General features: G+C 57.4%; 46 protein-coding genes and 1 riboswitch (2 of these 47 running past the window's edge). Of the genes, 15 read left to right on the top strand and 31 right to left on the bottom strand.

Annotated features, from left to right (window positions below):
- A protein-coding gene (gene uvrA / locus AFK63_RS00865; RefSeq protein ID WP_038867366.1) for an excinuclease ABC subunit UvrA crosses the window boundary here: on the top strand, positions 1–2,294 show its 3' portion. It extends 535 nt beyond the left edge of the window; only the last 2,294 of its 2,829 coding nucleotides appear in the window; the start codon falls outside the window, past its left edge; its stop codon occupies positions 2,292–2,294.
- A gap of 144 nt (positions 2,295–2,438) precedes the next feature.
- Here the strand turns inward: uvrA and AFK63_RS00860 are convergent, their stop codons facing one another.
- From AFK63_RS00860 to dnaB, 7 genes are all read right to left on the bottom strand, one after another.
- The gene (locus tag AFK63_RS00860; RefSeq protein WP_071603780.1) at positions 2,439–4,799 is read right to left on the bottom strand and encodes a filamentous hemagglutinin N-terminal domain-containing protein; all 2,361 of its coding nucleotides are present in this window, start codon (positions 4,797–4,799) and stop codon (positions 2,439–2,441) included.
- Positions 4,800–5,308: 509 nt separating this feature from the next.
- Positions 5,309–5,662, bottom strand: coding sequence for an MmcQ/YjbR family DNA-binding protein (locus AFK63_RS00855; protein WP_038867364.1), 354 nt, complete (start codon positions 5,660–5,662; stop codon positions 5,309–5,311).
- Positions 5,659–6,081: a secondary thiamine-phosphate synthase enzyme YjbQ gene (locus AFK63_RS00850; protein WP_038867361.1), complete on the bottom strand. Its 423-nt coding sequence runs from the start codon at positions 6,079–6,081 to the stop codon at positions 5,659–5,661. The genes AFK63_RS00855 and AFK63_RS00850 overlap by 4 nt, the downstream gene beginning before the upstream one ends.
- Before the next feature lie 127 nt (positions 6,082–6,208).
- Positions 6,209–7,891, bottom strand: coding sequence for a ShlB/FhaC/HecB family hemolysin secretion/activation protein (locus AFK63_RS00845; RefSeq protein WP_038867359.1), 1,683 nt, complete (start codon positions 7,889–7,891; stop codon positions 6,209–6,211).
- A gap of 432 nt (positions 7,892–8,323) precedes the next feature.
- Positions 8,324–9,517, bottom strand: coding sequence for an aromatic amino acid transaminase (gene tyrB / locus AFK63_RS00840; RefSeq protein WP_038867357.1), 1,194 nt, complete (start codon positions 9,515–9,517; stop codon positions 8,324–8,326).
- A gap of 259 nt (positions 9,518–9,776) precedes the next feature.
- On the bottom strand, positions 9,777–10,856 hold the full coding sequence (gene alr, locus AFK63_RS00835) for an alanine racemase (RefSeq protein ID WP_038867355.1): 1,080 nt from the start codon (positions 10,854–10,856) through the stop codon (positions 9,777–9,779).
- 173 nt (positions 10,857–11,029) lie between these two features.
- Positions 11,030–12,436, bottom strand: a complete 1,407-nt coding sequence (dnaB, locus tag AFK63_RS00830; protein ID WP_004388597.1) for a replicative DNA helicase — start codon at positions 12,434–12,436, stop codon at positions 11,030–11,032.
- Positions 12,437–12,556: 120 nt separating this feature from the next.
- Here dnaB and AFK63_RS00825 point away from each other — a divergent pair, with 120 nt between their 5' ends.
- Positions 12,557–13,540 carry a quinone oxidoreductase gene (locus tag AFK63_RS00825; protein ID WP_038867353.1) on the top strand — a complete coding sequence of 328 codons (984 nt, stop codon included), beginning with the start codon at positions 12,557–12,559 and terminating at the stop codon, positions 13,538–13,540.
- Positions 13,541–13,720: 180 nt separating this feature from the next.
- On the opposite strand, the gene pspG is transcribed toward AFK63_RS00825, so the two are convergent.
- The 4 genes from pspG to AFK63_RS00805 form a co-directional block, all read right to left on the bottom strand.
- Positions 13,721–13,981, bottom strand: coding sequence for an envelope stress response protein PspG (gene pspG, locus AFK63_RS00820; protein WP_007752812.1), 261 nt, complete (start codon positions 13,979–13,981; stop codon positions 13,721–13,723).
- Between the two features lie 131 nt (positions 13,982–14,112).
- On the bottom strand, positions 14,113–15,108 hold the full coding sequence (dusA, locus tag AFK63_RS00815; RefSeq protein ID WP_038867350.1) for a tRNA dihydrouridine(20/20a) synthase DusA: 996 nt from the start codon (positions 15,106–15,108) through the stop codon (positions 14,113–14,115).
- A gap of 90 nt (positions 15,109–15,198) precedes the next feature.
- Positions 15,199–16,479 carry a conjugal transfer protein TraF gene (locus AFK63_RS00810; protein WP_038867347.1) on the bottom strand — a complete coding sequence of 427 codons (1,281 nt, stop codon included), beginning with the start codon at positions 16,477–16,479 and terminating at the stop codon, positions 15,199–15,201.
- 146 nt (positions 16,480–16,625) lie between these two features.
- Positions 16,626–17,132, bottom strand: coding sequence for a cupin domain-containing protein (locus tag AFK63_RS00805; protein ID WP_038867345.1), 507 nt, complete (start codon positions 17,130–17,132; stop codon positions 16,626–16,628).
- 108 nt (positions 17,133–17,240) lie between these two features.
- On the opposite strand from AFK63_RS00805, the gene zur reads away from it, so the two are divergent.
- Entirely contained in the window at positions 17,241–17,756 is a 516-nt protein-coding gene (zur, locus tag AFK63_RS00800; protein ID WP_038867342.1) for a zinc uptake transcriptional repressor Zur, read from the top strand.
- An 80-nt stretch (positions 17,757–17,836) separates the two neighbouring features.
- On the opposite strand, the gene AFK63_RS00795 is transcribed toward zur, so the two are convergent.
- From AFK63_RS00795 to AFK63_RS00780, 4 genes are all read right to left on the bottom strand, one after another.
- Positions 17,837–18,046 carry a CsbD family protein gene (locus AFK63_RS00795; protein WP_004388591.1) on the bottom strand — a complete coding sequence of 70 codons (210 nt, stop codon included), beginning with the start codon at positions 18,044–18,046 and terminating at the stop codon, positions 17,837–17,839.
- 211 nt (positions 18,047–18,257) lie between these two features.
- Positions 18,258–19,565 carry an MATE family efflux transporter DinF gene (gene dinF / locus AFK63_RS00790; RefSeq protein ID WP_038867339.1) on the bottom strand — a complete coding sequence of 436 codons (1,308 nt, stop codon included), beginning with the start codon at positions 19,563–19,565 and terminating at the stop codon, positions 18,258–18,260.
- Positions 19,566–19,687: 122 nt separating this feature from the next.
- Entirely contained in the window at positions 19,688–20,296 is a 609-nt protein-coding gene (gene lexA / locus AFK63_RS00785) for a transcriptional repressor LexA (protein ID WP_038867337.1), read from the bottom strand.
- Positions 20,297–20,404: 108 nt separating this feature from the next.
- The gene (locus AFK63_RS00780) at positions 20,405–20,773 is read right to left on the bottom strand and encodes a diacylglycerol kinase (protein ID WP_038867334.1); all 369 of its coding nucleotides are present in this window, start codon (positions 20,771–20,773) and stop codon (positions 20,405–20,407) included.
- Positions 20,774–20,905: 132 nt separating this feature from the next.
- On the opposite strand from AFK63_RS00780, the gene plsB reads away from it, so the two are divergent.
- Positions 20,906–23,332 (top strand): glycerol-3-phosphate 1-O-acyltransferase PlsB, encoded by a 2,427-nt coding sequence (gene plsB / locus AFK63_RS00775; protein ID WP_038867332.1) that lies wholly within the window; start codon positions 20,906–20,908, stop codon positions 23,330–23,332.
- A 47-nt stretch (positions 23,333–23,379) separates the two neighbouring features.
- Here plsB and ubiA read toward each other — a convergent pair whose 3' ends face one another.
- The 5 genes from ubiA to malK form a co-directional block, all read right to left on the bottom strand.
- The gene (gene ubiA / locus AFK63_RS00770; protein WP_038867330.1) at positions 23,380–24,252 is read right to left on the bottom strand and encodes a 4-hydroxybenzoate octaprenyltransferase; all 873 of its coding nucleotides are present in this window, start codon (positions 24,250–24,252) and stop codon (positions 23,380–23,382) included.
- Complete coding sequence (gene ubiC, locus AFK63_RS00765; RefSeq protein WP_038867328.1) at positions 24,252–24,761, bottom strand: chorismate lyase; 510 nt, start codon at positions 24,759–24,761, stop codon at positions 24,252–24,254. Before ubiC ends, ubiA begins: the two co-directional genes overlap by 1 nt.
- Before the next feature lie 182 nt (positions 24,762–24,943).
- Positions 24,944–25,909, bottom strand: a complete 966-nt coding sequence (malM, locus tag AFK63_RS00760; protein ID WP_174514614.1) for a maltose operon protein MalM — start codon at positions 25,907–25,909, stop codon at positions 24,944–24,946.
- Positions 25,910–26,031: 122 nt separating this feature from the next.
- Positions 26,032–27,321, bottom strand: coding sequence for a maltoporin (locus AFK63_RS00755; protein ID WP_007752852.1), 1,290 nt, complete (start codon positions 27,319–27,321; stop codon positions 26,032–26,034).
- A gap of 44 nt (positions 27,322–27,365) precedes the next feature.
- Complete coding sequence (gene malK, locus AFK63_RS00750; protein ID WP_007667583.1) at positions 27,366–28,475, bottom strand: maltose/maltodextrin ABC transporter ATP-binding protein MalK; 1,110 nt, start codon at positions 28,473–28,475, stop codon at positions 27,366–27,368.
- 369 nt (positions 28,476–28,844) lie between these two features.
- On the opposite strand from malK, the gene malE reads away from it, so the two are divergent.
- From malE to AFK63_RS00725, 5 genes are all read left to right on the top strand, one after another.
- Complete coding sequence (gene malE / locus AFK63_RS00745) at positions 28,845–30,035, top strand: maltose/maltodextrin ABC transporter substrate-binding protein MalE (protein ID WP_038867325.1); 1,191 nt, start codon at positions 28,845–28,847, stop codon at positions 30,033–30,035.
- A gap of 162 nt (positions 30,036–30,197) precedes the next feature.
- A complete protein-coding gene (malF, locus tag AFK63_RS00740) occupies positions 30,198–31,739 on the top strand; it encodes a maltose ABC transporter permease MalF (protein ID WP_038867313.1) in 1,542 nt (513 codons plus the stop codon).
- Positions 31,740–31,750: 11 nt separating this feature from the next.
- A complete protein-coding gene (gene malG, locus AFK63_RS00735) occupies positions 31,751–32,641 on the top strand; it encodes a maltose ABC transporter permease MalG (protein WP_038867311.1) in 891 nt (296 codons plus the stop codon).
- A gap of 223 nt (positions 32,642–32,864) precedes the next feature.
- Entirely contained in the window at positions 32,865–33,506 is a 642-nt protein-coding gene (locus tag AFK63_RS00730; RefSeq protein ID WP_038867304.1) for a hypothetical protein, read from the top strand.
- 20 nt (positions 33,507–33,526) lie between these two features.
- Entirely contained in the window at positions 33,527–33,973 is a 447-nt protein-coding gene (locus tag AFK63_RS00725; protein ID WP_407638549.1) for an acyltransferase, read from the top strand.
- 235 nt (positions 33,974–34,208) lie between these two features.
- Here AFK63_RS00725 and AFK63_RS00720 read toward each other — a convergent pair whose 3' ends face one another.
- From AFK63_RS00720 to pgi, 5 genes are all read right to left on the bottom strand, one after another.
- Positions 34,209–36,305, bottom strand: a complete 2,097-nt coding sequence (locus AFK63_RS00720; RefSeq protein WP_038867300.1) for a YjbH domain-containing protein — start codon at positions 36,303–36,305, stop codon at positions 34,209–34,211.
- Positions 36,305–37,039: a capsule biosynthesis GfcC D2 domain-containing protein gene (locus AFK63_RS00715; RefSeq protein ID WP_038867298.1), complete on the bottom strand. Its 735-nt coding sequence runs from the start codon at positions 37,037–37,039 to the stop codon at positions 36,305–36,307. The genes AFK63_RS00720 and AFK63_RS00715 overlap by 1 nt, the downstream gene beginning before the upstream one ends.
- Complete coding sequence (locus tag AFK63_RS00710) at positions 37,039–37,674, bottom strand: YjbF family lipoprotein (RefSeq protein ID WP_038867295.1); 636 nt, start codon at positions 37,672–37,674, stop codon at positions 37,039–37,041. Before AFK63_RS00710 ends, AFK63_RS00715 begins: the two co-directional genes overlap by 1 nt.
- Before the next feature lie 68 nt (positions 37,675–37,742).
- On the bottom strand, positions 37,743–37,991 hold the full coding sequence (yjbE, locus tag AFK63_RS00705; protein WP_038867292.1) for an exopolysaccharide production protein YjbE: 249 nt from the start codon (positions 37,989–37,991) through the stop codon (positions 37,743–37,745).
- Between the two features lie 380 nt (positions 37,992–38,371).
- A complete protein-coding gene (pgi, locus tag AFK63_RS00700) occupies positions 38,372–40,021 on the bottom strand; it encodes a glucose-6-phosphate isomerase (protein WP_038867290.1) in 1,650 nt (549 codons plus the stop codon).
- Between the two features lie 158 nt (positions 40,022–40,179).
- Here pgi and AFK63_RS21375 point away from each other — a divergent pair, with 158 nt between their 5' ends.
- Together AFK63_RS21375 and lysC are read left to right on the top strand one after the other, a co-directional pair.
- A complete protein-coding gene (locus AFK63_RS21375) occupies positions 40,180–40,317 on the top strand; it encodes a hypothetical protein (RefSeq protein WP_155884342.1) in 138 nt (45 codons plus the stop codon).
- Between the two features lie 539 nt (positions 40,318–40,856).
- A riboswitch (Lysine riboswitch) is annotated at positions 40,857–41,050 on the top strand.
- A 109-nt stretch (positions 41,051–41,159) separates the two neighbouring features.
- Positions 41,160–42,512 carry a lysine-sensitive aspartokinase 3 gene (gene lysC, locus AFK63_RS00690; protein WP_038867289.1) on the top strand — a complete coding sequence of 451 codons (1,353 nt, stop codon included), beginning with the start codon at positions 41,160–41,162 and terminating at the stop codon, positions 42,510–42,512.
- A gap of 22 nt (positions 42,513–42,534) precedes the next feature.
- Here lysC and AFK63_RS00685 read toward each other — a convergent pair whose 3' ends face one another.
- Genes AFK63_RS00685 through AFK63_RS00675 form a run of 3 tightly spaced genes read right to left on the bottom strand, consistent with a single transcriptional unit; the run spans position 42,535 to position 45,696 of the window.
- Positions 42,535–43,320 carry a nucleotidyltransferase domain-containing protein gene (locus AFK63_RS00685; protein WP_038867286.1) on the bottom strand — a complete coding sequence of 262 codons (786 nt, stop codon included), beginning with the start codon at positions 43,318–43,320 and terminating at the stop codon, positions 42,535–42,537.
- Between the two features lie 16 nt (positions 43,321–43,336).
- Positions 43,337–44,560, bottom strand: a complete 1,224-nt coding sequence (locus tag AFK63_RS00680; protein ID WP_038867284.1) for an RtcB family protein — start codon at positions 44,558–44,560, stop codon at positions 43,337–43,339.
- 2 nt (positions 44,561–44,562) lie between these two features.
- Positions 44,563–45,696 carry a slipin family protein gene (locus tag AFK63_RS00675; protein ID WP_038867282.1) on the bottom strand — a complete coding sequence of 378 codons (1,134 nt, stop codon included), beginning with the start codon at positions 45,694–45,696 and terminating at the stop codon, positions 44,563–44,565.
- Positions 45,697–46,171: 475 nt separating this feature from the next.
- Here AFK63_RS00675 and rtcR point away from each other — a divergent pair, with 475 nt between their 5' ends.
- The 3 genes from rtcR (at position 46,172) to AFK63_RS00660 (ending at position 49,257) form a co-directional block, all read left to right on the top strand.
- On the top strand, positions 46,172–47,764 hold the full coding sequence (rtcR, locus tag AFK63_RS00670; RefSeq protein ID WP_038867280.1) for an RNA repair transcriptional activator RtcR: 1,593 nt from the start codon (positions 46,172–46,174) through the stop codon (positions 47,762–47,764).
- A 182-nt stretch (positions 47,765–47,946) separates the two neighbouring features.
- Positions 47,947–48,894: a ketopantoate/pantoate/pantothenate transporter PanS gene (gene panS, locus AFK63_RS00665; protein WP_038867277.1), complete on the top strand. Its 948-nt coding sequence runs from the start codon at positions 47,947–47,949 to the stop codon at positions 48,892–48,894.
- Between the two features lie 90 nt (positions 48,895–48,984).
- Positions 48,985–49,257 (top strand): DUF3811 domain-containing protein, encoded by a 273-nt coding sequence (locus AFK63_RS00660; protein ID WP_038867274.1) that lies wholly within the window; start codon positions 48,985–48,987, stop codon positions 49,255–49,257.
- 91 nt (positions 49,258–49,348) lie between these two features.
- On the opposite strand, the gene AFK63_RS00655 is transcribed toward AFK63_RS00660, so the two are convergent.
- Positions 49,349–50,980: a Na/Pi cotransporter family protein gene (locus AFK63_RS00655; protein WP_038867272.1), complete on the bottom strand. Its 1,632-nt coding sequence runs from the start codon at positions 50,978–50,980 to the stop codon at positions 49,349–49,351.
- A 533-nt stretch (positions 50,981–51,513) separates the two neighbouring features.
- Positions 51,514–55,197, bottom strand: coding sequence for a methionine synthase (metH, locus tag AFK63_RS00650; RefSeq protein WP_038867270.1), 3,684 nt, complete (start codon positions 55,195–55,197; stop codon positions 51,514–51,516).
- Positions 55,198–55,394: 197 nt separating this feature from the next.
- Here metH and iclR point away from each other — a divergent pair, with 197 nt between their 5' ends.
- Entirely contained in the window at positions 55,395–56,231 is an 837-nt protein-coding gene (iclR, locus tag AFK63_RS00645; RefSeq protein ID WP_038867268.1) for a glyoxylate bypass operon transcriptional repressor IclR, read from the top strand.
- A gap of 42 nt (positions 56,232–56,273) precedes the next feature.
- Here the strand turns inward: iclR and aceK are convergent, their stop codons facing one another.
- Positions 56,274–57,671, bottom strand: partial view of a bifunctional isocitrate dehydrogenase kinase/phosphatase gene (gene aceK / locus AFK63_RS00640; RefSeq protein WP_050568201.1) — the 3' portion only. 441 nt of this gene lie beyond the right edge of the window; the window shows 1,398 of its 1,839 coding nt (coding positions 442–1,839); the start codon falls outside the window, past its right edge — the gene reads right to left on this strand; its stop codon occupies positions 56,274–56,276.

Genomic DNA, 57,671 nt, shown 5'->3' with positions numbered 1-57,671 from the left:
TTGATGGCGAGGTGTGCGATCTTTCCGATCCGCCGAAGCTTGAATTGCAGAAAAAACACACCATCGAAGTGGTGGTGGACCGCTTTAAGGTGCGTGAGGATTTAGCCCAGCGCCTGGCGGAGTCATTTGAAACCGCGCTGGAGCTTTCCGGCGGCACGGCGGTCGTGGCGGATATGGACGATGAAAAAGCGGAAGAGCTGCTGTTCTCCGCCAACTTCGCCTGCCCGGTGTGCGGCTACAGCATGCGCGAGCTTGAGCCGCGCCTGTTCTCGTTTAACAACCCGGCTGGCGCGTGTCCGACCTGCGACGGGCTCGGCGTGCAGCAATATTTCGATCCGGATCGCGTGGTGCAGAACACCGAGCTGTCGCTTGCGGGCGGCGCTATCCGCGGCTGGGATCGCCGTAACTTCTACTATTTCCAGATGCTGCGCTCGCTCGCCGACCACTATAAATTCGACGTGGAAGCGCCGTGGAACACGCTCAGCGATAAAGTACAGAAAGCGGTGCTGTTCGGCTCCGGTAAAGAGACGATCGAATTTAAATATATGAACGATCGCGGCGATACGTCTGTGCGTCGTCATCCGTTCGAAGGCGTGCTGCATAATATGGAGCGCCGCTATAAAGAGACCGAATCCAACGCGGTGCGCGAAGAGCTGGCGAAATTTATCAGCAACCGTCCGTGCGCGACTTGTGAAGGTACGCGTCTGCGTCGCGAAGCGCGCCACGTATTTGTAGAAAATACCGCGCTGCCGACCATTTCCGACATGAGCATCGGTCATGCGATGGAGTTCTTCAACAACATGAAGCTCTCCGGCCAGCGCGCCAAAATCGCGGAAAAAGTGCTGAAAGAGATTGGCGATCGCCTGAAATTCCTGGTGAACGTCGGCCTGAACTATCTGACGCTTTCCCGCTCAGCGGAAACGCTCTCCGGCGGCGAAGCGCAGCGTATTCGTCTGGCAAGCCAGATTGGCGCCGGTCTGGTGGGCGTGATGTACGTGCTGGATGAGCCATCTATCGGCCTGCACCAGCGCGATAACGAACGTTTGCTCGGCACGCTTATCCATCTGCGTAACCTCGGCAATACCGTGATTGTGGTAGAGCACGATGAAGACGCCATTCGCGCCGCCGATCATGTGATAGACATCGGCCCTGGCGCTGGCGTACACGGCGGCCAGGTCGTGGCGGAAGGCCCGCTTGACGCGATCATGGCGGTGCCGGAATCACTGACCGGGCAATTCATGAGCGGTAAACGCAAAATTGAAGTGCCGAAAGAACGCGTGAAGGCGGACCCGGAAAAAGTGCTGAAACTCACCGGCGCGCGCGGCAACAACCTGAAAGACGTCACGCTGACGCTGCCGGTTGGTCTGTTTACCTGCGTAACCGGCGTTTCCGGTTCCGGCAAATCGACGCTGATTAACGATACGCTGTTCCCGATAGCCCAGCGCCAGCTCAACGGCGCGACTATCGCCGAGCCTGCGCCCTATCGCGACATTCAGGGGATGGAGCATTTCGATAAGGTCATTGATATTGACCAGAGCCCGATTGGCCGCACGCCGCGCTCGAACCCTGCAACGTATACGGGCGTCTTTACGCCGGTGCGCGAGCTGTTCGCTGGCGTACCGGAATCGCGCTCGCGTGGCTATACGCCGGGCCGCTTCAGCTTTAACGTCCGCGGCGGACGTTGCGAAGCATGTCAGGGCGACGGCGTTATCAAGGTGGAGATGCACTTCCTGCCGGATATCTACGTGCCGTGCGACCAGTGTAAAGGCAAGCGCTACAACCGCGAAACGCTGGAAATTAAGTACAAAGGTAAGACTATCCACGAAGTGCTGGACATGACTATCGAAGAGGCGCGTGAGTTCTTCGACGCGGTGCCGGCGCTGGCGCGTAAGCTGCAAACGCTAATGGATGTGGGCCTGACTTACATTCGTCTCGGCCAGTCTGCGACAACGCTCTCCGGCGGTGAAGCCCAGCGCGTGAAGCTCGCCCGCGAGCTCTCAAAACGCGGGACCGGCCAGACGCTTTACATTCTTGATGAGCCGACCACCGGTCTGCACTTCGCGGATATTCAGCAACTGCTGCAAGTGCTCCATCAGCTCAGGGATCAGGGCAACACGATCGTGGTGATTGAGCATAACCTGGATGTCATCAAAACGGCCGACTGGATTGTCGATCTTGGCCCGGAAGGCGGCAGCGGCGGCGGTGAGATCCTCGTCTCCGGCACGCCGGAAACCGTGGCGGAGTGCAAAGAGTCGCATACCGCACGCTTCCTTAAGCCCCTGTTAAATCAGTAAATTATAATCCGGGTCAGCAGGCCCGGATTTTTTTATTCTGAATTCCCCCTACCCTTATTCTCCGAAGCCGCGTTTAACCCGTCTTCTTGCCCTATAAAAAATGCCCCGCAAAGCAGGGCATTTAACTTCTCTTAAGGGAGAGGATTAACGGCGGTAGTAAGTAGCGCTACCACTACTATTATTGTTCGCCGGGTGGGCGATATCGCTCGGTACTGGCTGCACTTGCGGCTGTGGCTGTGGTTGCGGATTAACCGGGACATGATAATCATCAGGGCGCGGTTGAGGTTGAGGCTCAGGATGTGGCTGCGGCTCAGGACGCGGCTGCGGCTCAGGACGTGGCTGCGGCTCAGGACGCGGCTGCGGGCCTGGTTGCGGTTGCGGTTGCGGAACGTAATCAGGGGTAATGGTTCCCTGATTATCAACGATTGTATTGGCTGCGGTAATCACTTCTTCGCCGCTGATAGATGCACCTTTAGCATTCGTCAGCTTTTTAACGGAGAAATAGACGTCGCCATTGCTGGCGATAGTACCTTTGTTCGTTACCTTATCACCCGTCCAGCTAATGCCATTCGCGCCGTTAATTTCCCCCTGGTTCACGAAGTCATGCTGCTGGGTCTGAAACTGAACCTGGTTAGCCGCCACAATCTTACCGCTGTTGTAATTATCGGTAGATACCGGGCCGTGCCCACCACGCATATCCAGTTTAAAATTATTACCAGCCTGAATCAGGCCTTCGTTTGCAAAGCGGTTATAGACGCTAAAAGTAGCGTCGCGGCCCGCAGTAATAACGCTTGATGAATCTGAAACAAAATTATTGCCAGCAATGACGACATCTTTCTTGCCTTTGATAACGCCACTGCTGTTATCCACCGTCGTGCCATAAACAATATTCAGGGTATTTGCTGAGTTTATTTCGCCGTTTTTATTATCGAGCGCGCCATTCCCATTTAAATAAAGCTGCGTATTCTCGCCTGTAGAGAAAATACGGCCATTTTCATTGTTAATAGTACCATAAGCAATAGTAGAAGTCGGGCCGCCATAACGATTATGGGTGTCTCTGACATCCCCTTCACCAGAGTAGATCCCGCCGTCATTATGGTAATTACGGCTCCAGTCTTCCTTAGAAACGAAATCGCCGCTATTAGTATTAATCAGGGTAACACCACTTAACGCGAGAGTATTATGCGCCTCTATCAAACCTGCATTATTATTAAGCACTGTGGCAGCGATACTGAGGTTACCATCAGAAGCGATCACGCCCTGTTCATTATCAAGGCTGATGACTTCCGGTTCAAGCCGGTTGTGATAGTTATAGTTAAGCCAGGCATCATCGCCACTCTGAATCTGGCCACCTTTATTATTAAGCGTTGAACCGTTCATGGAGAGGGTGCCTTTTGACTCTACATGGCCGCTTTCGTTATCAAAATTAGCGCTGCGGATATTAACGCTACGACCTGTTATTTCGCCGCCACGGTTTTGAATTTCACCACCTTCATTGGTCTGAATATTCAAAACATCTTCAGAGCGAATCTCTGCGTTATTATTCACCAGGGATGCGGCGCTGATATTTCCTTGTTTACCCGCTGCGATCAGGCCGCCGTGATTGGTTAACTGCCCCTCAACATCAATGCTCAAATTGTCATCAGCAATGATATTGGCGTGATCAAGACGAACGCCAACGCCTTCTTCAGTACCGATCATTTTAATTTTGCCGGCATACATTGAACCCAGAGCAGAAACGTCCAGCGCCAGTTCCGGCTTATCGCCATCTGAATCCAGTTTCGTGACTTTACCCTTAGCATCAATGCTGTTGGTGCCGGTCACGATGGTGAGATTTTTAGCCTGCAATTCCCCGTTCAGTTTCACGGAGCGGGCCACGATATCGGTGTACGCCGGCTTGCCATCATTACCGACATCCATACCTGCGCCAGTAATAACGATTTCGCCTTTGTCCACTTTTACGCCGGTCAGTTTCCCATCGTCATCAAAAGTTGGCGTCCCTGTCGTCAGCGAGGCATGGTTAGTATTAATGAAACCGCAGCCGTCGCAGGTAATGCCTGACGGGTTAGCGATAATAACCTGAGCAGATTTGCCTGCCACTTCCACCATACCGTTCAACTGGCTTGGGTCGGACGAACGCACTTCGTTAAGGATAATCGTCGCGCTGTTACCGGCGAGATTGCTGTTAGCGTCGATGTTGCCAGCGAGCTGGGTAGAGGTGTTAGCCGTGCTGTTGTTCAGCACTACGCCATTTTTGTCTACATTAAATTCAGAGTAAATATTGTGCGAAACGCCCTGCTCGCTGGCTTTGTTGATATCGACAACCGTTGCGCCATTTGCGCCAGTATGAATGCCTGGCTGATTTGCCGCGCTGGTATCTGCGGTAATCGCCGCTTTCGCCGATTCAACCATCCCCAGTGCTAAAAGCGTCGCGAAGCAAACCGGGCCCATTTTCGCATAAAGCGTATGCTTAGCTACGCTTTTTACTTCTTTCCTGTTTTTCATTTCCTTTTCCTTTTTCTGTTCAATTCCAGGGCAATATGACGTACAAATTCATGCCATTTATTAATGCCGTACAATTCATAATAAAAACATGCGCGTCATAATTACCGCTTCAATTATATCTTTTAAATATGAAACCAAAAACAAGCCGCAATTATTCTCGCCGAGACAAATAACTCACATGAATACATAACCAACGAACAAAAAACCTCAGTTATTTTAATGACGCACTAAATGTTCAATATATTGCAAAACAATCAGAGAACAGGGGAAGGAAGTGTATTTAAGAACGCTTTTGATTTATTCACAATAAAAAAGGAACTGCCTGACATTGAGGGCCAGACGCATTCAGCAAAAGAGACATATCAACCCTGACGTTAATTTCAGCGCGGGTTTATATTCAGACAAAACATCATTTTTATCTGCTTCAGGCAGCATAACCGTCGCCGGTTTCTGCGGCTCAGAAACATACGCTCAAACCCAATGCGCGGGTCTGTGCCCGCGCAAATGCCTTATACCGAAAGCTGCTGTCGGGTTTGTTCAGGCAACAGCCCGAGCGCCTGCTGATACGACGCGTCGACCAGATAGTAGATCTGCGAATCCGGTAAGTTACCGTCAAGATAAACCGTGCTCCAGTGCGCTTTATTGAGCTGCGCGCTGGGAAAGACATCTTTATGCTCCTGGCGCAGCAGCTCCGCCAGCTCCGGGCTCGTTTTCAGCGACACGGCAGGACGCTGGTCAGCCTCATGCACCATCGCGAACATCACGTCGCCGACTTTTATTTGCGCCGCTTGCCAGTCGCGATGCTCGCTTTGCTCAGCGCCCGGTTTTTTCATGCAGTAATCCAGTAATTCAGAATGGGTCATAAGGATTCTCCTTGAAGCGTCGCGACTACCCTGCGCGAGCCGCCATGATTGCGATGTTCCCCAAGCCAGATCCCCTGCCAGGTGCCGAGTAGCAGGCGTCCCTGCTTTACCGGCAACAGTAAGGAAACCCCCAGGGTGGAGGATTTAATGTGCGCGGGCATATCGTCCGGCCCTTCGTCGTCATGTTCATAGGACGCGTTTTCAGGCGCGGCTTTAAGAAAATGGCGCTCCATATCCCGGCGTACCGAGGGATCGCAATTTTCGTTGAGCGTCAGAGAGGCTGAGGTGTGCTGAAGCAGCAGATGCAGCAACCCCGTCTGCACCTGCGCAAGCGCGGGAAGCTGGCTGACGATTTCATCAGTAATAAGGTGAAAACCCCGCGGTCTGGCTGTTAATGTCAGGGTTTGTTGAAACCACATACGCTGCTCCCTTAAAAATCGTTACCCTCTAAGTGTGCAGACTACGCGGCAAAAGGCAAAATTCCGCTGGCGTTATGCTGTCATTTTACACATCACTTTCGCAAGAAGCGTAAATCTGGCGCGGCGCTCAGTATTGCCACTGCATTGCAAAGCCTAGCGTGAACGGGCTGGTATGCATGTTGTCAGGTTTTAAGAGCGGCGCGCCAGCGAAAAGATCGTACCCGAATTTGCCTTTCACTCCCCGCACGCCGAGCACAGCGCCCGCGATGCGCTTTCCGCTCCAGTAGTCGTTTTTCGAGCCTTTAACTTCGCCATAATCCACGCCCATATAAGGCTGTACGCCCCACAGCGGCAGGTTGAGGTTGATATCGTTGCGCAAATACCAGCCTTTATCCGCATACAGTGTCGTCTCTCCGTCAAAGCCGCGTACCGTCCAGCGGTTGCCGATGGTAAATTTATCCGGCTGCGTCAGGCGATCCGGCGAAGTCTGCGACATAAAATGCGGCTCATAACTCATCGAGAGGTTACCTGCGCGGAACGGAAACGAGCCATCAACGCCCAGCGTGAGAATACGCGCCTGCGCATCGGCATTGCCCACTTCCTCTTCGGCATCCGCCTGTTCGTTAAACCAGTGCGCGGCCTTCTGGTAGCCGAGACGGGCTTTTATCTGGCCGAAAGAAAGATACGCCAGGTGCTCCAGCGACAGTTTCCAGTTGCTGGTTTTGCGCCGCTGCACCTCGATTTCCACATCGTTAAGCAGGTATGTGGAGTCCCGGCGAAAAGCCTTCAACGCCAGCGTGGTTTTCTGACTGTTGCTGCGATAAATCACGCGGCTTAACTGGGCGCTGCGATATTTTTCGATCCCGCTGTAGAGATAACTAAACGCGCCGTCATGGATAGTCTGGGTATAACGGTACTTGCTGCCATAAAGTTCAAGCAGCCAGTAGCCCCACGGAACGGAATAAAACGCCGAGACGTTATCGCTGCGGCGGCCATCCAGATTTTTTAGCCCTCCGCCATAGGCGGCGTAAAACATATCATTCAGTGAAGTCAGATTATCGAGGTAAAACGCCAGCCCGCTCTGGTAGCGTCCTGTATATTTGCTGCCGGCATCATCCGCCCACGCGCCGAGCCGCCAGTGTTTGGGCTGCGTACGCGTAACCTCTACCCGCGTCTCGCCAGGTTTCGTACCGGGAAGTAAATGAATACTGGCGTTCGAGCCTGGCGTGCGCTGTAAATTCTCAAGCCCCTGTTCAAGACCGCGTAAATCCAGCACATCGCCTTTTTTTTCCGGAAAATTATTGATGGCATGTATGTATTTACCGGAATCATCTTTGAAGACAATATCGCTAATCGTACCGGGAAGAATGTGAAAGGTTAGCGTGCCGCTTTTGAGATCCTGCGCGGGGATCAAGACCCGCGTTGTGATATAGCCATGTTCAATCAGGCGGTTTTGCACCGCGTTACGAAGGGCTTTCAGGCCATTAATACCGATGCATTTTCCCTTCACGCTCAGGACGATATCCCGAAAGGTCATCCAGTGCGCGACAGCATTTTTATTTTCAAACAAAATATTATTAATAGGGTAACAGGGATTTTCATCTGGCAGGTTCAGACCCGCTTTATGTTCATCCTTTGAGCCAGAAAGTAAGGATTTACTTTCAGTAGCAAGGCTGTCATGCCGGGCTTCATTCTGTTGTTGCTGGTTTAATGCCTGCTGGTTCGCCATGACTTCAGCATAAGCCGGGGAATGAACGCCAGCCAGTACTGAAATAATCGCGATACAGACGCTTGAACGACGAACACTCACATGAATTCCTTAACGATCCCTGTTCCCGGCTTCCGTTTATACGCGCGACGTAAACGGCTTCCCTGATCCTGTAATAAAAAATAGCCGGCAGATATATAGTGCCGCTTCCGGCATCGCAAAGAAAACCTGTAAGAAAGTGCGAATAAGTCTGCGGAGAAATGAAAAAGGGGAATAAGAGCCGCAAATAATTGAGGCGGCAATGCGTGATTAGCGCATCCATAAATAAACAGATGCGTAAAACAGACTCCACTAAAGCTCGCGAAAAGGGTGCGGGTGAGTTTTACGTTAATTTGAGAAAGTAACTTGAGGCTGACTTATTAAATTAATATATTTCATCCTGCTTACAAATTAACGGGTAATCATTAAGAATTGACGCAATCCCGGTGGCGTTAAAAGAGGAAAAAGCGCTGCGAAGCAGCGCTTTGAGAAAAGTTACATGACGGCGGCGAACGCCTGCGCAACCTGCTGCACGTTGCTGCGGTTAAGACCCGCCACGCACATACGACCGCTGCTGATGAGATAAACACCGAACTCGTCACGAAGACGGTCAACCTGCGCGGCGCTGAGGCCGGTATAGCTGAACATGCCGCGCTGCTTCAGCAGGTAATCGAAATTACGCCCCGGCACTTCGGTTTTCAGCACTTCCACCAGCGCCTGGCGCATCTCCAGAATGCGACAGCGCATCGCCTCAACTTCCGCGAGCCACTGCGCTTTCAGCGCGGCGTCGGTAAGCACGGTCGCGACCACCTGCGCGCCGAAATTCGGCGGGCTGGAGTAGTTGCGTCGCACGGTCGCTTTGAGCTGGCCAAGCACGCGCGCGGCGGTTTGCGCGTCGTCACAGACCACCGACAGCCCGCCCACGCGCTCGCCATACAGCGAAAAGATTTTCGAAAACGAATTGCTGACTAACGCGGGGAGACCGGCGCTGGCAATAGCGCGGATCGCGTACGCGTCTTCTTCCATCCCCGCGCCAAAGCCCTGATAGGCGATATCCAGGAATGGGATCAGTTCACGCGCTTTCAGCACCTCGACCACCGCATCCCACTGGGCGTTGGTAAGATCGGCGCCGGTCGGGTTATGGCAGCACGGATGCAGCAGCACGATGTCGCGCGCAGGCAGCGTGTTGAGCGTTGCCAGCAGCGCGTCGAAACGCACGCCGTTGGTTTCCTCATCAAACCAGGGGTAAGTGCTTACTTCAAAGCCAGCGCCGCTGAAAATCGCGACGTGGTTTTCCCAGGTGGGATCGCTCACCCAGACGCGGGAATGTGGGAAGTAACGCTTAAGGAAATCGGCGCCGATTTTCAGCGCGCCCGACCCGCCTACCGTCTGAATGCTGGCGATACGGCCCGCGGTCAGAGCCGGATGATCGGCGCCGAACAACAGCGGCGCGATGGCGCCGCGGTAGGCGTTAAGCCCTTCCATCGGGAGATAAAGCGAAGCGCCGTGCGGCTGCGCGTTAAGACGTGCCTCAGCCTGCGTTACGGCCTGTAGCTGCGGGATAATGCCCTGTTCGTTGTAATAGAGGCCGATACTCAGGTTCACTTTGTCGCCACGCGAGTCTTCTTTAAAGCGTTCCATGAGCGAAAGGATGGGGTCGCCGGCGTAGGCGTCAACATTCTGAAACACGCTTGGTTCTCCAGATTTACGGTGTGATGTTTGTCCACAATAAACCGGATAGCGCGGCAGATCGAGCGGGATATGGTTGATTCGCAGCGCAAAGATCAGGGGGCGGCAGAGAGCGGGTAAATGCAGACAGAGGATAAGCGAAGATGGCGGGGGCGCTGCGCTTACCCGCCCGATAATCCTCTATCACTCTATTAGCCAGATACGCGGGATAGTTAAGCGCAGCGCGCCTGCCGCCAGCCATTAACGCGCTGCGTGACGTTCAATCCTCGTAACGCATCGCAACCCGCGAAGTGAGCCGCGTGACAAGTTCGTAAGCGCTCACATCTGTTACTTTGGCGATGCGTTCGACCGGCAGGCCGTCGCCCCACAGGATGACGCTATCGCCCGCTTTTTCCTGCGCGCCTGGGCCTAAATCCACACAAATCATATCCATCGCCACGCGCCCAACGATCGGCACTTCGCGGCCATTAACCAGCACCGGCGTACCGGTGGGCGCGCAGCGCGGATAGCCATCGCCGTAGCCCATCGCCACTACGCCAAGCCGCGTATCGCGCTCGCTCACCCATGTGCCGCCATAACCTACCGGCTCGCCCGCTTTATGGTCGCGTACGGCGATCAGGCTTGAAATGAGTGACATCGCGGGCTGAAAGCCCAGCTCCGCGCCCCACGGATGCGTATCCAGCGGCGACACGCCATAAAGGATAATGCCGGGGCGCACCCAGTCGAAGTGCGACTGCGGCCAGAACAGAATGCCGCCGGACGCCGCAATAGAGCGCTTGCCGGGTTTGTCATGCGTAAAGCTGTTGAAAATATCCAGCTGACGCTCGGTGGCGCCGCATTCTGGCTCGTCGGCGCGGGCGAAATGACTTACTACATTCACCGGCTGACGCACGTTTTTACAGGCCGCGAGCCGGTCGTAAAATGCCTGCGCCGCCTCCGGACGCACGCCTAAGCGGTGCATGCCGGTATCGAGTTTCATCCAGACAGTCACCGGCTCCGACAGCGCCGCCTGCTCCAGCGCCGCCAGCTGTTCTTCGCTATGCACGGCGGTGTGCAGATGCTGCGCAGCGATAACCGGCAGATCGCTGGCGTTAAAAAAACCTTCCAGCAGGAGAACGGGTTGCGTAATACCGCCTTCACGCAGACGCAGCGCCTCTTCAAGGCGGGCTACGCCGAACGCGTCGGCATCAGGAAGAGTGCGGGCGGTCTCAAGGAGACCGTGTCCATAGGCGTTTGCCTTCACCACCGCAACCAGCTTACTGGCGGGCGCCAGTTCACGCAGGCGTTGCAGGTTGTGACGCAGAGCGCGGCGGTTTACTACCACAGTTGCCGCTTGCATTGACTTTCCTTGCAGTTGTTTTGGTGTTTTAACTTTTAAGCTACAGACAATTTGGCGTTATTGGCGCAGCGAGTTCGGGTGCGGCCAGCGCGCAGCCACCGGAGCGTACTGAAATACGTGAGGATGGCGAGCACTGCCCAAGCCCGCAATCGCAAGTAAAATAGCCAAATTAATCATTCGTCGTCGTACTGAGGGCCAGCGTAGTTATCAAACCGCGACCACTGCCCATTAAACGTCAGGCGCACCGTGCCGATAGGGCCGTTACGCTGCTTACCGATAATGATCTCCGCGATGCCTTTTAAATCGCTGTTCTCGTGATACACCTCATCACGGTAGATGAACATGATAAGGTCGGCGTCCTGCTCGATGGAGCCGGATTCACGCAAATCCGAGTTCACCGGGCGCTTGTCGGCGCGCTGTTCCAGCGAGCGGTTAAGCTGCGAGAGCGCCACCACCGGCACCTGAAGCTCCTTCGCCAGCGCTTTCAGCGAGCGCGAAATCTCGGCAATTTCCAGCGTTCGGTTATCAGAGAGCGACGGCACGCGCATCAGTTGCAGGTAGTCGATCATAATCAGGCTTAAGCCGCCGTGCTCACGGTAGATGCGGCGCGCGCGGGAGCGCACTTCTGTCGGGGTCAGGCCGGAGGAGTCGTCAATATACATATTGCGCTTCTCAAGCAGAATACCCATGGTACCGGAAATGCGCGCCCAGTCCTCATCGTCCAGCTGGCCGGTACGAATGCGCGTCTGATCGACGCGGGAGAGCGATGCCAGCATACGCATCATAATCTGCTCGCCGGGCATCTCAAGGGAGAAAATCAGCACCGGTTTATCCTGCAGCATCGCGGCGTTTTCGCACAGGTTCATGGCGAAGGTGGTTTTACCCATTGATGGGCGCGCCGCCACGATGATCAGATCCGAGCGCTGTAAGCCCGCGGTCTTTTTATTGAGATCCTGATAGCCGGTATCGACGCCCGTCACGCCGTCATGCGGCTGCTGGTAAAGCGTTTCGATGCGCGCGACGGTGGCTTCGAGGATCTGATCGATACTCTTCGGGCCTTCGTCTTTATTGGCGCGGTTTTCGGCTATCTGGAATACGCGCGATTCGGCGAGATCAAGCAGATCCTCACTGGTGCGGCCCTGCGGATCGTAGCCGGCGTCGGCAATCTCATTGGCGACCGAAATCATGTCGCGCACCACCGCGCGTTCTCGCACGATATCAGCATAGGCGCTGATATTCGCGGCACTGGGGGTGTTCTTGGAAAGCTCCGCGAGGTAGGCGAAGCCGCCGACGCTTTCCAGCTGCCCTTGTAGCTCCAGCGATTCCGACAGCGTGATCAGATCGATGGGTTTGCCCATCTCCTGCAGGCGATGCATTTCGGTGAAGATCATGCGGTGCTGGCGGGTGTAGAAATCCTCGGCCACGACGCGCTCGGCCACATCGTCCCAGCGCTCGTTATCCAGCATTAAACCGCCCAACACCGACTGTTCCGCCTCCATGGAATGCGGCGGCATTTTCAGCCCGGCGACCTGCGGGTCACGAGGTTCAGTAGGTTTGTTGAAGGGTTTATTTCCTGCCATAGTGAATGGAGTTACCAAAAATCATCATCAGAGAGAATGTGGAGTGTATCTGATCTGAGTCGTTTTGTACTCAGTTTGCACGCTCCCGCGTTCATGCCCGACACTTAACAAGGAGTTCCTATGGCGACGCGTATTGAGTTCAGCCAGCATGGCGGACCAGAAGTGTTAAAAGCGGTGACGTTCACCCCGGCCGACCCGGACGAGCTTGAAGTCCAGGTGGAAAACAAAGCCATCGGCATCAACTATATCGACACCTATATTCGCAGCGGACTTTACCCGCCGCCAGCGCTTCCGGCAGGGCTTGGCACTGAGGCCGCAGGCGTCGTCACCAAAGTCGGGAGCGGCGTGACGCACCTCAAACCTGGCGATCGCGTGGTTTACGCCCAGTCGGCGCTCGGCGCCTACAGTTCAGTGCACAATGTCCCGGCGGACAAAGCCGTCGTGCTGCCGGACGTTATCTCCTTTGAACAGGCGGCGGCCTGCTTTTTAAAAGGGCTGACCGTCTTTTATCTGCTGCGCAAAACCTATGAAATTAAACCCGACGAGATGTTTCTGTTTCATGCGGCCGCAGGCGGCGTCGGGCTTATCGCCTGTCAGTGGGCCAAAGCGCTTGGCGCGCGGCTTATCGGCACCGTCGGCTCGGCGGAAAAAGCCCAGCGTGCGAAACAGGCGGGCGCCTGGGAGCTGATTAACTATCGTGAAGAGAGCGTGCCCGAGCGAGTGCGTGAGTTGACCGGCGGGAAAAAGGTGCGCGTGGTGTATGACTCGGTCGGTAAAGAGACGTGGGAATCGTCGCTCGACTGCCTGCAGCGGCGTGGCCTGATGGTGAGCTTCGGCAACTCCTCCGGCCCGGTCACCGGCGTGAACCTGGGGATCCTCAACCAGAAAGGCTCGCTTTACGTAACGCGCCCGTCGCTTAACGGCTATTTAACGAATCGTGCCGAACTGGAAGAAGCCAGCAACGAGCTCTTTTCGCTGATCGCAAGCGGCGTGATTAAAGTGGATGTGGCCGACAGCCAGAAATTCGCGCTGGAAGAGGCTACGCGCGCGCATCAGACGCTGGAGAGCCGCAGTACACAAGGCTCCAGCTTATTGATTCCCTGAAAGAATTAGGGCTTCCCGCAGGAAGCCCTTTCTTTTTTATTGTCGCGCTGGTTGTAGGGTACAGCGCTGATGAATTCTGTCATACGGCGGACATATTGACAGATTGAATAAGCAAATAATATGGCTTTCGACTGAAAGCCCGCCGGAAAGTTGCAGGGTTGTGATCAACCCCGCAACTTATCAGTAACGCCAGCGGTTCGCCCGGCTATAGCGTGAGGTGCGGCGATAATCCGGCACTTTCGGGGCCTTCACGCTGCGGATCACCCAGACGACAGCGACTGCCAGCAACAGCCACGGCAGCACTTTAATCATCAGCGCGAATACGCCACCGAAAAACATTACCAGCGTCGCCACCATCAGCGCGGCGATGATGCCGAGCAGCGATACGCCCGTTGCCAGCAGCATCAGGAAAAAGGCCACCACAAACAGCAGTTCAAACATTCTCGTTCTCCTTTGAAACGTTATGCCCTGCTATTACAAGATTCGTGCCAGAATTAACCTGTTGAATTAAAAAGAAACGCCCCCGGTGGCAGCCGGAGGCGTTAGTGAAATTAACCATATTATGGCGAAGATCAGCGCTTGTCGGCCACCAGCTTCAGCGCCTGCTCCAGTACATTGATATCTGCGCCTGGCTTGTGGGCATTTTCGCTCAGGTAGCGTCGCCACTGGCGCGCGCCCGGGATCCCCTGGAACAGCCCGAGCATATGACGGGTGACGTGGCCTAAATAAGTGCCGTTCGCCAGTTCACGCTCGATGTACGGATACATCGCGCGCACCACCGCGACCGGGTCGGCGTCCGGCGTATCAAGCCCGAAAATGTCACGGTCGACCGATGCCAGCAGGCCAGGATTCTGGTAGGCCTCACGGCCCACCATTACGCCATCCATATGCGCCAGATGGGTTTTCACCTCGTCCAGCGTTTTGATGCCGCCGTTTATCGACATTGTAAGCTGCGGGAAATCGCGCTTGAGCTGATAAACGCGCGGGTAATCGAGCGGCGGGATCTCACGGTTTTCTTTTGGACTCAGGCCAGACAGCCACGCTTTACGCGCGTGGATTATAAAAGTGTCGCAGCCGCCCTGCTCCGCCACAGTACCGACGAAATCGCAGAGGAATTCGTAGCTGTCCTGCTCATCGATGCCGATGCGGGTTTTGACCGTCACAGGAATGGAAACCACATCGCGCATCGCCTTAATGCAGTCGGCAACCAGCTGCGCCTCGCCCATCAGGCACGCGCCGAAGCGGCCATTCTGCACGCGGTCAGACGGGCAGCCGACGTTCAGGTTGATCTCATCATAGCCGCGCGCTTCGGCAAGCTTCGCGCAGTGCGCCAGCGCCGCCGGATCGCTTCCGCCAAGCTGTAACGCCACCGGATGTTCCTCTTCGCTATAGGCGAGATAGTCACCTTTGCCATGGATGATGGCACCGGTCGTCACCATTTCGGTATACAGCAGCACCTGCGAAGAGAGCTGGCGCAGGAAATAGCGGCAGTGGCGATCGGTCCAGTCGAGCATGGGCGCGATGGAAAAACGATGGGCGGAAAAAGCGTTACGGGATGTGGACGTCATAGTAGCTAAGCGAGTCGAAGTTCGGGCTGAAAAAGGGGCGCTACTATAGCACAAACTTCAGGCAGGGGCGCACAGCGCCCCTGCAAAGGATCAGAAGGTCAGGCTCAGCTGCGCGCCTGCGCCCCAGGTTTCGTCTTCGCCGACGATCCCGGTGAGATCGAGATGCACGCGGTTGAACGGCGCGAAACCAACACCCGCCGTAAACACATTGCTTTCGTTATCCTTCACGTCGGCACGGAAACCGCCGCGCACCGCCAGCCAGCTAAGCGGACGCACTTCAGCGCCGACGCCGACAAACTGTGAGTTCTCTTCGCTCTTAAAGCCTTTGGTTTCCGTCAGATCGCCATCGGCGCTCAGCGTCACCAGATCGTTATGCCAGGCCACACCGGCGGTTACCAGCGGCGAGATCTCATAGGTATCTTTAAAGCCATTAACCTCTTTGGTATCGATATCGCGCGAAAGCAGGTTCTGCCCGCTCAGGCCCACCGTCCAGTTTTCGCCGAAATCCGCCGCCAGGCCAGCGTCGACGTTAAAGCCGGTGTCATCATTGCGGTAGCGATCGCTGTCCCAGTCGCTGCTCTTATAGTTATAAATTGAGACCGAGTAGTTATAGAGCCAGGTTTTTTGCAGCTTCGGCGTGACGCCAACTGACACCGGCACGTCGCCCAGCTGGAACTGGCGAGCGAACGCCACGCCGTAATCGGAGACGATCGCCGCACGGCCAAACGCCGAGGAGGTCAGGCGATCGGTTATCGTGTCGGAGCCATTGATCGCCGCGTTGATTATCTGCCCGCCCGCGTAAAGATCGTCATTTTCAATGCGGCGCAGGTAGTCGATATCGCTCTGATCCACCCGGGTGCTGACGCGCGCGTGCGCATAGGCTTTCGCCACAAATGCCACCGCCAGCACGTCGTTGGGGATACTCACAGCGATACCGCCCGCCGCGCGCGCGTTGGCCGATTTGCCGCGCAGGTTTTCCAGCTCGTCGCCAAGCTCGCCCGCCGCGCCCTGGAACTGGCGCAGCGTGCCGATAGGATCGGCGGCGATATCCCCTGGCGTCAGGCTGTTCACCACATCGCGATAATAATCGACGCGATCGCTGATATGGTCGATTTCATCTTCAAGATTGTCTTTATCGGTAATTTGCGCCTGTAATGCCGGGAGAATCACAGTAATGTCATCATCCGGTTGAGAACGCGCCAGTAACGCCGGGTTAATCAGCACGCCGCTGCCGTAATCGGCTGACGCGACGCCGGTTCCGCCCATTGCATCGTTACGGGCCTGCGCCCAGGTATTTGCCGCACTCGCCTGATTTGCTATCACCATAGAAAGGGCGACGGCTGCCACTGAAGGTTTGATTATATTTTTCACAGTTTACCCGCTTATTATCAACATGAAGGACATCCTCTGCCTTTGCCAGACAGAGACGATTTCTGTTGTGAAGAACGCACTACGCCAGAGGTTGAGGCTTTGTCTCAACGGCAATTCCGGGCTCGTTTCGTGATCGCCCTCATTATTTATAGATTAGGCTTCTTAATTCGTGTAGGTAAGCCATCGTGCGGACCGAAAAATTGTGGCGGGTGATCGATCCAGCGGTCTGGCCGGGTGGCGGCATAGGCGCCGTTGAGCGGGTAATAGATGCGGTTTTCCGGTTTGTTCGCCTCGCCCACCACCAAAAGGCGTACTTCACTATCGGTATTATTAATGAAGGTGTGACAGAGGCCGGTACCAGCCGGAAAGCCGACGCTGTCACCCGGTTTTAACGGCCAGAGCTCACCGTTAAGCCAGACGTCCGGAAACCCTTCCAGCACATAAACAAACTCTTCTTCGCTACTTTCGGCGTGTGGGTAAGACGTGCGACGCCCCGGCGGCAGGCGCTCATGATGAATGCCGAGCCGCGTCAGGCCCGTCCGTTTCGCCAGCGGCGCGCCGACAGACATGCGTTCATTGCTGTCGGGATAAGCCGCGTCGTCGCTGCCCTCCACATCCTGCCAGTGACAAATACAATCAGGCCGAGCTTGCATAGACACCTCCAGATAAGTTACCTGAAAGGTATAACACAGCCGGGATGTCGGTGTTTTGGCCGGTTCATGATAAAGTGATGACTTAATCATGATTCATAGAGGATGCCGATGGATACGACGATTTCGCAGGAAGTTCTGGCGCAGGCTGAAAAGCTCTGCCAGCAACGTAATGTGCGCCTGACTCCGCAGCGCCTCGAAGTGCTGCGTTTAATGACGCTACAGCCAGGCGCCATCAGTGCTTATGATCTGCTCGATCTACTGCGCGCAACCGAACCGCAGGCGAAACCGCCGACCGTCTATCGCGCGCTCGATTTTTTGCTTGAGCAAGGTTTTGTGCATAAGGTGGAGTCCACCAACAGCTACGTGCTGTGTCATCTGTTCGACAACCCGGCGCATACTTCAGCGATGTTTATCTGTGGGCGTTGCGGCGTGGTGAAAGAAGAAGCGGCAGAAGGGGTGGAAGATATTATGCATGCGCTTGCGGCAAAAATGGGCTTTGCGCTGCGCCATAATGTTATCGAAGCACATGGTCTTTGCGCGGCCTGCGCGGAAGTGGAAGCGTGTCGCCATCAGGGGCAATGCGGGCATGACCACAGCATTACAGTGAAAAAGAAAGCGCGTTAAACCAGGCGGGTGGTACATCCTTGTACCGGTGGGCAGGGCAGCCTCAGGGAAATAATACCGTTGAGGTGGTAGCCAGCCGATTACCAGCGGTAATCGTGGCGAGATTCCCAGTCAGTCACTTCCTTGTCGGCTTCATCTTTCGCGTAACCGTAACGTTCCTGGATTTTACCTACCAGCTGGTCACGTTTCCCTTCGATGATAGTCATATCATCGTCGGTTAATTTACCCCATTGTTCTTTCACTTTACCTTTAAACTGTTTCCAGTTACCGCCAGCTTCATCTCTGTTCATAGACGTCTCCTTTAACATTCGGTAGTGAATCAGTCTCACAGGTTTTCCTGTGGGGGCTCAGCCAGAGTTGTCTTCATCATTTGCTGAACGTACTACTTATTTTAGACGTCAATTTTAACCGTGGCGGGATATTCAGAATCTTTAACCATAACGAAGCGCTGACACGGATAATCTATCGGTTGTCACGTCAGCGTTATCGTAGCGGAAAAGCTTAGTGCAGCAGGCGGCCGCGACGCCATAAATAGCCGAGCGACAGTCCGCGCAGCGCCAGAAAAACGGTGAGCGCCAGCCACAGCCCGTGGTTGCCGAGACTCGGGAGCGTCAGCAGCGTGAGGCCAAACCCCAGCGCCGCGACAGCCATACTGTTGCGCATCTCCGCCCCGCGCGTCGCGCCGATAAACATCCCGTCCAGCAGATAACACCAGACGCCGACAACAGGCAGGATCACCTGCCAGAAGAGATAGGGTTGCGCCAGCGCCTGCAGCGAAGGCAGAGAGGTTAACAGCGACACGATCTGCTGCCCCGCGATGGCGTACATCAACGCAAACGCGAGCGCCACCATTCCAGCCTGTCGGCACGCCGCGCGCCAGACGCTGTGCAGCTGCGATTTATCCTTTGCGCCAAACGCCTGCCCGGCATGGGCTTCCACTGCGTAGGCGAACCCGTCGAGCGCATAGGCAGTGAACGTGAGCAAGGTCATCAGGAGCGCGTTAACGGCAACAATATCGCTGCCGAGCCGCGCGCCGAAAACGGTAACAGACGCGAAACAGAGTTGCAGCAGCAGCGAGCGCAGCATGATATCCCGGTTCAGCGCCAGTAGCCTGCCGATGCCGCCGCGCCAGGCGGTTTTCAGCATCGCGAGCGTAATACCACGCAGGCGCAGCACACGGACTGCCATTATCAGCCCGATGCCAAGCGTCGCGTACTCTGCGATGGCGGTCGCGAGCGCTGCGCCCTGCACGTTCAGGCCAAGCCCCATCACAAACCAGAGATCGAGCGCGATATTAAGCAGGTTGCCGACGACGAGCAGAATGACTGGCGCTCTTGCGTACTGCACGCCAAGCAGCCATCCCAGCAAAACCAGGTTCGCCAGCGACGCGGGCGCGCTCAGCCAGCGAATCTCCAGAAATCGTCGTGCCTGCGTCAGCACGGCGTCGCTACCGCCTGTGATATGTAGCGCCAGAGCAATCAGCGGCTCGCGTAGCGCGATAATCAGCGTACCTGCGAGAAGCGCCAGCGCCATTGGCTGCACCAGCGCGCGGGCCAGCGCCGCCGGATCGCGCGCGCCGAACGCCTGTGCGGTAAGGCCGGTGGTGCTCATGCGCAAAAAGAGCAGCAGCATAAAGAGAAAACTGGTGGCGGTCGCGCCGACCGCGACGCCGCCCAGATAAACGGGGCTGTCGAGATGGCCGATTACCGCGGTATCCACCAGCCCGAGCAAGGGCACAGTGATATTGGAGAATATCATTGGCAGCGCGAGGCGCCAGAGGGCTTTGTCGGTAGAGGTCAGAAAAGGCATATGGCGTTCCGATGCCGTTACGCGAAGAAAACCGTGTATAAAATTAGCGGAGCAGGAGAGTCATTACCGTAACCGGGGCGGGCCAGTTACGGTAATGAAGCGTTACGAAGCCGGGAAAGCTGTCAGAGCCACTCGCCGTTGCGAATAACGCCGACCGCCAGGCCTTCGATAGAGAAGTTGTGCTCGCGCAGATCGACAACGATAGGTTTGAACTCGTTATTTTCTGGCAGCAGCTCAACGACATTGCCCTGTTTTTTCAGGCGCTTTACCGTTACTTCATCGTCAATGCGCGCCACAACGACCTGGCCGTTGCGCACATCCTGCGTTTTATGAACTGCTAACAGATCGCCGTCCATAATTCCGATATCTTTCATCGACATCCCGCTTACGCGCAGCAGGAAATCCGCATTCGGCTTAAACAGGCCCGGGTCAACCTGATAGTGGCCTTCGATATGCTGCTGCGCCAGCAGCGGCTCGCCCGCCGCGACACGCCCCACCAGCGGCAGACCGTTTTCTTCTTCCTGCAGCAGACGAATACCGCGCGACGCGCCGGAAACAATCTCAAGCACCCCTTTGCGCGCCAGCGCTTTAAGATGCTCTTCCGCCGCGTTAGGCGAACGGAAACCCAGACGTTGCGCAATCTCCGCGCGCGTAGGCGGCATGCCGGTCTGGCTGATGTGATCCCGAATGAGATCAAACACCTCTTGTTGCCTGGTAGTTAATGCTTTCATTCCGCCCCCTGGGTGCATATACAGTGATGCTGTGAGTATATACAGCTAAAGGCGATTTTAAAACCATAACCGGTTAAAAAAGCGCTTCTTTAGCAATTTCTGGAAAACTTATCGCAAATGCTGCCAGAGCAGCGTGACCCACACGACCAGCGCGAGGATAATCGACAGCAGTACCGCGGCGGACCCCATGTCCTTGGCGCGCCCCGAAAGTTCATGAAATTCAGGGCCAATGCGATCCACCACCGCTTCGATGGCGCTGTTAAGGATCTCAACGATCATCACCAGCATAACGGAGCTAATAAGGAACAAACGGGTCATCGGGTCGACGTCCAGCCAGCAAGCGATAATAATTGCTGCAATAACGGCGACCGCCTCCTGGCGAAACGCAGCTTCATTTTTCCAGGCAGCGCGCAATCCCTTCCAGGAATAGCCTGCTGCTTTAATAATTCGGGTTAACCCCGTGGTGTTATTGGCCATGACAAGAAACCTTTTTTAAATTCAGGCGTCAATGCTAATGCGCTTCGATAAAGAAGCACCACAGAAATTCTACGGAGTTTCTGATATTCTTGCGCCGCAATTGCATTATTAACCAGAGGCTTTACATCGTTTATGTCCGGTTGGCCACGAATTTACTACAAATTACTTAATTTACCATTAAGCGTGCTGGTAAAAAGCAAGTCCATCCCGGCGGCACCCTGCCCCGAACTTGGGCTCGATACTTCACGCCCCATCATGTATGTGCTGCCGTATAACTCGAAGGCGGATCTCCTGACGCTGCGTGCCCAGTGCCTGGCGCACGATCTGCCAGATCCTCTGGAGCCGCTGGTTATCGACGGCACTGAACTGCCGCGCTATGTGTTTATCCACGGCGGCCCCCGCGTGTTCACTTATTACACGCCGAAAGAAGAGTCGATCAAGCTGTTCCACAACTATCTCGACCTGCACCGCAACAACCCGGATCTCGACGTTCAGATGGTGCCGGTCTCTGTGATGTTTGGCCGTGCGCCGGGCCGTGAAAAAGGCGTGGAAAACCCGCCGCTGCGCATGCTGAACGGCATCCAGAAATTCTTCGCGGTCTCCTGGCTTGGTCGCGACAGCTTTGTCCGTTTCTCGCCGCCCGTGTCGCTGCGTCGCATGGCGACGGAGCACGGCACCGACAAACGTATCGCCCAGAAGCTGGCCCGCGTGGCGCGTATGCATTTCGCTCGCCAGCGCCTCGCCGCCGTCGGCCCACGCCTGCCGGCGCGCCAGGATCTCTTTAACAAGCTGCTCTCTTCAAAAGCCATCGCCCGCGCGGTGGAAGATGAAGCGCGTACTAAAAAAATCTCGCATGAGAAAGCCCAGCAGAATGCCGTCGCGTTGATGGAAGAGATTGCCGCGGACTTCTCCTACGAAGCCATTCGTATTACCGATCGCGTCCTGGGCTTTACCTGGAACCGTCTGTATCAGGGTATCAACGTCCATAACGCCGAGCGCGTGCGTCAGCTGGCGCATGATGGTCACGAGATTGTTTATGTGCCCTGCCACCGCAGCCACATGGATTATCTGCTGCTCTCTTATGTGCTTTATCACCAGGGGCTGGTGCCGCCGCACATCGCTGCGGGCATCAACCTGAATTTCTGGCCAGCCGGGCCGATTTTCCGCCGGCTGGGCGCTTTCTTTATTCGCCGCACCTTTAAAGGCAACAAGCTCTATTCGACGGTGTTTCGTGAATATCTGGGCGAGCTTTTCAGCCGCGGCTATTCGGTAGAGTATTTTGTGGAGGGCGGACGTTCGCGCACCGGCCGTCTGCTTGACCCGAAAACCGGCACGCTCTCCATGACTATCCAGGCGATGCTGCGCGGCGGCACGCGTCCAATTACGCTGGTGCCGATTTATATCGGCTATGAACACGTGATGGAAGTGGGCACTTACGCCAAAGAGTTGCGTGGCGCCACCAAAGAAAAAGAGAGCCTGCTGCAGATGCTGCGCGGCCTGAGCAAGCTGCGTAATTTAGGCCAGGGTTACGTGAATTTCGGCGAACCGCTGCCGCTTATCACCTTCCTTAACCAGCATGTGCCGGAGTGGCGCGACGCCATCGACCCGATCGAAGCGGTGCGTCCGGCCTGGCTGACGCCGACAGTGAATGAAATTGCCGCCCAACTGATGGTGCGCATCAACAACGCAGGCGCAGCTAACGCCATGAACCTTTGCTGCACCGCGCTGCTGGCGTCGCGTCAGCGCTCGTTAACCCGCGAGCAACTGACCGAACAGCTGGAGTGCTATCTGAGCCTGCTGCGCAACGTGCCGTACGCGCCAGACGCCACGGTGCCGGACGCCACGGCGACGCAGCTCATCGAGCACGCTCTGCAGATGAACAAGTTCGAGGTCGAGAAAGACACTATCGGCGATATCATCATCCTGCCGCGCGAGCAGGCGGTGCTGATGACTTATTATCGCAATAACATCATGCACATGCTGGTGCTGCCTTCGCTTATCGCCGCCATCGTGACGCAGCACCGCCGTGTCAGCCGCGAGGCAGTTCAACAGCAGGTTGAACTGCTGTTCCCTATGCTCAAGGCAGAGCTGTTCCTGCGCTGGGAAAAAGAAGAAGTGGCGGCGGTTGTCGATGCGCTGATTAACGAAATGGCGCAGCAGGGGCTTATCCTGGCCGACGATGTCTGGTTACAGGTTAACCCGGCGCGCTCCCGCACGTTGCAGTTGCTGGCGGCGGGCGTTCGCGAAACGCTGCAACGCTACGCGATCACCTTCTGGCTGCTGAGCGCCAATCCGTCTATCAACCGCGGCACGCTGGAAAAAGAGAGTCGTACCGTGGCGCAGCGTCTCTCCGTGCTGCACGGCATCAACGCGCCGGAATTCTTCGACAAAGCGGTATTCTCAACGCTGGTGCTGACGCTTCGTGACGAAGGTTATATCAGCGATACCGGGGATGCCGAACCCGCAGAGACCATGAAGGTATACCAGATGCTGGCGGAGCTGATGACGTCTGACGTCAGGTTGACTATCGAGAGTGCGGCCGCACTAGCGGGCGAGTGATACGTTCTGGCAAATGAGAGCAAAAAGGCGGGGAAACCCGCCTTTTTTTAAAACTTTAAATAACTTAGCGCCAGGCCGATAAACACCAACAGCCCCACATAGTTATTATTTAAAAACGCGCGGAAGCAGGCGTCCCGATCGCGGTCAGCGATGATTTTCTGCTGCCAGATAAACAGCGCGCCCGCGCCCGCCAGCCCGGCATAAAAAAACGCGCCCAGGCCGTTCAGCCAGCCGACGGCACCCAGTAGCGCCAGCACGGCAACCTGCAAAAGCCCGATAATCAGTTTATCGTGACGCCCAAAGAGGATGGCCGTTGATTTCACGCCGATTTTCACATCGTCGTCGCGATCGACCATCGCATATTCCGTATCGTACGCCACCGCCCAACAGATATTGGCGAAAAACATCAGCCAGCAGCTTAACGGCAGCGACTCGCTTACCGCGCAAAACGCCATTGGAATCGACCAGCCAAACGCCGCGCCCAGCACCACCTGAGGCAGGTGCGTATAGCGCTTCATAAACGGGTACATCCAGGCCAGCGCCAGCGCCGCAACCGAGAGCAGAATGGTTTTCACATTCAGCGTCAGTACCAGCAGAAATGACAGCAGTACAAGGATCACGAACAGGTTGCGCGCCTCTTTCTCCGTCACCGCGCCGCTCGGTAAAGGCCGGTGCGCCGTGCGCTTCACATGACCATCGAATTTACGGTCAGCATAATCGTTGACGACGCAGCCTGCCGCGCGCATCAGCCAGACACCCGCGACAAATACCGCGAGGATCCACAGCGGCGGTACGCCGGGGGCCGCCACCCAGAGCGCCCACAGCGTCGGCCAGAGCAGCAGTAACGCGCCGATCGGCTTATCGGTGCGCATCAGGCGGTGATAGGCGAGCAGCTTATCCTGCGTCAGGCTCCACTCCATTATTTTTCCTCTCCGTACAAGGGTGATGCGGGTAAAAACAGTTCGGTCAACAGCAGCGGCTTGCCGGATAACCGTAGCAGGGAGCGCCGCCCCCAGAGCCCGTCGCTGCGGCCTGGCTGGATAAAGTCACGCGTCAGGGTGGATGACGTAAAGAGATAGCGACCCAGCGGCGTGGTGCCAAGCTGCTGCAACGCCAGTTCCGGCCCACACAGTGTAGACTCCGGCACCAGCGTGCGCCCGACCAGCCACGGTACGCCGTCGCCGCACAGCAGGATTTCCCGCAGCCAGTAGCGCGGCTCATGAGGTAAAAACTCGCCGTCTTCCGCGAGCGCCTCAGGGCCGACAAATCCTTCAAACAGCATCTCCACCGTCACCCGCTCACAAAAGCCTTCAAAGCGGCGGGTCATGGAGTCTTCCAGCATCAGCCAGTCCAGCAGGGCGCTATCAAGCGTGCTGGTATCGTCAAAAAAGGACAACGCGCGCAGTTGTCTCAGCGCGGGATGGGACATGCGTGACTCTCCGGGGCCAAAAGTGCACGTATTGTAACGCAGAACCAGCAAAACGGGGGCGGGGAAACAAGGAGTACGAACAAAAGCGCAACATGGGTGCAACAGAACGGCATGCTGCGTCGGGAAAAAAGGTGCGCGAACGCGCACCAGGTGTTGCAAACATCAGCAGCGCGGGGCGACTGTCACCCCTTGCCTTTTACGCTACTGATAAAAGTCTGGCGAGCCGTGGTAGAGCCCAGGCGCTCGGCTTCATTCAGCAGTTTCAGGGCCTTATCGACATCCCCTTTGGCGACCGCCTGTTTAATGGCGCGGTTGAAATACGCCTCGGTGTCATTCAGTACCGGCTCGCTCTTCGCCACAGGCGCGGGCGCGGCACCCGGTGCCGGAGCCGGAGCGGCAGGCGCTGGCGCTGGCGCTGGTGCGCTATAAGCGGAGGCAGGCGCTGCAGTATTGCCTACCGTGACAGGCGACGGGCCGGAGGAGCCAAACAGCGGGCCGACCAATACGCTGGATGCGGAGTTAGTGCTTACTTTCAGTTTAAGTCTTCCGTCAGGCGTATGACGAGCCACCGGATCGGCGATATCCGGCACGGCGTTACCTACCCCTTTGGCATAGGCTTTCGCCGGGTTGGTCATGGTCGTGGTCTTTTGCAGATCCTGCGGCGTGGTGAAGACCAACAGGTACAGCTTCTGCTGCCCGAGCGCTGGCGTCAGCTTAAGGACACCTTCCAGGCGGTCTTCGGAAACCACGCCCGGCTCCTGATAGGTGAAGTAGCTGCTCGGGAAGTACGCGGCAGGCGTTAAGTTCTGATCCAGCACCAGCACGTTGGGCGCGTAAATGCCGGTCTGTTTGTTCGCAAGGCTGGTGAGCGTGATGGTCAGCTCGCCGATGTTCGCCGGCACGCTGTACGCCGCGACTTTGCCGGTAATGCCCGGCACGTTGAGGGTCTGGCCGGTGGCGGCGAGATCGGTCGTCTGGGTTTGCGACTGCGCGACAGGCGTCCAGGTCAGGCGCTGTAACTCACCGGCCGGGATAGCGGGCGCAGCGGAGGTGTTTTGCGGCACGATATTCACATCAGCAAAGCTGACGGCAGGCGCGCCCGCGAGCAGCGCTGTGCTTAAGCATAATGCGACGAGACGTTTTTTCATTTTTATGACCTCGAATAGAAAGGGAAACGGTAGCCAGGCAATAGCGCGTTTCCCGAAAATCGGTACTTTCAATGAAGGGTCAGAGGGGCTTTCGCCCCCCTTGTTACTACGATAACGCGTGATTACCACCAGATTTCCATCTGGGCGCCGAAGCTCCACTCATCGCTGTCGCCGCGGCTAAAGGTTTTGGCGGAAGTGTCGCTATATGCCACACCGTTGTCATAACCCCATTTTTCATCCCACTTGGCGTAGGTCGCGAAGACACGGATAGCCGGGCGAGACCAGATGCTGTCGCCAGCCTGCCACTGTTGCGCCAGGGTGATTTTGTACTGGTCGTTGGTGTCGTCGGTACGCTGAGACTTCACGTTGTCGTAACCAACTTCCAGCAAGGTGCTCATGATAGGCGTCCATTTGAACATCGGACGAATACCCACGGTCCACCAGGTGTTGCCGTTATTGTTGTCACGGTCAATGTCCTGATACATCGCGACATACATCATGTCCCAGCGATCGCCCATGGAAATTGAACCATGGTCAAGGATACGAATCATGCTGCCATCGTTATCGATGCTGCCGCCTTCGTTACGACCTTTACCCTGGGAGGTCATGGAATCCGTCGCATACTGAACAACGAATTTGTTAAAGCCAGTACCGATGGTTTGTGTGTGTTCACCAGTGAACATCCAGCCATCTTTGGAAGCGCCTGGTTGCAGATAATAGTCGTCACCAACGTTTGTGCGTCCATAGTCGACGCCCAGCTCGAGTGCGCCGCCTGGGTTGGTTTCAATACCCGCCCAGCGAACATCAAACGTATCGTTCGGAACTTTGTTTTCCCAGGTCTGACCGGTTGCCGGGTTTACACCGTCGTTATAGATAGACGAACCGCCGCTTTCAGTGTTACGGGTTGCCGCTAAAGAAAGCTTACCGACACCTACATCAATATTTTCAAGACCTGCGCCCGGGCCAGAGATATCCCAGTAGTAGAAGTCGATCATGTGAACATCATGACGCTGGTAGAAGCGCTTACCTGCCCAGATATTGGCGCCCGGCAGAGCATCAATCAGGTTTTTACCTACCACGTTAAATTCACGAATCGCAGGCGTATTGGTGTTCTCAAAATCGCCTTCCTGATCAGAGCCATAGCCGATATTGCTGTCAAAATAGAAGCTCTTATCGCCTTCTTTCCATACTTCCTGTCCTAATTTAATTTCCGCGTAGGTATCACATTCGTTACCCAGACGGTATTTAGAACCTGAACCTGTTGCCTGAAAACATTTCTGAGTGCCGCCACTACCGGTCCAGCCAATGCCTGAACGGGCATAACCTTTGAAGTCCACCGCAGAGGCCTGCGCGGCGAAGATACCCGCCATGACGGCCACAGCCAGAGGGAGTTTACGCAGAGTTATCATCATTCTATCTCCTGAGATCTTTTGCTTTTCTTTGTAATCGGGGGCGCTTAAACGCCCGGCTCTTTATGCAACCGACGACAGGCGGTGCCATCTTCCCGAAAAAGATGGCAACGCTCCGGCGGCAAGCCGATAGCGAATGTGGCGCCCTCTTCTACCAGCACGACGTCATTCTGGCGGTAGACCAGGTTCTGACGCAGAGCAGGGATTTGGATGTGAATCTGAGTTTCATGACCTAACTGCTCGACCACCTGCACTTCGCCTTCGAGGGTAACGTCGGCGATATCGCTCGGCAGGAGGTGTTCCGGACGGATGCCAAGAGACATATTGGCGCCCACCTGAACCTGGGCACTCTCTACCGGCAGCCAGACCAGCTGGCGGTTCGGCAGCTCCACCTGCACCTGATCGATGGCGGTGGCGGTGACTTTCACTGGCAGGAAGTTCATCTTCGGCGAGCCGATAAAGCCCGCGACGAAGCGATCTGCCGGGTAGTGATAAAGTTCCAGCGGCTTGCCCACCTGGGCGACGCGGCCTGCGTCCAGCACCACGATTTTATCGGCAAGCGTCATCGCTTCGACCTGATCGTGGGTGACGTAAATCATGGTGCGCTTAAGGCGCTTATGAAGACGGGAGATCTCGATACGCATCTGCACGCGCAGCGCGGCGTCGAGGTTAGACAGCGGCTCATCAAGCAGAAATACTGACGGCTCCGCCACAAGCGTACGGCCAATCGCCACGCGCTGACGCTGCCCGCCTGAGAGGGCTTTCGGACGGCGATCCAGCAGGTGCGCCAGCTGCAACACTTCCGCCACCTGCGTGACGCGCTGGTTGATAGCCTCTTTGCGGGCGCCCGCCAGCTTCAGGCCAAAGGACATGTTTTCGGCGACCGACAGGTGCGGATAGAGCGCGTAAGACTGAAACACCATCCCCACGCCGCGCTCGGCGGGCGGCACGTCGTTCATACGCTTGCCGCCGATATGCAAATCGCCGCTGGTGATGGTCTCAAGCCCGGCAATCATACGCAGCAGCGTCGATTTACCGCAGCCCGACGGCCCGACAAACACCACAAACTCGCCTTCGGTAATGTCGAGATTGATATCCTTCGACACCACCACCTCGCCCCAGGCTTTTGTTACGTTGCGAAGCTGAACGCCTGCCATTCCCTTCTCCCTTGTCTACTTCACCCGCCTCTCGCGGGAAAACCACGTTGACGGCACTATGCGCCCTGCGCGAGGCCGGGCCATCCTCCACCCCCGCCTTTTTTATGGGGGAGGAGACGGGAGGATGAGGGGCTGGCGGCTGTCCCGCCGTCAGGCGGCCCGTGGCGATTTTCGTGATGCGGACGGCAAAAAACGCAGCGGTTTTCTGTGCGCCAGGCCACAGAAATTCCACTTATGTAACCCAGATCACATTACGAAGCGGTGGGGCGTAGAGAAAAGGAGGATGAGAAGCGCTTGTCAGATGCCCAGACTGGTACAGGTAAAGCCAATACGTGTATCCACGCGCAAACCACTAAAAGGATAGGAGTTATGAAAATTAAAAGCGGCGTACGCCTCCTCGCCCTCTCCGCGCTGACGACGGCGCTCTTTTCTGCCTCTGCTCTGGCCAAAATCGAAGAAGGTAAGCTGGTTATCTGGATCAACGGCGATAAAGGCTATAACGGCCTGGCCGAAGTAGGTAAAAAGTTTGAACAGGACACCGGCATTAAAGTCACCGTTGAACATCCGGACAAGCTGGAAGAGAAGTACCCGCAGGTGGCCGCGACGGGCGACGGCCCGGATATTATCTTCTGGGCTCATGACCGTTTTGGTGGTTACGCGCAGTCTGGCCTGCTGGCGGAAGTCACGCCGGAGAAAGCCTTCCAGGACAAACTCTATCCTTTCACCTGGGACGCGGTGCGCTTTAACGGCAAAATTATCGCCTACCCGGTGGCCGTGGAATCCCTCTCGCTGATTTACAACAAAGACCTGGTGCCGAACCCGCCGAAGACCTGGGAAGAGATCCCGAAACTGGATAAAGAGCTGAAGGCGAAAGGCAAAAGCGCGCTGATGTTCAACCTCCAGGAACCGTACTTCACATGGCCAATTATCGCCGCTGATGGCGGTTACGCCTTTAAATTTGAAAACGGCAAATATGACGTGAAAAACGTCGGCGTAGACAGCGCGGGCGCGAAAGCAGGCCTCGGCTTCCTGGTTGACCTTATCAAAAACAAACACATGAACGCCGACACCGATTACTCCATCGCGGAAGGGGCATTTAACAAAGGCGACACCGCCATGACCATTAACGGTCCGTGGGCATGGGCAAACATCGACAAGAGCAAGGTGAATTACGGCGTAGCGCCGCTGCCGACCTTCAAAGGCAAACCGTCTAAACCGTTCGTGGGCGTGCTGAGTGCGGGTATCAACGCCGCCAGCCCGAACAAAGAGCTGGCGAAAGAGTTCCTGGAAAACTACCTGCTGACCGATCAGGGTCTGGAAGCGGTCAATAAAGACAAACCGCTGGGCGCCGTCGCGCTTAAATCCTACCAGGAGAAACTGGAGAAAGATCCGCGTATCGCCGCGACAATGGCGAACGCGAAAACCGGTGAAATTATGCCGAACGTGCCGCAGATGTCCGCGTTCTGGTACGCCGTACGTACTGCGGTGATCAACGCCGTTACCGGTCGCCAGACCGTTGACGAAGCGCTGAAAGACGCGCAGGGCCGTATCGCCAAATAATCGGTAGTGGATAACGGCGGGTAGCGCTTTGTTTACCCGCCCGACAACACCCTTCACAGACAGGTACGGTGGGTAAGCAAAGCGCCACCCACCACGTCATGTAACGCGTTATATCGTGGCACGGCCACAACTATGTTTTCACCGTTGTTGAGGAAGATCCCCATGGATGTCATTAAAAAGAAACACTGGTGGCAAAGCGACGCGCTGAAATGGTCGGCGACAGGTCTGCTGGGCTTACTGGTGGGTTACCTTGTCGTTTTAATGTACGCACAGGGGGAGTACCTGTTCGCCATCATGACGCTGATTTTAAGCTCGGTTGGCCTCTATATTTTCGCCAATCGCCGCGCCTACGCGTGGCGTTATGTCTATCCGGGCCTTGCGGGCATGGGCCTGTTCGTGCTCTTTCCGCTCGCCTGCACCATCGCCATCGCCTTTACCAACTACAGCAGCACTAACCAGCTCACCCAGGAGCGCGCGCGTCAGGTGCTGATGGACCGTAAATATCAGGCGGGCGAGAGCTATACCTTCGGCCTGTATCCTGTCGGTGAGCAGTGGCGTCTGGCGCTGACCGACGCCGGCGACAAATACTTTGTCTCTGAACCGTTTAAATTTGGCGGCGAGCAGAAACTGAAACTTGCCGCCGCGCCAGCCCTGCCGGAAGGCGAGCGCGCGACGCTGCGCGTCATCACCCAGAACCGTCAGGCGCTGAATCAGATAACCGCAGAACTGCCGGATGCCAGCCAGCTTGTCATGAGCTCGCTGCGCCAGTTCTCCGGTACGCGTCCGCTCTACACGCTCGCCGATGACGGCACGCTTACGAATAATCAGAGCGGCGTGAAATATCGCCCGAATAACGACATCGGCTTTTATCAGGCCATCACTGCCGACGGCCAGTGGGGTGATGAAAAACTCAGCCCCGGTTACACCGTTTCCATCGGCTGGGACAACTTTTTACGCGTTTTCGCCGATGATGGCATCCAGAAACCCTTTATGGCCATCTTCGTCTGGACCGTCGTCTTCTCGGTGCTGACCGTCGTGCTGACCGTCGCGGTCGGCATGGTGCTGGCGTGTCTTGTCCAGTGGGAGTCGCTCAAGGGCAAAGCCATCTATCGCGTGCTGCTGATCCTGCCTTACGCGGTGCCCTCGTTTATCTCGATCCTGATTTTCAAAGGGTTGTTCAACCAGAGTTTCGGTGAGATCAACATGATGCTGAGCGCGCTGTTCGGCATCAAACCGGCCTGGTTTACCGACCCGACCACCGCGCGCGCCATGATAATCATCGTCAACACCTGGCTTGGCTATCCGTACATGATGATCCTTTGCATGGGGCTTTTGAAGGCGATTCCGGACGATCTCTATGAGGCCTCGGCGATGGACGGCGCAGGCCCGTTCCAGAACTTCTTCAAAATTACGTTCCCGCTGCTCATCAAGCCGCTGACGCCGCTGATGATCGCAAGCTTCGCGTTTAACTTTAATAACTTCGTGCTGATCCTGCTCTTGACCAACGGCGGCCCCGACCGTATCGGCACCACAACGCCTGCGGGCTACACCGACCTGCTGGTGAGCTACACCTGGCGTATCGCCTTTGAAGGCGGCGGCGGACAGGACTTCGGCCTCGCAGCGGCAATTGCCACGCTGATTTTCCTGCTGGTCGGCGCGCTGGCGGTGGTGAACCTCAAAGCCACGCGCATTAAGTTTGATTAAGGAGACTTCACATGGCTATGGTTCAACCGAAATCGCAAAAGCTGCGCCTGCTGGCTACGCATCTGCTGCTGCTGGCGTTTATCGCCGCCATTATGTTTCCGTTGTTGATGGTCGTCGCGATTTCGCTGCGCCCCGGCAACTTTGCCACCGGTAGCCTTATTCCGGATCAGATCTCCTGGGAACACTGGCGCCTCGCGCTCGGGTTTAGCGTGGAACACGCCGACGGACGCGTAACGCCGCCCCCGTTCCCGGTCCTGTTATGGCTGTGGAACTCGGTGAAGATCGCCGCGATTACCGCAGCAGGCATCGTGGCGCTCTCCACCACCTGCGCCTACGCCTTCGCCCGTATGCGTTTCCCGGGTAAAGGCGCGCTGCTGAAAGGCATGTTGATTTTCCAGATGTTCCCGGCGGTGCTGTCGCTGGTAGCGCTCTACGCGCTGTTTGACCGTCTCGGCCAGTACATTCCGTTTATCGGCCTTAATACCCACGGCGGCGTTATCTTCGCTTATCTGGGCGGCATCGCGCTGCATGTCTGGACGATCAAAGGCTATTTCGAAACCATCGACGGCTCGCTGGAAGAAGCCGCGGCGCTTGACGGCGCGACGCCGTGGCAGGCGTTCCGGCTGGTGCTGCTGCCGCTCTCGGTGCCGATTCTGGCGGTGGTGTTTATTCTGTCGTTTATCGGCGCGATTACCGAAGTGCCGGTCGCCTCGCTGCTGCTGCGCGATGTGGACAGCTACACCCTGGCGGTGGGCATGCAGCAATATCTCAACCCGCAAAACTACCTGTGGGGAGATTTCGCGGCGGCGGCCGTGCTCTCGGCCATCCCGATTACCGTGGTCTTCCTGCTGGCGCAGCGCTGGCTGGTGAGCGGCCTGACGGCGGGCGGCGTGAAAGGCTAACCCTCTTCATCGTTATTTTTTGCCACTGCAGTGCCATTGTATCCCTGACTTGATGTTTATTCGGCGGCCCACGGGCCGCCTTTTTTATTGTCGCCGCATGCGCGCCGCCACGACGCGAAAAGCGTGACGGCGTCTATACTCAAGGGTTCAGGTTTTGCAGCGCCCGACGGGGCTGCGCATTGTTAACGGTCGCGTTAACACTTACTTACGACAGGGAAAGAAGATGAAAATAGCCTGCCTGCATACGGCGCAAAGTAACGTCGCGGTTTTTGATGAGGCCGCCCGCTCGCTGGATCTTCCGCAAGACGCTTTAACTCATGAGGTCATGCCCCACCTGCTCGAACAGGCGCAAGCCGCGGGCGGCGTGACGCCGGAAATCGAAAAAGAGACCATCGCCGCGCTGGCGCAGCTGCGTACCGATGCGGATGTGGTTCTGCTTACCTGTTCGACGCTCGGCTCCGCCGCCGATTTTCTCGGCCAGGATCCGGGCATTATGCGCGTGGATCGCGCGCTGGCGCAGGCGGCATCTACTGCCGGAAAGCCCGTGGTCGTGCTGTGCGCCGCCCCGACCACGCTTCACCCGACCGCAGCGCTGTTTCGCGCCACGCTGTCGCCCACCACCCCGCTGGCGGTAGAGATTATCCCCGAAGCCTGGGCGTTGTTTCAGCGCGGCCAGCATGACGCCTTTCACCAGCGCGTCGCCGAAGCGGCGCAGCAGGCGTTCGCGCGCGGCGCAGGCTGTGTGGCGCTGGCTCAGGCGTCAATGGCGGGTGCCGAACGTTACTTCAGTCACCCAAAACTGCTGACCAGCCCGCGCGCCGCGCTGGCGCAGATTGTCGCTCGTCTTGAGCGGGACCGCGCGTGATGTTCGGGAATACGCCGAAAATGCGCGAGGCGCGCGTAAGCGATGTGGTTGTCGGGCGCGACGTGGTGATTTATCAGCCTGCCAACCTCTATGGCTGCGAGCTGGGCGACGAGGTATTTGTCGGCCCGTTTGTGGAGATCCAGCGCCACTCACGGGTTGGGCGCGGCACGCGGGTGCAGTCGCATACGTTCATCTGCGAGTATGTGACCATCGGCGAGGCGTGTTTTATCGGCCACGGAGTGATGTTCGCCAACGATATGTTCCGCGACGGTAAGCCAGACCCGGACAGCGCCAACTGGGCGCGGATAACGATTGGCGATAACGTATCGATTGGCAGCGGCGCGACCATACTGGCGGTATCGATTTGCGACGGCGCGGTAGTCGGCGCGGGCAGCGTGGTGACGAAGCCGATTACCGAAAAAGGCGTTTATGCCGGGAATCCGGCGCGATTGTTACGGCTGTTGTGAAGATTGCGCCAGACGCGGTGCGCCCCTCTCCCACTCAGGGAGAGGGGACATCATTGCGGTGGAGGGCATGGCTCTGGCGACGGGCGTGCTTCGCTTAACCGCCTGACGGGCCTCCTGTGGAATATAGGGCAGGTAAGCGCAGCGCTTACCCACCCTACCCTCACGACCTGCCCGTTATCCCGGTCCTTTCGATCACCTTATCCTTCCGCCATTGCGGTCACCCTGCGTCCACGCGTTAGCGGAAATTCAGGCTCTTATCGCTGGTCATGCTGTAGAGATCGAACTTACGGCCCAGCATCTGACCGCCGTCACGGGTGAGCGGCGTCCAGCCGATAGCCGCGCGGCTGCGGGTCGGGCTGGTGGTAAAGAGATCGAACGGCACCGATACATACACCCCTTTGGTGAAATCCCCCTCGCCGTACTCTTCAGGCGACACGTTGGTAATGGTGGCGTACGCGCCCACTACAATGCCGCTGTCGAAATGTTTCGACACCTCAAGCGTGCCCCCTTTGTCGCCCGCCAGATACTGACCGACGCTCGCTTTAATCAGCACATCCTGCGCAAACGGCGGCGTCCAGTAGGCGGTCAGGTGCCCGGTTTTCACGCTGTAATCGGTGAACTTCATCATGTTTTGCGGGCTGGTCCAGTCACGCTGCTTCACGTAGTTGCCGTTGACGCCAAATGCCCAGTTGCTGTCCACCGGACGCCACAGCACTTCCGCGCCCGCGCCCGCGTACATGGTTTCCAGATAACCCGCGTAGATCTGACCGTAGAAATCGCCGCCCAGATGCTGGAAGTAGTTGGCCTGCAGGTTGTTAACGTAATAGTTGTTTTCAACATATTCACGCACGCGGGTACGCACGCGCGGCAGCGGCGAACTGTCTTTCGGATCGGTGTAGTTAAATTTGTCGTAGTTATTCGCCAGATTCACAAACACGCTACCGGTCGTCAGCAGGTGGTCAGTCAGCCAGAGATCGGCGGTGCCCATCAGGCCGAGCTGGTACATGTAGAAGTTTTCCGGGCCGCCGATGGACTGATTCAGCACCGGGTTGAGCGCGATGTTAAAGCGCGATTTTTCGATATACCAGCCCTGCTCCGGGTTCTCCGCCTCCACCGGCGCCATACGCTGCTGCGCCAGTTGGGTTTCATGGCCGAGCGGCTCGCCTTCGAGATGGCGTCTTAGGCTCGCCACATCGGTTTCCGTGGTCACCTGCGGCATATTCAGACGCGTTTCAGTAATCCGGATGCGGTTCACGCCTTCTGGCAGGTCGTTCATGATAATGCGGTTGGCGCGCTCAATGCCCTCGCGCGAGTCGCGATACTTATACTGCTCGCCGGTAACGTAGAGCGTATCGCCCTTCACCTGGATCTGCGGATCGTTAAGCCCGGCGTTATATTTCAGCGAGGTGAGCTGGTTTGCCACCACGCTGTGCTGCAGCACCGGATCCTGCGGCTGCGGCTCATATTCCGGACGACGGTTATCGTTATAGGACGGGCGCAGATCGTTAAAGTTGGTGCGCAGCGTAAAGCCGAACATCAGCGTGTTGCCGCGCTCGTAGCTCAGATTCACGTCCGCCCAGTCGGCGACGCGGTAAATCGCGCCGACGTTAAATTTGCTCTTCTGATCGATTTTACCCGCGAAGTCCTGGGTGTAGTTGTTGCCTTCATACTCCAGCTTCAGGCGCAGCGGCTGCCACGGCGTCTGGTATTCGATGCCGCCGAAAATCGCGGCCGGGCCGTGGAACATGGTGCTGCCGTCGATAGAGCCCGCGCGCTGGTAGCTCGGGTCGCGGTAGCAGAATTTGTCGTCATACTGGCAGAACGGGTTTTTCACGTTGCCGTTGGTGCCAAGATAGCCCCAGCCAAGCCCCAGCGAGAAGTCAAATGGCCCCCAGGCTTTACTGGCGACCAGATATTCGGCGTCAAACAGGCCCGTACCGCCGATATCGCGCGCGCCTACCGCGACCTGCGGCAGCCAGTAGCCCTCTTCCCACAGGCGCAGCTTGAGATCGAACGCTTTATCTTTATAGGTCTGGTTGCCGGAGAACGAATCCACGCTGGAGTATTCGCGGGTACGCACGTCGGTGTAGCGCAGCGTGGTTTCGAGCCACGGGAACAGCTGAATGGACGCTGAGTAGTAACGATACTGGTCGTTATCGTGATAGTTCAGGCTAAGTTCGCCGTCGCGCGCCATACGCGCCGTCGGCGTCTGCATCAGGCCAACGCCCCCAAAATCGGTCTGCGAGGGGCCAACAGGGGCCGGATACGTTTCGGCATGGCAGGCGGAAGCGACCGCCAGCGCCAGCAGGCTGAGATAGTAATGTGTTTTCATTAATCCGGTATCCGATGCGTCAGAGAAGAGATGATTTGCTCGTTCAGCCCGTCATACGCTGAGGTAAACGTATGGTCGGCAAAGCCGACGTACAGGATGCTGCCGGGCATCGGTTCAACGTGGCGCTTATTCCAGTAGGCCACTGGCACTTTTTCCACGCGCCCGGTCGGCTGAATCAGCCAGGCGTAGCTGCGCTCGGCGCCGCTTAAACGGCTGACCTCATCGAGATAATCGGTGACCGGCTTGCCGGGGGTAAACGTTTTTTTGCCCGGCGCGCTGACCAGGCCTGCGAGCGTAATAGTGGATGGCTGCTGGCCGACCCATAACTCGTAGTCGCCTTCCAGCGGCGGATTGTTTTGCGGACGCACCCGCACGCGGTCCGGGTCAAGGATGACTCTCTGACGGCCCGTCACTTTCATGGTCTGTAACTGCTGACGCACGCGGTTAATCGCCGCGCCGTCATCGCCGCCCTCTTCGGCGGCCAGTGACGCCAGGCGGTTTAACAGCACCTGATGCTGCGCCTGCGCCTCAACGCTTGCCTGACGTTCGCTGATAACCGCGCCCAGCCACCAGCTGCCAGCTAACTGCGGTTGAGAAACCAGATCGGCGAGATGTTTCGCGCCGGAAACTTTTAGCGGCTGTGCATGGTCCCGATAAACGGTAATGGTGCCGTCGGCGAAAGCGCAAAAGCTGCCGAGGCTAAATATCAGCGAAGCGATAAGTGTGGTTTTCATTATTTCGCTGCCTTCAACAGAATAGTGGTGACCGGGAAATAGCCCGCACCCAGATATTGTTTTGACTGACGAATCTGCCCTTCGCTGTCCACCCAGAAGCGGTTATGCCAGGTGGCCGCATCGGTAGTCACTTCTTCATCCAGCACACGCACGGGCGTGATATCACTGCCCACTTTCAGCGTATCGGTGCCGTCCCAGGTAAAAGTAGAGCGGGCGGTGGCGTAACGCACCTGGTGGCGCTCGGTCCAGCCCATCGTGCGCGTCCAGCTGGCGCCATCGATAATTTGATTCGCGTGCGCCAGGGGGTCGGCGGCCACGTTATTAATGTCGATAAGATTGTCGGCGAGGCTTAAGGTTTTCACGACGCGGCCATGCTGCGTCACGATCGTCGCGCGGTCCTGCGTAACCCATTTTTGTTGGCCATTTTCAGAAAACGCGAGCACCACAAAGAGTTGCGGGCCGTTATTTAGCGTCATGTACTGGCTGGCATAAGGCATGTTCTGGATATCGTCATCCGTGAGCTGTACGCCATCCGGGCCGAAGAGGCTTTGCCTGAGTGAATTGCCGAGTCCCTTGGTCGTGGTGGAGCAGGCCTGAATCATCAGGCACATCAACACAATCGCGAGTCGCTTCACGATATTTCCCCAAAAAAAGTCAAAATAACCACACCGTAGTGTGGTTATGGTTAAAGCCCCCGAAGGGTTTACTGGGTGGTGCTGGTGGTGGTGGTAGTGGTGGTCCCGGTATTGGAACCATCGCCGCCGCCGGTGGCGGCAAGCGCCACACCGACTACCGACCCTACAGTGCTTGATGCGGTGGCGCTGGAGCTGCCAACCGACACGGAGGTCGCTGCCGAGCCTGCCGCTTCACCGACGCTAACCGGTGCCGCCTGGGCTGAGACAGCAGCGCCAAGCGCTGCAATGGCGAAAACGCCACTAAGGATTTTCTTCATATCAATTTCCCTTCATTGAATGAATGGAGATTTACCCGAAAAGATTTTCAGGCGCTTCCGAGTATACACAACAACCCCTGTCGGTTTACGACACAGGGAAATAGGCACAGGGTTTTAGGATAATTCGACAAATAGCGAGGGATGTCATAATAGATTTTATATAAATCGCATATTTTTCAATTTGTTATAATATATCCCTGATAAAGGGTAATCCGGTTTATCTGAAACCCTTCAGGCGTGCGCAAGCCGGGCGCGGCGATTTTCGGATTAACCTCAAGATTAAAGAGTAGCGGGAAACAGGCGGACAACAAGATTTATCTGAGAAAAAAATGCCGGCATATTGCCGGCATCATTACGCTTATTTTGCAGGGCTGCTTAAATCAGGCGCGCCAGGCTTTATAACGGTTAATTAAGCCGTTGGTGGAGCTGTCGTGGCTGTCGATCGCCTTCTCATCGCCGAGCTCCGGCAGGATGCGGTTAGCAAGCTGTTTGCCAAGCTCCACGCCCCACTGGTCGAAGGTGAAGATGTTCAGAATCGCGCCCTGGGTGAAGATTTTGTGCTCGTAGAGCGCAATCAGCGCGCCCAGGCTGAACGGGGTAATTTCACGCAGCAGAATAGAGTTAGTCGGGCGGTTGCCTTCAAATACTTTGAACGGCACCACGTGATCCAGTTGCGCCGGATCTTTGCCCTGATCGCGGAACTCCTGCTCTACGACGTCGCGGGATTTACCGAACGCCAGCGCCTCGGTCTGAGCGAAGAAGTTAGACAGCAGCTTCTGGTGATGATCCGACAGCGGGTTGTGGGTGATGGCAGGCGCGATGAAATCGCACGGCACCAGCTTGGTGCCCTGGTGGATCAGCTGATAAAACGCATGCTGGCCGTTGGTGCCCGGCTCGCCCCAGATGATAGGGCCCGTCTGGTAATCCACAGCGTTGCCGTTGCGGTCAACGTATTTGCCGTTGGATTCCATGTTGCCCTGCTGGAAATAGGCGGCGAAACGGTGCATGTATTGGTCATACGGCAGAATCGCTTCGGTTTCCGCGCCAAAGAAGTTGTTGTACCAGATGCCAATCAGCGCCAGCAGCACCGGCAGGTTTTTGTCCAGTTCGGTGCTGGAGAAGTGCTGATCCATCGCGTGCGCGCCGGAGAGCAGCTCGACAAAGTTGTCGTAACCGACAGACAGAATAATGGACAGACCGATTGCCGACCACAGAGAGTAACGACCGCCGACCCAGTCCCAGAATTCGAACATATTTGCGGTATCGATACCGAAATCGCCCACCGCTTTGGCGTTAGTGGAGAGCGCCGCGAAGTGCTTCGCCACGTGTTTTTCGTCACCGGCGGTGCTCAGGAACCAGTCGCGCGCGCTGTGCGCGTTGGTCATGGTTTCCTGCGTGGTGAAGGTCTTGGACGCCACCAGGAACAGCGTGGATTCCGGATTCACTTTCTTCAGCACCTCGGCGATGTGGGTGCCGTCCACGTTGGAGACGAAGTGCATGTTCAGGTGGTTTTTGTACGGGCGCAGCGCTTCGGTGACCATGAACGGGCCGAGGTCAGAGCCGCCGATACCGATGTTCACCACATCAGTGATCGGCTTGCCGGTGTAGCCTTTCCATTCGCCGGAGATAATCGCTTCGGAGAATTTTTTCATTTTCTCCAGTACCGCGTTCACTTCCGGCATCACATCTTTGCCGTCAACCAGGATAGGCGTGTTGCTGCGGTTGCGCAGCGCGACATGCAGCACGGCGCGGTCTTCGGTACGGTTGATCTTCTCGCCGGAGAACATGGATTTAATCGCGCCCGCCAGATCGGTCTCTTTTGCGAGATCCAGCAGTTTGCTGAGGGTTTCTTCGGTGATGCGGTTTTTGGAGTAGTCCACCAGCATCAGATCGTTGAAGGTGGCGGAGAATTTACTGAAGCGGTCGGCGTCTTTGGCGAAGAGGTCAGCGATAGTGACATCTTTCATAACGTCGAAGTGATTCTGTAGTGCCTGCCAGGCAGAAGTCTGCGTTGGGTTGATGTTTTTCATAGCAATACTCTTGTGATTTGAGAATTGTGACTGCGGTCGATTGTAGCGCCAGTCGCTGAAATTGTGATGATTTTTATCATAAGGCCGGACGCACGCCTCCCCAGAGAGCAGACCAAAGTATAGCCGTTATAAGTTATTTTCCTGGCAGCCCGCGTAACATGAAAAATCCCCATGACCGTATCGTTGACAATCCCCCGGCCAAACCTTTATTTATGAATACGTCCCGCGACGAGCGCGCTGCGCGCCGTCTGCCGGACAATGTTATGGTGTTTCAGGCGCAATACATGGAAACCTGAAACCGCTGAAAACCGATACTCCAGCATTTCGTTTTGCCGCAAGGCGGCGACGCAGCGAATCCCCGGGAGCATACAAAAGTATGTGACGGGGGTGAGCGAGGAAAGCCAACGCCGCGGAAAAACAAATAGCAATGAGTCGCTGTTTTCCAGAATAGTTCGGGATGTGGCAAGGCGGTAAGCGAGAAAGCGGACGCACGCTCAGTCTGAACAAAACCGATACTCCAGCATTTCGTTTTGCCGCAAGGCGGCGACGCAGCGAATCCCCAGGAGCATACAAAAGTATGTGACTGGGGTGAGCGAGGAAAGCCAACGCCGCGGAAAAACAAATAGCAATGAGTCGCTGTTTTCCAGAATAGTTCGGGATGTGGCAAGGCGGTAAGCGAGAAAGCGGACGCACGCTCAGTCTGAACAAAATCGATACTCCAGCATTTCGTTTTGCCGCAAGGCGGCGACGCAGCGAATCCCCAGGAGCGTACAAAAGTATGTGACTGGGGTGAGCGAGGAAAGCCAACGCCGCGGCAGGACGAAAGGCGCAGAGTATCGCCGGAAGAGGCGCGTCGCCCAGGTAGCGTGTGCAAGGAGCCAGTCCTGCGACCACACGTCATGGGGAGCGACGCCGAGGTAGCGCGGCGTCTGGCAACGTTCGCTATCGACTGCAGGGGCTGAATCCCCTGGGTTGTCACCCGAAGCGCCCGCAGTCGGACGCTTCGCAAGGTGGAGCGCTTCTGGGTGAATGTAGTTGTGGTTTTTCCCGTCTGCGTCCGCCCCCTTACCGCTCTCTCCTTGTGCCATGGCTGATAAACGTTGCGCCATCACGGATGGTTCCCTGACACGAGGTAGTTATGACAGATTCTTTAGTGGTCGCTAAATTTGGCGGCACCAGCGTGGCGGATTTCGACGCCATGAACCGCAGCGCCGATGTCGTCCTGGACGATGGCAAGGTCCGCCTGGTGGTGCTTTCCGCCTCCGCTGGCATCACTAATCTGCTGGTGGCGCTGGCCGAAGGGCTGGAAGCGACCGAGCGCTTTGTAAAGCTCGACGCCATCCGCAAAATTCAGTACGACATCCTGGAGCGCCTGCAAAACCCGACGGTGATCCGCGAAGAGATCGACCGCCTGCTGGAAAACATCGCCACCCTTTCTGAGGCCGCGTCGCTCGCCACCTCTACGGCGCTGACTGACGAGCTGGTCAGCCACGGCGAGCTCATGTCCACCCTGCTGTTTGTCGAAATCCTGCGCGAGCGAAACGTGCAGGCGCAGTGGTTCGACGTGCGCAAAGTGATGCGCACCAGCGACCGCTTTGGCCGCGCCGAGCCGGATGTTGCCGCGCTTGCCGAACTGTGCGCGCAGCAACTCACGCCGCGCCTTGCGGAAGGACTGGTGATAACGCAAGGGTTTATCGGTAGCGAAACCAAAGGGCGCACCACCACGCTTGGCCGCGGCGGCAGCGATTATACCGCCGCGCTGCTTGGCGAGGCGCTACAGGCGAGCCGCATCGATATCTGGACTGACGTACCGGGCATTTACACCACCGACCCGCGCGTGGTGCCTGCCGCGAAACGCATTGATGAAATCGCCTTTGAAGAAGCGGCCGAGATGGCGACGTTTGGCGCCAAAGTACTGCATCCGGCGACCCTGCTGCCCGCGGTGCGCAGCGATATTCCGGTGTTTGTCGGCTCCAGCAAAGACCCGAAAGCGGGCGGCACGCTGGTGTGCAATAAAACCACCCATCCGCCGCTGTTCCGCGCGCTGGCGCTGCGCCGCAAACAGACGCTGCTCACGCTCCACAGCCTGAATATGCTGCACTCGCGCGGCTTCCTGGCCGAAGTGTTCTGCATCCTGGCGCGGCACAATATTTCGGTCGATCTCATTACCACGTCGGAAGTGAGCGTGGCGCTGACGCTTGACACCACCGGCTCCACCTCGACCGGCGACACGCTGCTGACGCAGGCGCTGCTGACCGAGCTCTCCTCGCTTTGCCGCGTGGAAGTGGAGGAAAATCTGGCGCTGGTCGCGCTGATTGGCAACAACCTCTCGAAAGCCTGCGGCGTGGGCAAAGAGGTGTTTGGCGTGCTGGAGCCGTTCAACATCCGCATGATTTGCTATGGCGCGTCGAGCTATAACCTCTGCTTCCTGGTGCCGGGCAACGACGCCGAACAGGTGGTCCAGAAACTGCACCATAATCTCTTCGAATAAGTAAAAAAATGGCCTGACACTGTCAGGCCATCACCGTTTCATAAAGCAGTTTATCTAACAGACTCGCCTGCGCTTTTTCGCTGTGCGGCAGTTCCGGCGGCGTTTCGCCACGCGCCAGCTCTGCCGTGATGAACGCGTGTATCCGCGGCATCGCCGCGCCATATTCGGCCTCGCCCGCCCGCTGTTTTCTCGCCAGCAGCGCGTCTATTTCCTGACGCAGCAGCGGATCGGTCACGGTACCCTCCAGCAAATGGACAAAACGCATCGGCGGCGCGCCCTTGCCCGCTTCTATCCAGCGAACTGCAAGCAGCGGGCGCAACACGTAGAAATATTTCTTCAGCCGCACCTGCTCGCCCTGCAAATAACTGAGAAAGTTTTTGCGCGCCATAGAGTAATAGTGCCAGCGCGCCCGCTCGGCGGAGAACCACAGCGGCACCTGCTCGCGCAGCGCGCCGATAGCCGTCTCATCCTGCTGATAGACGATCGGCGAATCAAGCCACTCGATAAGCGTGGGGTTCGCCCGTTTAAGCAGCCCGAGCGCCTTACGCCACTCCCAGCCGCAGACATCGAGCGTGTCATCTATTGGCAGTTCGATGACATCGCGTGGCGGCTCCACGCGTAAATACCACGCCGGCGGATGCACATAGAGAAAGCGCACATCGTAATCACTGTCCGGCGAGGCAAAGCCCCAGCCGCGACTGCCCGACTCACAGGCGTAAAGCACTTTCACGCCATGCTTTTGTTCCACTTCAGTTAATACCTGCCGCACGCGCTCGCGCATGGCGGCGTCCACGCCGTTCAGTTCCATGTTGTTTCCTTAAAAATTATCCCTTAACGCACACGACCTGACGCAACGTATGCACAATTTCCACCAGCGACGACTGCGCCGCCATCACGGCCTCGATGTCTTTATACGCCATCGGAATTTCGTCGATCACGTCGCTGTCTTTACGACACTCAACATGCGCCGTGGCGCGAATTTGATCTTCCACTGTGAAGCGTTTTTTCGCCGCGGTACGGCTCATGGTACGCCCGGCGCCGTGGCTGCATGAGCAGAAGCTCTCTTCATTACCCAGCCCACGCACGATAAAACTTTTCGCGCCCATTGAGCCTGGGATTATCCCCATCTGCCCTTTCTGCGCCGACACCGCCCCTTTACGCGTCACCAGGATCTCTTCACCAAAGTGCGTTTCCTTCTGCACATAGTTATGGTGGCAGTTCACGGCCTCCTGCTGCGTCATAAATGGCTTCGTAATGATGGCGGACAGCGCAGCCAGCACGCGGTTCATCATCACTTCGCGGTTCTGGCGGGCAAAATCCTGCGCCCACTCTACCGCTTCGATGTAATCGGCGTAGTGCTTGCTGCCCTCTTCAAAATAAGCGAGGTCGCGGTCCGGCAGATTGGCAATATGGCGTTGCATATCTTTCTGGGCAAGCCCGATAAAGTGGGTGCCGATGGCGTTACCCACGCCGCGTGACCCGCTGTGCAGCATCACCCAGACGCGCTCCTGCTCATCAAGGCAGATCTCGATAAAGTGGTTGCCGGTACCGAGCGTTCCCAGATGCTGATGATTATTGGTTTTCAGCAGGTTGGGATATTTATCGGTCAGGCGCTTAAAGCGCGGCGCGAGCGTCGCCCAGTGATTATCCACATCCTGCGGCGTGTTCGACCACGACCCTTTATCGCGCTTACCGTGACCGACGTTACGCCCGTGCGGAACGGCCTGCTCGATAGCGCTACGCAGCCCGCTCAGGTTATCCGGCAGATCGCGCGCGACAAGCGAGGTGCGCACCGCGATCATTCCGCAGCCGATATCGACACCTACCGCCGCCGGGATAATCGCGCCTTTGGTCGGGATCACGCTGCCGATGGTGGAGCCTTTACCCAGGTGCACATCCGGCATTACCGCCAGGTGTTTAAAGATAAATGGCATTTTTGCCGTCTTCAGCAGTTGCTCGCGCGCTTCCGGCTCCACCGGTACGCCGTGCGTCCACATTTTTACCGGCGCGCCGTTAACCTGCGCCAGCGTCTGATAGTTTTCTTTCATTTTCATACACCTTTAATCTGTACCAGCCCCTGCAGCACCTGATCCAGGCCGCCGAAAACGGAGATCTTATCGATACGCTCCGCCACTTTTTCCAGGGTTTCGAGTTCTTTCAGTCGCAGGGCGACCGGGTTGTTTTCCATGACTTTCGCGGTGTTCAGCAGCGAACGGGTCGCGGCGGTCTCTTCACGGCGGCGGATAACATTGGCCTGCGCGGATTTCTCCGCTTCCACCAGCCGTGACAAAATCGTTTTCATCTCGCCCGGCAGGACAATATCTTTCACACCGGTTGACGCGACCTCGATGCCAAACGGCGCCATGCGGGCAATCACCTGCGCACTCACCACGTCATCAATCACCTGTTTGTTTTCTAGCAGTTCATCGAGCGTGCGGGTGCCGACCGCCTCGCGCAGCGCGAATTGCAGTTCGCGGTATAAATACTCCAGCGGTTTGGCAAGCTGGCTGTACGCCTGCAACACGTCCTGATAGCGCCAGTTCGCGCCGAGGTTGATGCGCAGGTTCACTTTATCTTTGGTCAGGATCTCCTGGCCGGAGACATCCATCGCCTGAATACGCGTATCCACCACTTCGGCTTCTACCAGGTGGTTGATTTTCCAGTAGGCGCTTAAGCCTGGCGGCAGCAGCGGCTGGGTGACGCCGTCGATTTTCAGCACGCCCACGTGCCACGCCGGTACGTTGACGGCAAGGACTGCGTCGCGGCCCTTCACCGCCGCATCGCGACCGCGTGGCTGCAATACCGCGTTCATGATTTCCGTCGGCACCTGCACGTCACGAGTATCGACAAGCGCGGCGCGCAGGCTGTCGCCGTCACGCCAGAAGAGACGACGTGCGCCCGGCGGGATAATTTCCACCAGCACGTTGTTGCGCCACAGCGCCGCCGTTTCGTTATCAGCGGTATCGACCGCCAGGCAATACTTCGCTACCCATTCTGGCTGAAAACGACGCAAATAATCGGCCAGCTCCGGCGCCACATCGCCGCTGTTCAGCGCCACGATGGTGACGTCCGGTTTGTTAAACCACGGCAGGCGATGCTCGCCCGCTTCCAGCACCTGATAATAGTCGCCCTGTTTTGCCAGCAAACCCAACTGGCCCTTACGAATCGTCACGTTGTTATTCATTTTTTCCCTTACTGTTCTGGCTGACGCGGATAATGGCGCGAAGCGGAAGGGGGAAGCGACCGCTGTTCTGGTCTTTTCTGCCTGCCGCCCGGCGCCATGACCGGCGTCAGCGTGTGGCAGTCGCTAACCACTCAACCGCCGGGGTACTGCTGATAACGTTTCTCTGGAAGGAGAAAATCACATTCAGGAGTCGAACCTGATAAACCGAAAGTTTTCCGGGTCATTTCACTGGCGGAACGCCCCCTGGATAACGTGTTACCGTTCCCGGTGCGCCGGCGGGGTCAATAGCCCCTGCATATCCAGCGTGCTGACGCAGTAATCATTGCCAGAACCGTGCCAGTTTCGGTTAAGGGAAAGTTAAATTTTTAAGATATTGATTATAATGAGCTAATTTTTTCAAATTCTGTGCAACGAGCAGGCTGAAAAGGGTTATGATTTATCTTTAAATATCGCTATTTATATTTAAGGATAAGAGATGCAAAAGCGCCGCGTGGTGATAGGCATGCTTGGTACTGTGCTGGACCAGCGCGGTAAACGCGCTAACCGCTGGACGAAATGGCGCCCCAGTATCGCGCTGTGTCAGCAGCCTGATTTGCCCATCGACCGGTTTGAACTGCTGCATCAGGCGCACGATGCGTCGCTCGCAGAGCGGGTGACAGAAGATATCGCCGCCGTCTCGCCGCATACGGAAGTGCGTTCGCATACCGTCGTGATGGACGACCCGTGGGATTTCGAAGAGGTTTACGCCGCGCTGCTGGATTTCGCCACACACTATACGTTTGATACCGACAATGAAGAGTATCTGGTGCATATCACCACCGGCACGCACGTGGCGCAGATCTGCTGGTTCCTGCTGACGGAAGCCCGCTACCTGCCCGCGAGCCTGCTGCAAACCAGCCCGGCCAGGGGCGACGTTACGGACGCGGAAAAAGCCATCGGCACCCGCTCAGTTATCGATCTCGATTTAAGCCGCTATGCGGCACTCACCAGCCGTTTTCAGCGCGAACAGCAGCAGTCTGTCTCCTTTCTGAAATCGGGCATCGACACACGCAACGCCACCTTTAACCGCCTGATCGACCAGATCGAGCGCGTGGCGTTGCGATCGACCGCGCCCATCCTGCTGACCGGGCCCACCGGCGCGGGCAAATCGTTTCTCGCGAGGCGCATTTTCCAGCTGCGCCAGGCGCGCCACCTTGTGCAGGGGCGGCTGGTGTCAGTTAACTGCGCGACGCTGCGCGGCGATAACGCGATGTCGACGCTGTTCGGCCATGTGAAAGGCGCCTTTACCGGCGCGCAGCAGGCGCGGCCAGGGCTTTTGCGCGAGGCCGATGGCGGCGTGTTGTTTCTTGATGAGATAGCCGAGCTGGGGCTTGACGAGCAGGCGATGCTGCTCAAAGCGATTGAGGAAAAAACCTTTTTCCCGTTCGGCGCGGATAAAGAGGTGCAGAGCGATTTTCAGCTGATCGCCGGTACGCATCGCGACATGCAAAAGTGGGTCGCCGAAGGGCGTTTTCGCGAAGACCTCTATGCGCGCATCAATATGTGGGCTTTCGCGCTGCCAGGGCTTGCCGAGCGGCGCGAGGATATCGCGCCTAACGTGGAATATGAACTGCAACGCTTCTCCACCCAGCAGCAGACGCAGATCCGCTTTGATAAAACGGCGCGGGAGGCCTATCTCACCTTCGCCTGTTCGCCCCAGGCGCGCTGGCCGGGTAATTTCCGCGAGCTGGGCAGCTCCGTGGCGCGCATGGCGACCCTTGCCGAGCAGGGGCGCATTACTGACGCGCTGGTGGAGGAAGAGATAACACGCCTGAAGGCGAGCTGGCAGCCGCTGTCAGGCCCTGCCGCCGCGCTGCCCGTCGACACGGCGACGCTCGATCTTTTCGACCGGGATCAGCTGGCGGCGGTGATCGCCGTGTGCAGGCGTAGCGCCTCGCTCTCTGAAGCCGGACGCACGCTATTCGCTGTTTCACGCCAGAAAAAAGCCAACCCGAACGACGCCGACCGGCTGCGTAAATATCTGGCGCGCTTCGGGCTTAGCTGGGAGAACGTCAGAGACGCCGGATGAGGGACTTTCACCATAATTCGTTTGAATAACTTTTCCTTGCACGATAAACAATACCTATGGCCGGGCTCGCTCCCGGCTTTTTTATAACGACACAACACAACATTCTCCCCATTGAAAACGGGTTGCGGCAAGGCTCCGCCTGACGGCAACGCGCATAACGACGGGGCTGCAAGGAAAACACGATGCTCGCGATATTTACCCGGCTGTTCCCGCTCTGGGCGCTGCTGCTCTCGGTTATGGCGTACTACACGCCTTCTACATTTACCCCTGTCGGCCCGTGGGTCAGCGCTCTGTTGATGCTGATTATGTTCGGCATGGGCGTGCACCTGAAAATCGACGATTTTAAACGTGTCCTGTCACGCCCTGCGCCGGTGGCGGCCGGGATTTTCCTGCACTACCTGGTGATGCCGCTCGCCGCGTGGCTGCTGGCGCTGCTGTTTCATATGCCGCCGGATCTCTCCGCCGGCATGGTGCTGGTCGGTAGCGTGGCGAGCGGTACGGCGTCTAACGTGATGATTTATCTGGCGAAGGGAGACGTGGCGTTGTCAGTGACTATTTCGTCAGTCTCGACGCTGGTAGGCGTTGTCGCCACCCCGCTGCTGACACGCCTGTACGTGGACGCCCATATTCAGGTGGATGTGATGGGCATGCTGCTGAGCATTCTGCAAATCGTCGTGATCCCGATTGCGCTGGGGCTGATTGTTCATCATCTCTTTCCCCGGCTGGTGAAAGCGGTAGAGCCGTATCTGCCGGCGTTTTCGATGGTCTGTATTCTGGCGATTATCAGCGCTGTGGTGGCAGGGTCGGCGGCGCATATCGCGTCCGTCGGGTTGATGGTGATTGTGGCGGTGATCCTGCATAACAGCATCGGGCTGCTCGGCGGTTACTGGGGCGGACGCCTGTTTGGCTTTGACGAATCTACCTGCCGGACGCTGGCGATTGAAGTCGGCATGCAGAACTCCGGGCTCGCCGCCGCGCTCGGCAAAATCTACTTCTCGCCGCTCGCCGCGCTTCCCGGCGCGCTGTTCTCAGTCTGGCATAATCTTTCCGGCTCGCTGCTGGCCGGTTACTGGTCCGGCAAACCGGTAGACGCCAGCGCGACGAAGAAGCGGCGCAAGCGTAAAGCCTGAAGAAATAAGCCCGGTTTTGCCGGGCTTATTTACTGTGTTGCCCGCGGCGTTGCGTTACACTGGCGGCTCACCCCCTGAGGAGTCGCTACCATGTCCCTGCCCCGACTGACCCAGAAAGAGATGACAGAAAGCGAACAGCGCGAGTTAAAAACCCTGCTCGACCGCGCCCGCATCGCCCACGGCCGCCCGCTTACCAATTCCGAAGCGAATCACGTTAAAAAAGAGTATATCGACAAGCTGATGGCGCAGCGCGAACTCGCCGCCAGACAAACCCGCAAACAGAAAAAAGCGCAGGCGTATAAACCGGACAGCGAAGCGACCTTTTCGTGGTCCGCGAGCACGCCGGTTCGCGGCAGGCGTTAACGGCAGCGCGGCGTTACGTGCGTTCTGCACGCCAGAATAAAAAACCTCGCCAGCCGCGAGGTTTTTTGTAAGCGCCGGAAAGCGTTGCCGATTACTCCTCCAGCCTTTCCTCATCGTCGTCCGGCTGTTCCAGAATGCTGTAGGCCACGGCGCAGAAGAGCGAGTTGAGGCGCTTCATATCGCCAAGCAGCCCGAGATGCAGCGAGCTGGTTTCGATGCTCTGCACGTTTTGCTGATGCAGCCGATCCACATGCGCGTGCGCGTAGCGCCGGTTGAGAATGCGGAAACGATGCTTATAGCGCCGCAGGCGGCGGGCGCTCGGCACGTCGCCGGAGAAAAAGACCGACAGGCTCAGCTTCAGGTTGGCGGTGAGCTGGGTCAGCAGCGTATCCAGTTCTTTGATGCCCTCCGGTGAAAACGCGCGGCGCGCGGCGAGAGATTTATCCGCCACCTCACTGCCCATGCGCTCCAGAATATCCGCCGCCTGTTCAAGGTTGAGCGACATCTCGATGATTTCCGCCCAGCGCTTCGCCTCGGCCTCCGCCAGATCTTCTTTCGGCATACGCGCCATATAGAGTTTGATGGCGGTGTAGAGCACGTCGACATCGTCGGCGAGCCGTCGCAGCGCCTTTTCCTGGCGCGGCTCGCCGTGCATCACCTTACCGTAGACCTCCAGCATCTGCTCCAGCACATCACCAATGCGCAGCGTCTCGCGCGCGGCGTTGGCAAGCCCGAGCGCCGGGGTGTCCAGCGCGCTCGGGTCGAGATGGCGCGGCTTCATGCGCAGATCGGTTTCCGGCGCATCCGCAATCATGCGCTGGCACAGCCGCGCCATCATGCCCGCAAACGGCACCATCGCCAGACAGCGAATAAGGTTGTAGAAGACGTGGAAATAGATAACCAGTTCCGACTCTTCCAGCGGCAGTTTATGAAGCGTTTGCGCGAGCAGATGCACGAAGGGCAATACCAGAAGGCTGCCCACCAGCTTAAAGAGCAGGCTGCCAAGCGCCACCCGCCGCGCCGCCGGGCTGGCGGCCCCATTGTTGAGCATCGCCAGCAGGCCGGAGCCTAAATTCGCGCCGATGACCAGACAGAGCGCCACCTCAAAGGAGATAACGTCAGTCGCATTAAGCGTGGCGGTGAGCAGCACCGCCGCCAGGCTTGAATAGCTGATGACAGCAAACATCGCGCCGATAAGCGCATCAAGCATGATATCGCCGGTGAGAGAGGCGAAGATGACCTGTACGCCGGAAGCTTTGGTGATGGGCGTGACCGCCTGCACAATGAGCTCCAGCGCCTGGAGGATCAGCCCAAGCCCGATGGCGACGCGCCCCAGTTGCCCGGCGCGGCTCTGTTTGCGGCTCAGAAAGAAGATGACGCCGATAAAAATCAGCAGTGGCGAGAGCCAGGAGAGATCGAATGTCAGCACGCGCGCCATCAGCGCCGTCCCGACATCGGCCCCGAGCACAATTACCAGCGCGGGCGTGAGCGCGACCAGATCCTGTGCGACGAACGAGGTGACCAGCATCGTGGTGGCGTTGCTGCTTTGCACCAATGCCGTCACGCCGATGCCCGCGCAGAAGGCGAGCGGCTTTTTCTCCACGCTGCGGCTAAGCACGCTTCGTAACCGCGCGCCGAAGACGCGCATGACGCCGGTACGCACAATGTGTGTGCCCCATACCAGCAGCGCCACAGCAGAAAGCAGGTGTAACAGCGTTAACACGGCTTCTCCTTACAATGAGGGTCCATAGGGTGTCGTAAGACGAGGCGCGTCAGCGTGTTATGGCCTTCGTCTGTCATCATTATAAGTGGTTAACGCAAGGAAGTCGGCGGGACGGTGATTTATGGCGGGCGTGTTTGCGCGGGGGCATTGGCGGATGCGTTTGCGCAGGCACCAATGACGGGTGGCGCTGCGCTTACCGCCCTATAAATCCATCTTACGACTGGTAAGATGGGTAAGCTGAGCGCATTCAACGGCGAGCGGATGACGGCGTCTGGCCGTCGGCGGTAAAGCCAGGCTGCGCGCGGACTGCACGCAACGCGGGGAGCGTAGAGCGTACACATAGTACGTGACCCGCGTGAGTACAGCCCAGACGCAAGATGGAGATTCAGCCAGGCCAGAGTCTGGCCGTCGGCGGTAAAGCCAGGTTGCGCGCGGACTGCACGCAACGCGGGGAGCGTACACGTACTACGTGACCCGCGTGAGTACAGCCCAGGCGCAAGCTGGCGAGTAAGCCAGGCCAGAAGGACCAGAAACTACTCGGCGTCGTAACCCAGGTTCGCCGCAAGCCACCGCTCCACATCGCTCACGCTCATCCCTTTACGCTGGGCGTAATCTTCCACCTGGTCGCGCTGGATCTGCGCCACGGCGAAATATTTACTCTCCGGGTGGCTGAAGTACCAGCCGGAGACCGACGCGCCGGGCCACATGGCGTAGGATTCGGTGAGCTTCATGCCGATACGGTTCTCGACGTCGAGCAGTTTCCAGATCGCCGCCTTTTCGGTGTGCTCCGGGCAAGCCGGATAGCCGGGCGCCGGACGGATGCCCTGATAATTTTCGCGGATGAGCTCTTCGTTGCTGAGATTCTCATACGGCGCATACCCCCACAGCACTTTGCGCACGCGCTCGTGCAGATACTCGGCAAACGCCTCCGCCAGACGATCCGCCACCGCTTTCACCATGATTTTATTGTAATCATCGTGCTGCGCATCGAACGCTTCCGCCAGCGCGTCCTCTTCCAGCCCGCCGGTGACGGCGAACGCGCCGAGGTAATCGGCTTTGCCGCTGTGCTTCGGCGCCACGAAATCTGCAAGGCAGTAGTTCGCAAAGCCCACTTTCTCTGTCTGCTGGCGTAAGTGATGACTCACTGACAACACATGCGTGCGCGTCTCGTCGCGGTAGATTTCGATATCATCGCCAACCCGGTTCGCCGGGAACAGCCCCACCACGCCGCGCGGCGTTAACGATTTATTGGCGCTCAGCGTGTCGAGCATCTCGTTAGCGTCTTTAAACAGCCGCTGCGCCTCAACGCCCACAATTTCGTCTTCAAAAATGCGCGGATATTTCCCGGCCAGCGACCAGGTCATGAAGAATGGCGTCCAGTCGATGTAGTTGCGCAGCGTTTCGATGCTGGCGGTCACCTCTTCCACGCCCAGGCGATGCGCTACCGGCGGCGTGTAGCTCTCCCAGTCGAACGCCAGATCGTTTTCACGCGCGGCGGCGAGCGTCACCGGCGGCGTTCGCGGCTTTTTACGCGCATGCTGAATCCGCACGGTTTCATACTCTTTGCGGGTGCGTGCGACGAAATCGTCGCGCAGCGTATCCGACAGCAGCGAAGAAACGACGCCCACGGTGCGCGATGCGTTCTGCACATAGACCGTCGGCCCGCTGTAGTTCTGCTCGATTTTTACCGCCGTATGCGCTTTGGAGGTGGTCGCGCCGCCAATCAGCAGCGGCAGCGTAAAGCCCTGGCGCTCCATCTCTTTCGCGACGTTGACCATCTCATCGAGCGACGGCGTAATCAGCCCCGAAAGCCCGATGATATCGGCGTTCTCTTCGCGCGCGGTTTTGAGGATTTTATCGGTCGGCACCATCACGCCAAGATCGATAATCTCGTAGTTGTTGCACTGGAGCACCACGCCGACGATGTTTTTGCCGATGTCATGCACGTCGCCTTTTACGGTCGCCAGCACGATTTTGCCGTTGCTCTTGCCGACCTCTTTGCTCGCCTGGATGTACGGCTCCAGGTACGCCACCGCCTGCTTCATCACGCGCGCGGATTTCACCACCTGGGGCAGGAACATTTTGCCTTCGCCGAAAAGGTCGCCAACCACGTTCATACCATCCATCAGCGGCCCTTCAATAACCTCAATCGGGCGGGTGGCCTGCTGGCGCGCCTCTTCGGTATCCTGTTCGATAAATTCGGTAATGCCTTTCACCAGCGAATATTCAAGGCGCTTTTTCACATCCCACGAGCGCCATTCGGCCTGCTGGGTGTCCGCCGCCGCATCGCTTTTACTGCCGCGGTATTTCTCGGCAAGCGCCAGCAGCCGCTCGGTGCCATCAGCGCGGCGGTTGAGGATGACGTCTTCCACGGCGTCGCGCAGCTCGGTCGGGAGGTCGTCGTAGATCGCCAGTTGCCCGGCGTTAACGATACCCATATCCATGCCGTTACGGATGGCGTAGTAGAGGAACACGGCGTGGATCGCCTCGCGCACCGGATCGTTGCCGCGAAATGAGAACGACACATTCGAGACGCCGCCGGAGATCAGCGCGTGCGGCAGCTCGCGTTTAATGTCTTCACACGCGCCGATAAAATCCTGCGCATAATTGTTGTGCTCGTCGATGCCCGTTGCGACCGCAAAGATGTTTGGGTCGAAGATAATATCTTCCGGCGGGAAACCGACCTCTTCGGTAAGGATCTTGTACGCCCGCCGGCAGATTTCGATTTTGCGCTCACGGGTGTCTGCCTGGCCCACTTCGTCAAACGCCATCACCACCACGGCCGCGCCATAGCGGCGCACCAGTTTTGCGTGATGCACGAACGTTTCGACGCCCTCTTTCATCGAAATGGAGTTAACGATGCCTTTGCCCTGAATACACTTCAGGCCCTTTTCGATAACGTCCCATTTCGAGGAGTCAATCATAATGGGCACGCGGGCGATGTCCGGCTCGCCGGCAATAAGGTTAAGGAAACGCACCATCGCTGCTTCAGCGTCGAGCATCCCCTCATCCATGTTGATGTCGATTATCTGCGCGCCGCTCTCGACCTGCTGGCGCGCCACGTCCAGCGCTTCGCTGTATTTCTCTTCTTTGATGAGGCGCTTGAATTTGGCGGAGCCGGTAACATTGGTGCGTTCGCCGACGTTTACAAACAGCGAGTCGTCGCCGATATTGAGCGGCTCAAGGCCCGCCAGGCGACAGGCGACCGGCACGTCCGGCAGCTTGCGCGGCGCCACGCCATCCACCGCGCGGCACATGGCCGCGATATGTTCCGGCGTGGTGCCGCAGCAGCCGCCGACAATATTCAAAAAGCCCGATTCCGCCCACTCGCGGATCTGCGCGGCCATGATGTCGGCGTCTAAATCATATTCGCCGAAGGCGTTCGGCAGGCCCGCGTTGGGGTGCGCAGTGACGTAACACTCCGCGATACGCGACAGCTCGGCCACGTACTGGCGCAGCTCATCCGGGCCCAGCGCGCAGTTGAGGCCAAACGTGAGCGCGTCGGCGTGACGCAGCGAGTTGTAAAACGCCTCGGTGGTCTGGCCCGACAACGTGCGACCGGAGGCGTCGGTAATGGTGCCGGAAATCATGACAGGCAGCTCGACGCCGAGCGCCTCGAACTCCGCCTTCACGGCGAAAATTGCGGCTTTGGCGTTGAGGGTATCGAACACGGTTTCGATAAGAATCAGATCCGAACCGCCTTCAATCAGCGCGCGTGTGGATTCGCGGTAGGCGTCTACCAGTTGATCAAAAGTGACGTTTCGAAAGGCCGGGTCGTTAACATCAGGCGAAATGGATGCCGTGCGGTTAGTGGGCCCTAACACACCTGCCACATAGCGCGGTTTTTCCGGCGTGCGCGCAGTCCATTCGTCGGCGCAGGCGCGGGCGAGCTTCGCGGCCTCCAGGTTGATTTCGGCCGACAGTGATTCCATCTGGTAATCGGCCATCGCGATGGTCGTCGAGTTGAAGGTGTTGGTCTCGATAATATCGGCGCCCGCCTCGAAGTAGGCGTAGTGAATAGCCGCGATGATGTCAGGCCGGGTGAGCGCCAGCAGGTCATTATTACCTTTGAGATCGCACGGCCAGTCGGCAAAACGCTCGCCGCGGAAATCCTCTTCATCCAGACGATAGCTCTGGATCATGGTGCCCATACCGCCGTCCAGCACCATAATGCGTTCAGCTAGTTGCTGGCGCAGCTGTTCAGTTTTGCTACTCACATATGCTCCTGATACTCGACTCAACCCAGGCCGGAAAGGCCAGCGAACCATACTGGCATAAAGCGATCGGGCGGGAAAGGCGCGCGGCGGCAACTTGAGACATGTTCATTATTCACTGATCCGATGAGTTGCCTGGCGGTTGCATTATCGCCAAATAAAACGAAAATGATTTCCACGATACAGAAAAGGAGGCCGTTATGGTCGCTGCCGTACCCGCCAAACGTGGCAAAAAGCCCCGTAACGCCACCGCTGCCGCCGCGCCGCAGGCGACGGGCCAGGTGCAGTCGCTCACGCGCGGCCTGAAACTGCTGGAATGGATCGCGGAATCGCAAGGCAGCGTGGCGCTGACCGAACTGGCGCAACAGGCCGGCCTGCCAAACTCCACCACGCATCGCCTGTTAACGACGATGCAGCAGCTGGGCTTTGTCCGTCAGGTGGGCGATCTCGGCCACTGGGCGATCGGCGCGCATGCGTTTATTATCGGCAGCAGCTTCCTGCAGAGCCGTAACCTGCTGGCGATTGTCCATCCGATTCTGCGCAAGCTGATGGAGGATTCCGGCGAAACCGTGAACCTCGCCGTGCTCGACAAGAGCGATCATCAGGCAATTATTATCGATCAGGTGCAGTGTAATCAGCTGATGCGCATGTCCGCGCCGATTGGCGGCAAGCTGCCGATGCATGCCTCCGGCGCCGGGAAAGCGTTTTTGTCGCAGCTCAGCGAGGAAGAGGTGTCCGCGCTGCTGCATCGTCAGGGGCTGAAAGCCTATACCCATGCGACGCTGGTCGCGCCAGCGCACCTGAAAGACGATCTCGCCCAGACGCGCAAGCGCGGCTACTCCTTTGACGATGAAGAGCATGCGCTCGGCCTGCGCTGCGTGGCCGCGTGCATTTATGACGAGCATCATGAGGCATTCGCCGCGATCTCCATTTCCGGACCTATTTCGCGGATGACCGACGACCGTGTGACGGAGCTGGGCGCGCTGGTGATCCGGGCGGCAAAAGAAGTCACGCTGGCTTATGGTGGGGTTCGCTAAGACGGGAGCGCCGGGCAGCGGCTATGCCGTTCCCGACACGCGTTAAATGAAAATGCCTGAGGGGCGTGGCGCATCCGGCCCGTCCCCTGACTCTGCTTCACTCACCGTCAAGGGCGTCAGCCCGGAAATAGCAGGTTCCGTCGGGCTGCTTTGGTTTGGCCAGCGCACGCAAAACCGCTGGCGCCGACGGTAGGCGTATACATCCTCCACATGCCCTTCCCGAATACGCGCCTGTAGCGCGCGCCAGTAGCTGGCGCTGAACAGGTCGCTGTGCATCTCTTCAAACAACGGGCCGATTTTCGGGTCGGCGCAGAGCCAGTGGCGAAACTCTTCCGGGAAGACGTCGCCGGGGGCGACGCTGTACCAGGGCTCGGCGCTGAGTTCGTCTTCCGGGTAGCGCGGCGGCGGGATATCGCGGAAGTTTACCTCGGTCATGTAGCAGATCTCGTCGTAATCGTAGAAAACGACCCGTCCGTGACGCGTGACGCCAAAGTTTTTAAACAGCATATCGCCGGGGAAAATATTGGCCGCGGCAAGCTGACGAATGGCGTTGCCATATTCTTCGATGGCGTCGCGCAACTGCTGGCCCGTCGCCTGCTCAAGCCAGAGGTTGAGCGGCACCATCCGCCGCTCGATATAAAGATGACTGATGGAAATAGCGTCGCCCATGTCGGTGAGCTTCTGCCCGACCTCCTGTTGCAGCAGCGCCATCAGCGCCGGGCTGATGCGCCGTTTTTCGATAACGAAATTCTCAAACTCCTGGGTGTCTGCCATACGCCCGACGCGGTCATGCTCTTTAACCAGCTGATAGCAGGCGCGCACGTGCGCTTCGCTCATCTCCTTCTGCGGGGCGAAACGGTCTTTGATGACTTTGAAAACCCGGTCGAACCCCGGGAGCGTGAAGACCAGCATCACCATGCCGCGGATGCCGGGCGCTTCAATGAACTGCTCGTCGGCATGGCGCAGGTAGTGGAGATATTCGCGGTAGCTTTCGGTTTTGGCGTGTTTCTGACAGCCAATCGCCATGTAGAGCTCCGCCGTGGTTTTCCCCGGCAGGATTTCACGCAGCCACTCGACAAGCGCGGCGGGCAGCGGCGCGTACACCATAAAATAGGAGCGGGCGAAGCCGAAGACGATGCTGGCCCCGGCGCTGCCGGTAAGGCAGGTGTCGACGAACAGTTTGCCTTCGTCGCTGCGGTGGACAGGCAGCAGAAACGGCAGCGTGGCGTCGGGCAGGCGCAGTTTACCCACCAGCCAGGCGGCTTTGTTGCGATAAAAGAGTTCGTTGGCGATTTCCAGATGCGCCTGCGCGAGCCGCGTCGGGCCGAGCGTTTCATTGAGATGCGCGATGATGTAGCGAATGTCTCGCGCGAGATCCTGCCACGGCAGGCGCAGCGGCAGATCGCCAAGCAGGGTGGCGAGCAGCGGTTGCCAGCCCTG

It is taken from the genome of Cronobacter muytjensii ATCC 51329 (assembly GCF_001277195.1).
Classification (GTDB): Bacteria; Pseudomonadota; Gammaproteobacteria; order Enterobacterales; family Enterobacteriaceae; genus Cronobacter; species Cronobacter muytjensii.
The sequence above is the reverse complement of the archived record's forward strand: the minus strand, read 5'-3'. Positions and strand labels throughout refer to the sequence as shown.

Excerpts from the sequence above, each read along its gene's own strand:
- panS (WP_038867277.1), top strand. The coding sequence starts at position 47,947 with ATGCTCGCGATATTTACCCGGCTGTTCCCGCTCTGGGCGCTGCTGCTC.
- dinF (WP_038867339.1), bottom strand. The coding sequence starts at position 19,565 with ATGCCTTTTCTGACCTCTACCGACAAAGCCCTCTGGCGCCTCGCGCTG.
- rtcR (WP_038867280.1), top strand. The coding sequence starts at position 46,172 with ATGCAAAAGCGCCGCGTGGTGATAGGCATGCTTGGTACTGTGCTGGAC.
- AFK63_RS00685 (WP_038867286.1), bottom strand. The coding sequence starts at position 43,320 with ATGGAACTGAACGGCGTGGACGCCGCCATGCGCGAGCGCGTGCGGCAG.
- AFK63_RS00850 (WP_038867361.1), bottom strand. The coding sequence starts at position 6,081 with ATGTGGTTTCAACAAACCCTGACATTAACAGCCAGACCGCGGGGTTTT.
- malF (WP_038867313.1), top strand. The coding sequence starts at position 30,198 with ATGGATGTCATTAAAAAGAAACACTGGTGGCAAAGCGACGCGCTGAAA.
- zur (WP_038867342.1), top strand. The coding sequence starts at position 17,241 with ATGGATACGACGATTTCGCAGGAAGTTCTGGCGCAGGCTGAAAAGCTC.
- AFK63_RS00720 (WP_038867300.1), bottom strand. The coding sequence starts at position 36,305 with ATGAAAACACATTACTATCTCAGCCTGCTGGCGCTGGCGGTCGCTTCC.
- AFK63_RS00755 (WP_007752852.1), bottom strand. The coding sequence starts at position 27,321 with ATGATGATAACTCTGCGTAAACTCCCTCTGGCTGTGGCCGTCATGGCG.
- lexA (WP_038867337.1), bottom strand. The coding sequence starts at position 20,296 with ATGAAAGCATTAACTACCAGGCAACAAGAGGTGTTTGATCTCATTCGG.
- ubiA (WP_038867330.1), bottom strand. The coding sequence starts at position 24,252 with ATGGAGTGGAGCCTGACGCAGGATAAGCTGCTCGCCTATCACCGCCTG.
- dnaB (WP_004388597.1), bottom strand. The coding sequence starts at position 12,436 with ATGGCAGGAAATAAACCCTTCAACAAACCTACTGAACCTCGTGACCCG.
- AFK63_RS00855 (WP_038867364.1), bottom strand. The coding sequence starts at position 5,662 with ATGACCCATTCTGAATTACTGGATTACTGCATGAAAAAACCGGGCGCT.
- dusA (WP_038867350.1), bottom strand. The coding sequence starts at position 15,108 with ATGACGTCCACATCCCGTAACGCTTTTTCCGCCCATCGTTTTTCCATC.
- malE (WP_038867325.1), top strand. The coding sequence starts at position 28,845 with ATGAAAATTAAAAGCGGCGTACGCCTCCTCGCCCTCTCCGCGCTGACG.
- AFK63_RS00805 (WP_038867345.1), bottom strand. The coding sequence starts at position 17,132 with ATGCAAGCTCGGCCTGATTGTATTTGTCACTGGCAGGATGTGGAGGGC.
- malM (WP_174514614.1), bottom strand. The coding sequence starts at position 25,909 with ATGAAAAAACGTCTCGTCGCATTATGCTTAAGCACAGCGCTGCTCGCG.
- AFK63_RS00680 (WP_038867284.1), bottom strand. The coding sequence starts at position 44,560 with ATGAAAGAAAACTATCAGACGCTGGCGCAGGTTAACGGCGCGCCGGTA.
- AFK63_RS00715 (WP_038867298.1), bottom strand. The coding sequence starts at position 37,039 with ATGAAAACCACACTTATCGCTTCGCTGATATTTAGCCTCGGCAGCTTT.
- pspG (WP_007752812.1), bottom strand. The coding sequence starts at position 13,981 with ATGTTTGAACTGCTGTTTGTGGTGGCCTTTTTCCTGATGCTGCTGGCA.
- AFK63_RS00660 (WP_038867274.1), top strand. The coding sequence starts at position 48,985 with ATGTCCCTGCCCCGACTGACCCAGAAAGAGATGACAGAAAGCGAACAG.
- malG (WP_038867311.1), top strand. The coding sequence starts at position 31,751 with ATGGCTATGGTTCAACCGAAATCGCAAAAGCTGCGCCTGCTGGCTACG.
- yjbE (WP_038867292.1), bottom strand. The coding sequence starts at position 37,991 with ATGAAGAAAATCCTTAGTGGCGTTTTCGCCATTGCAGCGCTTGGCGCT.
- malK (WP_007667583.1), bottom strand. The coding sequence starts at position 28,475 with ATGGCAGGCGTTCAGCTTCGCAACGTAACAAAAGCCTGGGGCGAGGTG.
- AFK63_RS00795 (WP_004388591.1), bottom strand. The coding sequence starts at position 18,046 with ATGAACAGAGATGAAGCTGGCGGTAACTGGAAACAGTTTAAAGGTAAA.
- AFK63_RS00860 (WP_071603780.1), bottom strand. The coding sequence starts at position 4,799 with ATGAAAAACAGGAAAGAAGTAAAAAGCGTAGCTAAGCATACGCTTTAT.
- pgi (WP_038867290.1), bottom strand. The coding sequence starts at position 40,021 with ATGAAAAACATCAACCCAACGCAGACTTCTGCCTGGCAGGCACTACAG.
- AFK63_RS00730 (WP_038867304.1), top strand. The coding sequence starts at position 32,865 with ATGAAAATAGCCTGCCTGCATACGGCGCAAAGTAACGTCGCGGTTTTT.
- AFK63_RS00825 (WP_038867353.1), top strand. The coding sequence starts at position 12,557 with ATGGCGACGCGTATTGAGTTCAGCCAGCATGGCGGACCAGAAGTGTTA.
- lysC (WP_038867289.1), top strand. The coding sequence starts at position 41,160 with ATGACAGATTCTTTAGTGGTCGCTAAATTTGGCGGCACCAGCGTGGCG.
- alr (WP_038867355.1), bottom strand. The coding sequence starts at position 10,856 with ATGCAAGCGGCAACTGTGGTAGTAAACCGCCGCGCTCTGCGTCACAAC.
- AFK63_RS00725 (WP_407638549.1), top strand. The coding sequence starts at position 33,527 with ATGCGCGAGGCGCGCGTAAGCGATGTGGTTGTCGGGCGCGACGTGGTG.
- AFK63_RS21375 (WP_155884342.1), top strand. The coding sequence starts at position 40,180 with ATGAAAAATCCCCATGACCGTATCGTTGACAATCCCCCGGCCAAACCT.
- ubiC (WP_038867328.1), bottom strand. The coding sequence starts at position 24,761 with ATGTCCCATCCCGCGCTGAGACAACTGCGCGCGTTGTCCTTTTTTGAC.
- iclR (WP_038867268.1), top strand. The coding sequence starts at position 55,395 with ATGGTCGCTGCCGTACCCGCCAAACGTGGCAAAAAGCCCCGTAACGCC.
- AFK63_RS00780 (WP_038867334.1), bottom strand. The coding sequence starts at position 20,773 with ATGGCCAATAACACCACGGGGTTAACCCGAATTATTAAAGCAGCAGGC.
- AFK63_RS00675 (WP_038867282.1), bottom strand. The coding sequence starts at position 45,696 with ATGAATAACAACGTGACGATTCGTAAGGGCCAGTTGGGTTTGCTGGCA.
- plsB (WP_038867332.1), top strand. The coding sequence starts at position 20,906 with ATGTCCGGTTGGCCACGAATTTACTACAAATTACTTAATTTACCATTA.